The 56,246-nt window shown below is 45.8% G+C and carries 63 protein-coding genes and 1 tRNA gene (2 of these 64 cut by a window edge); 23 read left to right on the top strand and 41 right to left on the bottom strand.

Annotated elements, in window-relative coordinates; all coding sequences use genetic code 11:
* Positions 1–558, bottom strand: partial view of an RtcB family protein gene (locus FGU46_RS07775; RefSeq protein ID WP_286473709.1) — the 5' end (the start) only. The gene continues 891 nt to the left of window position 1, outside the view; the window shows 558 of its 1,449 coding nt (coding positions 1–558); its start codon is at positions 556–558; its stop codon lies beyond the left edge, outside the window.
* Between the two features lie 271 nt (positions 559–829).
* Positions 830–1,273, bottom strand: coding sequence for an archease (locus tag FGU46_RS07770; protein WP_286473707.1), 444 nt, complete (start codon positions 1,271–1,273; stop codon positions 830–832).
* Between the two features lie 196 nt (positions 1,274–1,469).
* On the opposite strand from FGU46_RS07770, the gene FGU46_RS07765 reads away from it, so the two are divergent.
* The gene (locus FGU46_RS07765) at positions 1,470–1,661 is read left to right on the top strand and encodes a hypothetical protein (RefSeq protein ID WP_286473704.1); all 192 of its coding nucleotides are present in this window, start codon (positions 1,470–1,472) and stop codon (positions 1,659–1,661) included.
* 28 nt (positions 1,662–1,689) lie between these two features.
* Here the strand turns inward: FGU46_RS07765 and FGU46_RS07760 are convergent, their stop codons facing one another.
* Positions 1,690–2,826 carry an ORC1-type DNA replication protein gene (locus FGU46_RS07760; RefSeq protein ID WP_286478380.1) on the bottom strand — a complete coding sequence of 379 codons (1,137 nt, stop codon included), beginning with the start codon at positions 2,824–2,826 and terminating at the stop codon, positions 1,690–1,692.
* Positions 2,827–3,079: 253 nt separating this feature from the next.
* Between FGU46_RS07760 and FGU46_RS07755 the strand changes: the two genes are divergently transcribed.
* From FGU46_RS07755 to FGU46_RS07740, 4 genes are all read left to right on the top strand, one after another.
* Entirely contained in the window at positions 3,080–3,424 is a 345-nt protein-coding gene (locus tag FGU46_RS07755) for a hypothetical protein (protein ID WP_286473702.1), read from the top strand.
* Positions 3,408–4,181 carry a hypothetical protein gene (locus tag FGU46_RS07750; RefSeq protein WP_286473700.1) on the top strand — a complete coding sequence of 258 codons (774 nt, stop codon included), beginning with the start codon at positions 3,408–3,410 and terminating at the stop codon, positions 4,179–4,181. The genes FGU46_RS07755 and FGU46_RS07750 overlap by 17 nt, the downstream gene beginning before the upstream one ends.
* Before the next feature lie 184 nt (positions 4,182–4,365).
* Entirely contained in the window at positions 4,366–4,644 is a 279-nt protein-coding gene (locus FGU46_RS07745; RefSeq protein WP_286473699.1) for an ArsR/SmtB family transcription factor, read from the top strand.
* A 13-nt stretch (positions 4,645–4,657) separates the two neighbouring features.
* Entirely contained in the window at positions 4,658–5,020 is a 363-nt protein-coding gene (locus FGU46_RS07740; protein ID WP_286473698.1) for a hypothetical protein, read from the top strand.
* A gap of 74 nt (positions 5,021–5,094) precedes the next feature.
* On the opposite strand, the gene hisG is transcribed toward FGU46_RS07740, so the two are convergent.
* Positions 5,095–6,087, bottom strand: a complete 993-nt coding sequence (hisG, locus tag FGU46_RS07735; RefSeq protein WP_415926575.1) for an ATP phosphoribosyltransferase — start codon at positions 6,085–6,087, stop codon at positions 5,095–5,097.
* A 72-nt stretch (positions 6,088–6,159) separates the two neighbouring features.
* The gene (locus FGU46_RS07730) at positions 6,160–6,924 is read right to left on the bottom strand and encodes a 6-hydroxymethylpterin diphosphokinase MptE-like protein (protein ID WP_286473692.1); all 765 of its coding nucleotides are present in this window, start codon (positions 6,922–6,924) and stop codon (positions 6,160–6,162) included.
* A 75-nt stretch (positions 6,925–6,999) separates the two neighbouring features.
* Between FGU46_RS07730 and FGU46_RS07725 the strand changes: the two genes are divergently transcribed.
* A complete protein-coding gene (locus tag FGU46_RS07725; RefSeq protein WP_286473689.1) occupies positions 7,000–8,154 on the top strand; it encodes a pyridoxal-phosphate-dependent aminotransferase family protein in 1,155 nt (384 codons plus the stop codon).
* Between the two features lie 61 nt (positions 8,155–8,215).
* Here the strand turns inward: FGU46_RS07725 and FGU46_RS07720 are convergent, their stop codons facing one another.
* Positions 8,216–9,568 carry a B12-binding domain-containing radical SAM protein gene (locus FGU46_RS07720; protein WP_286473687.1) on the bottom strand — a complete coding sequence of 451 codons (1,353 nt, stop codon included), beginning with the start codon at positions 9,566–9,568 and terminating at the stop codon, positions 8,216–8,218.
* A complete protein-coding gene (locus tag FGU46_RS07715) occupies positions 9,568–11,166 on the bottom strand; it encodes a thiamine pyrophosphate-binding protein (protein ID WP_286473685.1) in 1,599 nt (532 codons plus the stop codon). Before FGU46_RS07715 ends, FGU46_RS07720 begins: the two co-directional genes overlap by 1 nt.
* Before the next feature lie 176 nt (positions 11,167–11,342).
* Between FGU46_RS07715 and acs the strand changes: the two genes are divergently transcribed.
* Positions 11,343–13,304: an acetate--CoA ligase gene (gene acs, locus FGU46_RS07710; RefSeq protein ID WP_286473684.1), complete on the top strand. Its 1,962-nt coding sequence runs from the start codon at positions 11,343–11,345 to the stop codon at positions 13,302–13,304.
* Here acs and FGU46_RS07705 read toward each other — a convergent pair.
* The gene (locus tag FGU46_RS07705; protein ID WP_286473683.1) at positions 13,301–13,759 is read right to left on the bottom strand and encodes a dCTP deaminase; all 459 of its coding nucleotides are present in this window, start codon (positions 13,757–13,759) and stop codon (positions 13,301–13,303) included. The genes acs and FGU46_RS07705 overlap by 4 nt on opposite strands.
* A gap of 125 nt (positions 13,760–13,884) precedes the next feature.
* Positions 13,885–14,568, bottom strand: a complete 684-nt coding sequence (locus FGU46_RS07700; protein WP_286473682.1) for a glycerophosphodiester phosphodiesterase — start codon at positions 14,566–14,568, stop codon at positions 13,885–13,887.
* A gap of 68 nt (positions 14,569–14,636) precedes the next feature.
* Here FGU46_RS07700 and FGU46_RS07695 point away from each other — a divergent pair, with 68 nt between their 5' ends.
* On the top strand, positions 14,637–15,314 hold the full coding sequence (locus FGU46_RS07695) for a class I SAM-dependent methyltransferase (protein ID WP_286473680.1): 678 nt from the start codon (positions 14,637–14,639) through the stop codon (positions 15,312–15,314).
* A 55-nt stretch (positions 15,315–15,369) separates the two neighbouring features.
* On the opposite strand, the gene ftsY is transcribed toward FGU46_RS07695, so the two are convergent.
* The 18 genes from ftsY to FGU46_RS07605 form a co-directional block, all read right to left on the bottom strand.
* A complete protein-coding gene (gene ftsY / locus FGU46_RS07690) occupies positions 15,370–16,677 on the bottom strand; it encodes a signal recognition particle-docking protein FtsY (RefSeq protein ID WP_286473678.1) in 1,308 nt (435 codons plus the stop codon).
* 21 nt (positions 16,678–16,698) lie between these two features.
* On the bottom strand, positions 16,699–17,124 hold the full coding sequence (gene pfdA, locus FGU46_RS07685; protein ID WP_286473676.1) for a prefoldin subunit alpha: 426 nt from the start codon (positions 17,122–17,124) through the stop codon (positions 16,699–16,701).
* Positions 17,125–17,131: 7 nt separating this feature from the next.
* Positions 17,132–17,362, bottom strand: coding sequence for a 50S ribosomal protein L18Ae (gene rpl18a, locus FGU46_RS07680; protein WP_286473674.1), 231 nt, complete (start codon positions 17,360–17,362; stop codon positions 17,132–17,134).
* A complete protein-coding gene (locus tag FGU46_RS07675; RefSeq protein ID WP_286473672.1) occupies positions 17,359–18,033 on the bottom strand; it encodes a translation initiation factor IF-6 in 675 nt (224 codons plus the stop codon). The genes rpl18a and FGU46_RS07675 overlap by 4 nt, the downstream gene beginning before the upstream one ends.
* Before the next feature lie 17 nt (positions 18,034–18,050).
* The gene (locus FGU46_RS07670; protein WP_286473670.1) at positions 18,051–18,293 is read right to left on the bottom strand and encodes a 50S ribosomal protein L31e; all 243 of its coding nucleotides are present in this window, start codon (positions 18,291–18,293) and stop codon (positions 18,051–18,053) included.
* 11 nt (positions 18,294–18,304) lie between these two features.
* On the bottom strand, positions 18,305–18,460 hold the full coding sequence (locus FGU46_RS07665; RefSeq protein WP_286473668.1) for a 50S ribosomal protein L39e: 156 nt from the start codon (positions 18,458–18,460) through the stop codon (positions 18,305–18,307).
* Complete coding sequence (locus FGU46_RS07660) at positions 18,453–19,049, bottom strand: DUF7411 family protein (protein ID WP_286473667.1); 597 nt, start codon at positions 19,047–19,049, stop codon at positions 18,453–18,455. The genes FGU46_RS07665 and FGU46_RS07660 overlap by 8 nt, the downstream gene beginning before the upstream one ends.
* Complete coding sequence (locus FGU46_RS07655) at positions 19,046–19,390, bottom strand: DNA-binding protein (RefSeq protein WP_286473666.1); 345 nt, start codon at positions 19,388–19,390, stop codon at positions 19,046–19,048. Before FGU46_RS07655 ends, FGU46_RS07660 begins: the two co-directional genes overlap by 4 nt.
* A gap of 14 nt (positions 19,391–19,404) precedes the next feature.
* Positions 19,405–19,842 carry a 30S ribosomal protein S19e gene (locus FGU46_RS07650; protein ID WP_286473664.1) on the bottom strand — a complete coding sequence of 146 codons (438 nt, stop codon included), beginning with the start codon at positions 19,840–19,842 and terminating at the stop codon, positions 19,405–19,407.
* Between the two features lie 10 nt (positions 19,843–19,852).
* Complete coding sequence (locus FGU46_RS07645) at positions 19,853–20,089, bottom strand: YhbY family RNA-binding protein (RefSeq protein WP_286473662.1); 237 nt, start codon at positions 20,087–20,089, stop codon at positions 19,853–19,855.
* Entirely contained in the window at positions 20,082–20,426 is a 345-nt protein-coding gene (locus FGU46_RS07640) for a ribonuclease P protein component 4 (RefSeq protein ID WP_286473660.1), read from the bottom strand. The genes FGU46_RS07645 and FGU46_RS07640 overlap by 8 nt, the downstream gene beginning before the upstream one ends.
* A 240-nt stretch (positions 20,427–20,666) precedes the next feature.
* Positions 20,667–21,209 (bottom strand): adenylate kinase family protein, encoded by a 543-nt coding sequence (locus FGU46_RS07635; protein ID WP_286473658.1) that lies wholly within the window; start codon positions 21,207–21,209, stop codon positions 20,667–20,669.
* Between the two features lie 19 nt (positions 21,210–21,228).
* Complete coding sequence (locus FGU46_RS07630) at positions 21,229–22,005, bottom strand: sulfide-dependent adenosine diphosphate thiazole synthase (RefSeq protein ID WP_286473657.1); 777 nt, start codon at positions 22,003–22,005, stop codon at positions 21,229–21,231.
* A 22-nt stretch (positions 22,006–22,027) separates the two neighbouring features.
* Positions 22,028–23,122, bottom strand: a complete 1,095-nt coding sequence (locus FGU46_RS07625) for an OBG GTPase family GTP-binding protein (protein ID WP_286473655.1) — start codon at positions 23,120–23,122, stop codon at positions 22,028–22,030.
* 128 nt (positions 23,123–23,250) lie between these two features.
* Positions 23,251–25,620, bottom strand: a complete 2,370-nt coding sequence (locus FGU46_RS07620) for an STT3 domain-containing protein (protein WP_286473653.1) — start codon at positions 25,618–25,620, stop codon at positions 23,251–23,253.
* 263 nt (positions 25,621–25,883) lie between these two features.
* A complete protein-coding gene (locus FGU46_RS07615; protein ID WP_286473651.1) occupies positions 25,884–27,320 on the bottom strand; it encodes an MDR family MFS transporter in 1,437 nt (478 codons plus the stop codon).
* 73 nt (positions 27,321–27,393) lie between these two features.
* Entirely contained in the window at positions 27,394–28,074 is a 681-nt protein-coding gene (locus FGU46_RS07610; protein ID WP_286473648.1) for a DUF169 domain-containing protein, read from the bottom strand.
* Positions 28,075–28,167: 93 nt separating this feature from the next.
* Positions 28,168–28,815 carry a TetR/AcrR family transcriptional regulator gene (locus tag FGU46_RS07605; protein WP_286473647.1) on the bottom strand — a complete coding sequence of 216 codons (648 nt, stop codon included), beginning with the start codon at positions 28,813–28,815 and terminating at the stop codon, positions 28,168–28,170.
* Positions 28,816–29,037: 222 nt separating this feature from the next.
* On the opposite strand from FGU46_RS07605, the gene FGU46_RS07600 reads away from it, so the two are divergent.
* Together FGU46_RS07600 and FGU46_RS07595 are read left to right on the top strand one after the other, a co-directional pair.
* A complete protein-coding gene (locus tag FGU46_RS07600) occupies positions 29,038–29,604 on the top strand; it encodes a DUF3796 domain-containing protein (protein ID WP_286473645.1) in 567 nt (188 codons plus the stop codon).
* 59 nt (positions 29,605–29,663) lie between these two features.
* Complete coding sequence (locus FGU46_RS07595; RefSeq protein ID WP_286473644.1) at positions 29,664–29,882, top strand: helix-turn-helix transcriptional regulator; 219 nt, start codon at positions 29,664–29,666, stop codon at positions 29,880–29,882.
* Between the two features lie 23 nt (positions 29,883–29,905).
* Here FGU46_RS07595 and topA read toward each other — a convergent pair whose 3' ends face one another.
* Entirely contained in the window at positions 29,906–32,053 is a 2,148-nt protein-coding gene (gene topA, locus FGU46_RS07590) for a DNA topoisomerase I (protein ID WP_286473639.1), read from the bottom strand.
* A gap of 172 nt (positions 32,054–32,225) precedes the next feature.
* On the opposite strand from topA, the gene FGU46_RS07585 reads away from it, so the two are divergent.
* Positions 32,226–32,753 (top strand): metallophosphoesterase, encoded by a 528-nt coding sequence (locus FGU46_RS07585; protein ID WP_286473637.1) that lies wholly within the window; start codon positions 32,226–32,228, stop codon positions 32,751–32,753.
* Between the two features lie 58 nt (positions 32,754–32,811).
* On the top strand, positions 32,812–33,426 hold the full coding sequence (locus tag FGU46_RS07580) for an RlmE family RNA methyltransferase (RefSeq protein ID WP_286473635.1): 615 nt from the start codon (positions 32,812–32,814) through the stop codon (positions 33,424–33,426).
* A 14-nt stretch (positions 33,427–33,440) separates the two neighbouring features.
* On the opposite strand, the gene FGU46_RS07575 is transcribed toward FGU46_RS07580, so the two are convergent.
* Entirely contained in the window at positions 33,441–33,875 is a 435-nt protein-coding gene (locus FGU46_RS07575) for a hypothetical protein (protein WP_286473632.1), read from the bottom strand.
* A 318-nt stretch (positions 33,876–34,193) separates the two neighbouring features.
* Between FGU46_RS07575 and mcm the strand changes: the two genes are divergently transcribed.
* From mcm to FGU46_RS07550, 5 genes are all read left to right on the top strand, one after another.
* On the top strand, positions 34,194–36,215 hold the full coding sequence (gene mcm, locus FGU46_RS07570) for a minichromosome maintenance protein MCM (RefSeq protein ID WP_286473629.1): 2,022 nt from the start codon (positions 34,194–34,196) through the stop codon (positions 36,213–36,215).
* 74 nt (positions 36,216–36,289) lie between these two features.
* Positions 36,290–36,697, top strand: a complete 408-nt coding sequence (locus tag FGU46_RS07565; protein ID WP_286473626.1) for a translation initiation factor IF-2 subunit beta — start codon at positions 36,290–36,292, stop codon at positions 36,695–36,697.
* A gap of 23 nt (positions 36,698–36,720) precedes the next feature.
* Positions 36,721–37,776 carry a 60S ribosomal export protein NMD3 gene (locus FGU46_RS07560; protein ID WP_286473624.1) on the top strand — a complete coding sequence of 352 codons (1,056 nt, stop codon included), beginning with the start codon at positions 36,721–36,723 and terminating at the stop codon, positions 37,774–37,776.
* 45 nt (positions 37,777–37,821) lie between these two features.
* Positions 37,822–38,787, top strand: a complete 966-nt coding sequence (locus tag FGU46_RS07555; RefSeq protein WP_286473622.1) for a tyrosine--tRNA ligase — start codon at positions 37,822–37,824, stop codon at positions 38,785–38,787.
* Between the two features lie 56 nt (positions 38,788–38,843).
* Positions 38,844–39,059, top strand: a complete 216-nt coding sequence (locus FGU46_RS07550; protein ID WP_286473619.1) for a hypothetical protein — start codon at positions 38,844–38,846, stop codon at positions 39,057–39,059.
* 6 nt (positions 39,060–39,065) lie between these two features.
* On the opposite strand, the gene FGU46_RS07545 is transcribed toward FGU46_RS07550, so the two are convergent.
* Positions 39,066–39,479 carry a hypothetical protein gene (locus tag FGU46_RS07545; RefSeq protein WP_286473616.1) on the bottom strand — a complete coding sequence of 138 codons (414 nt, stop codon included), beginning with the start codon at positions 39,477–39,479 and terminating at the stop codon, positions 39,066–39,068.
* Between the two features lie 105 nt (positions 39,480–39,584).
* Here FGU46_RS07545 and FGU46_RS07540 point away from each other — a divergent pair, with 105 nt between their 5' ends.
* Together FGU46_RS07540 and FGU46_RS07535 are read left to right on the top strand one after the other, a co-directional pair.
* Positions 39,585–40,238, top strand: coding sequence for a diacylglycerol/polyprenol kinase family protein (locus tag FGU46_RS07540; RefSeq protein WP_286473613.1), 654 nt, complete (start codon positions 39,585–39,587; stop codon positions 40,236–40,238).
* Between the two features lie 82 nt (positions 40,239–40,320).
* Positions 40,321–40,890 (top strand): nucleoside/nucleotide kinase family protein, encoded by a 570-nt coding sequence (locus FGU46_RS07535; RefSeq protein WP_286473610.1) that lies wholly within the window; start codon positions 40,321–40,323, stop codon positions 40,888–40,890.
* 15 nt (positions 40,891–40,905) lie between these two features.
* Here FGU46_RS07535 and FGU46_RS07530 read toward each other — a convergent pair.
* The 5 genes from FGU46_RS07530 to FGU46_RS07510 form a co-directional block, all read right to left on the bottom strand.
* A tRNA-Ala gene (locus tag FGU46_RS07530) sits at positions 40,906–40,978 on the bottom strand.
* Between the two features lie 17 nt (positions 40,979–40,995).
* Positions 40,996–41,718, bottom strand: a complete 723-nt coding sequence (locus FGU46_RS07525; RefSeq protein ID WP_286473607.1) for a CDGSH iron-sulfur domain-containing protein — start codon at positions 41,716–41,718, stop codon at positions 40,996–40,998.
* Between the two features lie 34 nt (positions 41,719–41,752).
* The gene (tmk, locus tag FGU46_RS07520; RefSeq protein ID WP_286473603.1) at positions 41,753–42,328 is read right to left on the bottom strand and encodes a dTMP kinase; all 576 of its coding nucleotides are present in this window, start codon (positions 42,326–42,328) and stop codon (positions 41,753–41,755) included.
* Between the two features lie 5 nt (positions 42,329–42,333).
* Complete coding sequence (locus FGU46_RS07515; protein ID WP_286473601.1) at positions 42,334–43,173, bottom strand: UbiA family prenyltransferase; 840 nt, start codon at positions 43,171–43,173, stop codon at positions 42,334–42,336.
* Between the two features lie 77 nt (positions 43,174–43,250).
* Positions 43,251–43,736 (bottom strand): gamma carbonic anhydrase family protein, encoded by a 486-nt coding sequence (locus FGU46_RS07510; RefSeq protein ID WP_286473598.1) that lies wholly within the window; start codon positions 43,734–43,736, stop codon positions 43,251–43,253.
* 90 nt (positions 43,737–43,826) lie between these two features.
* Between FGU46_RS07510 and FGU46_RS07505 the strand changes: the two genes are divergently transcribed.
* Positions 43,827–46,403 carry a U32 family peptidase gene (locus FGU46_RS07505; RefSeq protein WP_286473596.1) on the top strand — a complete coding sequence of 859 codons (2,577 nt, stop codon included), beginning with the start codon at positions 43,827–43,829 and terminating at the stop codon, positions 46,401–46,403.
* On the opposite strand, the gene FGU46_RS07500 is transcribed toward FGU46_RS07505, so the two are convergent.
* Positions 46,400–47,227, bottom strand: a complete 828-nt coding sequence (locus tag FGU46_RS07500) for a sulfite exporter TauE/SafE family protein (RefSeq protein ID WP_286473593.1) — start codon at positions 47,225–47,227, stop codon at positions 46,400–46,402. The two genes, FGU46_RS07505 and FGU46_RS07500, sit on opposite strands and share 4 nt — an antisense overlap.
* 260 nt (positions 47,228–47,487) lie before the next feature.
* Between FGU46_RS07500 and FGU46_RS07495 the strand changes: the two genes are divergently transcribed.
* The gene (locus FGU46_RS07495) at positions 47,488–49,395 is read left to right on the top strand and encodes a MutS-related protein (protein WP_286473590.1); all 1,908 of its coding nucleotides are present in this window, start codon (positions 47,488–47,490) and stop codon (positions 49,393–49,395) included.
* A gap of 43 nt (positions 49,396–49,438) precedes the next feature.
* Here the strand turns inward: FGU46_RS07495 and FGU46_RS07490 are convergent, their stop codons facing one another.
* The 3 genes from FGU46_RS07490 to FGU46_RS07480 all read right to left on the bottom strand — a co-directional run bounded on the left by FGU46_RS07490 (position 49,439) and on the right by FGU46_RS07480 (position 51,457).
* Entirely contained in the window at positions 49,439–49,945 is a 507-nt protein-coding gene (locus FGU46_RS07490; RefSeq protein ID WP_286473587.1) for a PRC-barrel domain-containing protein, read from the bottom strand.
* A 70-nt stretch (positions 49,946–50,015) separates the two neighbouring features.
* Entirely contained in the window at positions 50,016–50,600 is a 585-nt protein-coding gene (locus FGU46_RS07485) for a zinc dependent phospholipase C family protein (RefSeq protein ID WP_286473584.1), read from the bottom strand.
* A gap of 134 nt (positions 50,601–50,734) precedes the next feature.
* A complete protein-coding gene (locus FGU46_RS07480) occupies positions 50,735–51,457 on the bottom strand; it encodes a hypothetical protein (RefSeq protein WP_286473581.1) in 723 nt (240 codons plus the stop codon).
* A gap of 112 nt (positions 51,458–51,569) precedes the next feature.
* Here FGU46_RS07480 and FGU46_RS07475 point away from each other — a divergent pair, with 112 nt between their 5' ends.
* Complete coding sequence (locus FGU46_RS07475; protein WP_286473579.1) at positions 51,570–52,148, top strand: DUF429 domain-containing protein; 579 nt, start codon at positions 51,570–51,572, stop codon at positions 52,146–52,148.
* Between the two features lie 285 nt (positions 52,149–52,433).
* On the top strand, positions 52,434–54,602 hold the full coding sequence (gene katG / locus FGU46_RS07470) for a catalase/peroxidase HPI (RefSeq protein ID WP_286473577.1): 2,169 nt from the start codon (positions 52,434–52,436) through the stop codon (positions 54,600–54,602).
* Between the two features lie 66 nt (positions 54,603–54,668).
* Here the strand turns inward: katG and FGU46_RS07465 are convergent, their stop codons facing one another.
* Both FGU46_RS07465 and FGU46_RS07460 read right to left on the bottom strand, forming a co-directional pair.
* The gene (locus FGU46_RS07465) at positions 54,669–55,313 is read right to left on the bottom strand and encodes a TetR/AcrR family transcriptional regulator (protein ID WP_286473575.1); all 645 of its coding nucleotides are present in this window, start codon (positions 55,311–55,313) and stop codon (positions 54,669–54,671) included.
* Positions 55,314–55,333: 20 nt separating this feature from the next.
* A protein-coding gene (locus FGU46_RS07460) for a glycosyltransferase (RefSeq protein ID WP_286473573.1) crosses the window boundary here: on the bottom strand, positions 55,334–56,246 show its 3' portion. 290 nt of this gene lie beyond the right edge of the window; 913 of the gene's 1,203 nt are visible here — the last part of the coding sequence; its start codon lies off the right edge, out of view — the gene reads right to left on this strand; its stop codon occupies positions 55,334–55,336.

The raw sequence follows: 56,246 nt of genomic DNA, 5'->3' as shown, positions 1-56,246 counted from the left end.
ACTCACCTTGGAGGAGTCTGCATCCTTCATGCACCCCTCTTCTTCCAGGAATTCCAGGTCAGATTCCCATCCATAACCATTTTCCACGGCCCAAGCAGCCCCATTATCGAGAACTTCATCAATTTCTCCCTCTTTAAGCCTTATCTGGCCCTTACTACCTACACCCGAGGGAACGTTCTTGAATAGAGTATCCACCACCTCTTTTATCCTGGGCTGAACATCACTGACGGATAGGTTGGTCCTTAACATCCTAACTCCACAGTTGATATCGAAGCCCACCCCACCAGGGCTTATAACACCAGTACGGGCACTGAAAGCACCCACTCCACCAATACTGAACCCGTAACCAAAATGTATGTCTGGTAAGCCTATGGAAAACTTCTGAATACCGGGTAGAGATGCCACGTTGGCCACCTGATCCATAGCCCCCTTTTCCAGATTTTTCATACCCTCCGGGTCCAGGTAGATCCGACCCGGAACTCGCATTCCCTTCTGGTAGCTGGTGGGAATTTCCCATACATTGTCCCTAATTTTCTCTAAATGCTCCTGGATGACCATAAAACAACTCATCTCCTTTTATTGGTTTTAATTTTTTCACTTAAATTTCGTTATTATCAGACTTTAAAAAAATAGAATAGGTCCTTAAATCCCATATTTTTTATTTAATTACTTATCTCTATGGCCTCTTAAACTAATAAACTTATACCTTACTCCGTTAAAGGTGGCCTTCCAGGGATATGAGGTATTTAAATGGACACCACACCTCATTAAATTATTTGAAGCCCTGGAAGACATTATGATTTGATTATAAAGAGATCCTGTCAATTATTCAAACGTCCAGTATGACCTGCAACCGGTACCCATCCTCTTCATCTATTTCCATTAGGTGGTAGGTTACCGCCTTCACCTCATCCCGGCTCTCATGCCTGGCCTGTTCAAACTCCTCCCCCCACACTTCAGCTTCCAGTTGGTAGCCCTTACTTTCATCTCCCGATATATTCACCTGGAAATGAGAAAAGACCAGGTACTCCGCATCATGCAGATAGATCAGTTCGTTGAGCCAGTCAAAAAGGAGTGCCTTTCTATCTTCGGACTTTAGACTTATGGTTTTTTTTATGGAGGTTTTCAGAACCGAAGTATCGGTTATGACCTCAAAAAGTGCCAGTCCCGCGTTTTGGAAGGCTTCATTAAGGGTTTCTCCATAAGCCCGGTAGCCAATGTCAGCAGTGACGTCAAAAAATTCAAAGGGCATTTTCTCCGGATTATTATGCACTTATAAAAACTCCTTAAAAAACATGGTCCGCAGGTGGTGGACTTCATTTTAGTCTATCTACCAGCAGTTATATATTTTGTTGCCCAGGGGCTGCCCCTTATTGTGCTGGGTACATCCTTTGATTACTTCTCACACGCTCTCTAGCTCTTTCTTTAAATGATCTGAGAGCCTCTTTGTTAATAGAGGAGGTATGAAAATGCAAAAAATAGAAAAGAAGAATTCAATACCAGATTTAAGGAAAAAAAACAGTTATGATGAAGAATTTGACCTGAGACTTCTGGATCCGCGTTATTTCGCTTTAGTAACCGGAGTGGTGGTGTTGATCCTCATGTTCAGTATTATGTTAGTGGCGGCGGCTCCCAATTCCAACTTCCCGGCCAGTATGTAGACCCATCTATATTATTATTTTTATATCTTTAAACTCCAATCAGGTGTCTTTCTATCTCTTCCGGGGTAAAGCGTAGAATCACCAATCTCGAGTTCCCTTTAACTCCCTTACCCGTGAAGCGGGTGTCAATTATCCGTAAAAGCTCTAGTTTTTTAAGGGCACGGTCGAAGGAAGCGTAACTGATCTTTTCTTCCTTTTTAAGGGACTGGTACATAGTACCGGCCGTGTTCTCATCTTCCTTAAGACTCACTATCAACTTTAAGAGCGCTAATTCCAGGGGTGAAAGAACCCCCAATGTACTTTCCAGACTGCCCTCACTGGTACTTTTAACTGCTCCCTCCACGTGCTTGATCTGGATGGTTTTAGAAGCGTCTGCTTCGGCCAGGTCCCCACTGGTAGACAGAATATCGATTCCCAGGCGCATATCCCCAGTAGAGTAGGCTAAATCAGAGATTTTTTCCAAAACTTCCTCGGATACCACATCCGGATAGAAACCCACTTTTACCCTCTCCCGGAGTATGTCCCGCATCTGTTCTGAAGTGTACGGATTGAATACCACCTCTTTAGGGATGAAAATAGAAGACACGTTCTTATCCAGCATGAACCGGAATTCTATATCGGATATGATGGCGAAGAGTCCAGTTCTGGCACCTTTAAATACTTCATGAGCCCTCAGGATGTCATAAAATACTTGGTTAGCATTCTTACTGTAGAAAAGATGGTTAACATCATCCAGGGCCACCATTAGGGCCTTCTCTTCCTGGACGAGCTTTTTCATTATCTCCCCATAGATGCGTGAGAAGGGAATCCCGGTCTCAGGTGGCCGGTGGCCCATGAGGTGTTCGTAGATGTCTGAGAAGATGTTGAACCGGGTGGTGCTGATCTGGCAGTTCACGTAGACACAGTACAGCTTATCCGATGTTTCCTCCACTATCTGGAATATCTTCCGGAGGGCGGTGGTTTTGCCTGTGGCTGGTGCCCCCAGAACCACAGCATTTTTAGGCTTACCCCCACGTAGAGCAGGTCTAAGACACATGGCCAGGGCTTCCATCTGTGAATCTCTATGTAAAAGACGATCTGGAATATAATCTGGATTAAATGCCTCCACATCTCTAAAAAGAGTCTCTTCTCCCATGAGTATGTCTTTAATAGTCATTTTGAGGATACCCGTCCTTCACTAATAATCAACCAATAACTTATTTGGTTTAACAGTTAATAAAAACCGTGCACCCCCAAAACTGATCATAAGCCCCATTCCACTGGCCATCTGCAGCTAAGTTCAGGTCTAATTGGTAGAGATTTGGGTATAAATCTGGAAAAACTACTTTTATAATGCTCCTCATGATAGGTAATATCGCCTAGCGAATTATTGTAAAATGAAATCTTAAATTTAAAAGATTTCAAAGGAGAATAATTTAATGGTTTATGATTCTTTAGTACCTTCCCTGTCGGTTTTGATAGGTTATTTATTCACTTACACCCTATACAAGGGGAGATTAATAAGAAAAACAATTCACGTCAATCTCTGGAACTTTATAATCGGGATAGCCTTCCTGGTTTCTGGAGGGGGAGGATTTCTGCTCCTGATCCTCATGGAATTGGGAATCGTCCTCCCCATCAGCCCCCAACTACTTTACTGGCATGTGGAGTTGGGAATCACCCTGGTGGTGGTAACCCTGTTCCACTTCCACTGCTACTGGACATCTGCACTGGAAATGGTGTTTTTAAGAAACCGGAGGTCCAGACATGAAAGAAAAGATTAAAGATGTTCTGGCCTCCCTACCTGTGAAAGAAAAGGTGTTAGCATCCCTGGCCACCATACCCCTCATCGCAGCGGCCACCATGTCTGGTTCCTGTGCCGGGGGATGTCCCTACGGACTGGTGAATGATCCCTTCCCGGGCCAGTGCCGCCACTACATAGACTCCAGTGGCGATGGGATATGTGACCTGTCCCAGGTGATGGCCTCCACCAGTACATCGGCAACTTCCGACCAATCATCCAACACTGACCCTGGCTCCTCATCCACTTCGAGTAGCTCGAGTTCTGATTCCAACCAGTTAGATCCTGGAAGCTCCAATGGTTCCGACAACGCTAGTGTAGTCTCAGATACCGGCTCTTCCGGATCAGATGGTGCTTCCCTGGGAGCGGATGGTTACAACTACCACGTGTTGCCCATAAGCTTCCTGCTGATAGTGAGTTACATGTTTACCTACTTCCTCTTCCAGAAGGGGATCCTGAAGCCCAAAACCCATAAAAGGTTGTGGAATCTGCTGGTAACCGTGGGGTATGCCGGAGTGGGGGTAACTGGAATTTTATTAACTCTCATGGTGAATCTGGGCATAAAGGCCTACAGTCAAGGAATAACATTTTGGCACGCCGAAACAGCAGTGCTGATGGTGATTGGAACTTTAATACACCTTCACATCTACAGGAAGCCCTTACGAAGAATGTTTAAGGTTCTTTTCCGGTGGGAATCATCTTCCCCTAGAAAACAGAAGGTTTCTCAAAAATCAAAATAGGAGCATTTATCCGGAATAATCCAATTTAGAACCCATAAAATGGATATAGTAATATAATACTGCCTTTGGTTATATTTTCATGAATGGTTGGAATTAGCCTATTCGATAGGTTTATTTATCCAAAACACATATTTTACAGAAGGTTAGGCAAAAATTAGCCCAAAATTTAGTTTTGTGATATTTCATGAAAAAGTTACTCTGGTGGATCATAGCCGGTACCAAGGGTGGTGTTAATCGGGCTAGGATTATAGAATCCCTCCATCAGAGACCATATAATGCTCACCAACTGGCAGAAAAATTGGATCTAGACTATAAGACGGTGCGTCATCATATTAAGGTCTTAGAACAGAACCGGGTGATTTCTTCTTCCGGCGAAAAATATGGGATGATGTATTTTCTTTCCCCCCAGATGGAGGAAAGTTATGACATTTTCGAAGACATATTGGGCCAAATGAATGGATAATAGGTGATGGGGAATGGAAATAACAGAAAATATGGGAAATGGGACCGGACCTGGTCCCAGAGGAGAACTGGATAACATATTATCATTTAATGACCCTGGCATGGCCACCGTAGCGGCCCTGGTGGGATTGATCAACATCGCCTTGTTACTGGTGATGTTGGGGATCTACCTGTCCAGCTACCGCCGACTCCGATCCAGATTCACCCTGGGCCTGATATTCTTTACCTTCCTCTTACTCCTCCAAAACGCGCTTTTTATGCTGTTTCTGATAATTGGAGAAGGTTTCCGTGGTCCGGGTATGGGTTACCCAGTTCTGAGTTTGAACATCATCCAGTTAGGAGCCCTTATTATTCTGCTTAGAATAACCTGGGACTAGGGGCCCAAAAAATTAATAAAGGAAATAAAAAAAGGCATTATAAAAAAATTAAGGCCCTTATGACCTTAAAAAGATTATTCCACGTACTGCTTCACATTTTCCCGCACAATGGCAGAGGCACCGTAGCCCTTCACGGCCTGCAACATTTCCGGAAATTTAGTTTTGGGTATCAGTACGTTTACCTGGGAAAAGCTGGTTCCCTGCACCACGGTGGGTTCATCTGAACAGAACTCATGGGACAGTAACAGTTCCTTCACTTCCTCTACTTTCTTATTGGATACGTTGAACTTCACATCGAAGTATTTCCGGGCCTTGGTGGCGCCGAATAGCTGTTCATATATCATCTGGGCCTTCTGCAACTTTGACCCCTGGCAACGGGGACCGGCGTACAAACCCGCACTGGATTCCATGATGGTGTCTAAGATCTTCAAACCCGCCTTGCGGAGGCTGCTGCCGGTCTGGGTGTTATCCACAATCAGATCAGCCCCTTTGGCTATGTAAACCTCGGTGGCCCCGTCGGAGTTTATGATCTGCACCTGTTCATTTTCACCATCCCACAGTCCCCTCACCTGGACCAGAGGCGTTTTATTTCCGAATTTTTCCTGATATCCTTCATTTTCCATGAAGTACTGCTTGGTGAGGTTAGGATACTCGGTGAAACATAATATGGGTGTTTCTCGTTCCTGGTTGGCCTGGAAGAATTCGGTAAGCGAATCATAGGGGTCTTCATTGGGTACGGCTACAATGAGTCTGGTCTGGCCGTAGTTGAGATCACCCAATTTGATGGTGAGATCTTCGGGGAGGTTAACGGATTCCTCCCGCACCCAGTCCTCACCCACAATGGCAATGTCCAGGATTCCCCGGTTAAGTTCCACCGGAGCACTCTGGGGTCGGGAGAGAAATCCCCTGATCTCGGGGTCGTTCAGGATCTGTATCTCATTTTCTTCCTTACCGGGTTCATAGCCCTTCACCTCATAACCGGCATCCACGAATAATTGGTAAGTGTTACCTCGGTTAACGTTATTCAGGCTCCCCTTAGGGAGTCCCAGCACTATTTTGTTGTCCATGATCATTTCCTCCAAGAATTTCTTATATCATAACCATTAATTGCATTTAACAAATCTTATTCATAAAAACCTTTAAGACTGGTATTCTTTTATCCTCCAGGAGGGGATATCTTTAACCCCCTCTATGGTTTCTCCACCGGAGATGTTCAGGATAAGGGCGTCTTCATTTTCAGCCACCCACTCCACGAGTTTTTTTGCATATTGGAGTTTGAGTTTCTTTATCTGGTCCGCTTCAGCCACCTCTGAAGCCAGATCCGGTCTGGAGTAGCGGGTGGTGTTTTTTCCAAAGTCCATACCAGCCAGGATAATCGTCTTCACTCCCAGTTCCACCGCCAGGAAGACGGCCCGGTCTCCATCAGTGAAGCCACCCCAGTTATAAACCATCCCCACCGGCCGGGACTGAGTGGTGCCCAGGACCTTATTCAGGCGGGGCACATGTTTTTTCAGCTTTTCCAGATTATCCCCATGGGCATGGACCACCAGCACCGCCCCCTGCCTTTGGGCCTGGTATATGTTCTCCATTTTCCCGTCCAGGTCGGTTACTACCACATCAGGAGTGAAGCCCTCCTCCAATAGGGCGGTGGTGGCCCCATCGGCGGCGATTATCAGGTAGGTATCGATGTCCAATTCTTTGAGTTGCTGCAGGTTCCTTTTAAGGGAGGGACCCGCACCAAAGACCAGCGCCTTTTCCTTCACCGGGATATCCCCTGGAGATAATCCTTCCCGAATAGTTAATAATTGGTTTAAAAGTTGTGCAGATGTTTCATCATCATCCTGGCTGAATCCGAAGTCTTCTAGAATTTTTTGATACCAGGGCATCCAGTGGGATAGGTTCATATGAAGAGATTATATGTCCTAGGAATATAAATGAAATTATCTTATGATAATAATCTAGAACTTGGAGGATTCAAGATGGATGAAACTTTGCTAATGATACCAGGACCCACCCGGGTAGCTCCCCGGGTGCTTAAAGCCATGTCCGAGAACATCGTAAACCACCGGAGTGCCATATTCGGCCAGATATTAAAGGACACTTCCCAGATGATGTCCGATGTTTTCCGAACCACTAATAAGTCCTACCTCTTAACCGGTTCAGGAACTGCGGCCATGGAAGCAGCCATGGTGAACATTCTGGAGAAGGGTGACCAGGTCCTGAACGTGGTGGGTGGTAAGTTTGGCCAGCGCTTCATGCAGATTGTGGAGGCCCATGGAGGATCTTCCCTACCCCTGGAAGTGGAGTGGGGTCAGGCCGTGAACCCGGATGAAGTAGGATTCCTCTTGGAAGAGCATGAGGATATTAAAGCCGTTACCCTGGTCCATAATGAGACCTCCACTGGAGTGGTGAACCCCATAAAAGAGGTGGGTAAGATCCTGAAAGATTACGAAACCCTCTACGTGGTGGACAGCGTATCATCCCTGGCCGGAGATGATGTGGAAGTGGATGATTATGGAATTGACATCTGTGTTACTGGCTCCCAGAAGTGTATGGCCGCACCACCAGGAATGGCCGCCATAACCCTCTCCAATGATGCCTGGGATCTGGTTAACCAGACTGATTCAGCCAGTTACTACCTTAACCTTAAAAAGTACAAGAAAAGCGGCGATGCTGACCCACCAGAAACTCCTTACACCCCCTCCGTGTCACTGATGTACGCCATGCACGAGGCCCTGAAGGTTATTATGGACGAAGGACTTAAAAGCCGGATCAACCGGCACAAGTTAGCGGCAAAAGCCACCCGTAATGGTGTGAAAGCCCTGGATCTTGAACTCTTCCCTGAAGAAGAGGTTTCATCCACCACCGTTACCGCGGTGCGGATGCCGGAGGGAGTAACCGATGGAGAGTTCCGGGGAACCATGCGTAACAAGTACCGGGTGGAATTAGCCGGAGGCCAGGACCATCTCAAGGGTAATATCTTCCGGATCGGCCATATGGGTAACATAACCCACCGGGAACTCATAACCACCTTCTCGGCCATGGAGATGACCCTGCGGGAGTTGGGCTTCGACATCCAAATGGGTGAAGGTGTGGCTGCCGTGGCCGACACCTACCTGCCAGAGGACTTATAAGTCCTCTTTTTTTAAATTTTTTAATTAAAAAAAGTATTTAACCCCACTAAATCTCTTTTTTTTACACTTCCTTCATCATGGTGGCGATGGTTTTAATTATGATGGGACCATCCATCCTTAACTGTCTCAGAATGTAGGAAGGGCGTAGATAGAACTGTCGGAAGGCCTTTTTTTGCATATTCTTAAGTTCATCCCGGGAACAGTCCACGGTTTCCAGTACCGGGGTGAGCAGGGTGTACTTGGACCAGTCCTTCACCTTGATCAGGTTATTCTCCACGGCCTCCCGGTAGAATCTGGTCCCGGGGTAGGGCGTGGCCAGGGAGAACAGGGCATAAGAAGGGTTAAGTTCCTTTACTAATCTGATGGTTCTGCTGATACTGTCCCTGGTGTCACCGGGCATGCCCAGAACCACAGAGGCAATGGTCCGGATATCATGTTTTCGGGAGAGGGTGAATGCCTGGCGTATCTTATCCACGGTGAGCTGCTTGTTGACCCGGTCCAGTTGCTGCTGGTCTGCAGATTCCACCCCTAGAAACATGGTTATACAACCAGTGTCACTCATTTTCTGGAGCATCTCACTGGATAGAGTGTCAGCCCGGGCCGTGCAACCCCAGTAAATGTCGAGGTCCCTCTTTTTTATTTCATCACAGACCTGTTCCACCCGGCTGGGTTTCAGGGTGAAGGTGTCATCCATGAAGGCGATCATCCCGGCATCATGGCACTCGATGAGGTGTTCCATCTCATCCACCACATTCTCCGCCGACCTCATGCGGAGTCGGCGTCCATGTAGAGCTGCCGAGGCACAGAAGGAACACTGCATGGGGCATCCTCTTCCGGAGATCATGGTGGCGGTGTGCAGTTTCATGTTCAGGATCTTGTAGTGGTCCATTGGCAAAAGGTGTCGGGCTGGAAAGGGCAGATCATCCAGATCATTTATCACCGGCCGAGGAGGAGTTACCACATCATCATAGGCTATTCCCCGGACCTGGTTTAAGTCCCCACCACGTTCCAGGGTCTCCACCAGTTCCAGCATGGTGTACTCCCCCTCCCCAATTACCACCACATCCACATAGTCCTTTTCAAGGATTTCAGCGTGATTGAAGGAGGGATGATAACCTCCCAGGACTATGGTAGCATCAGGACAAGCCCTTCTGGCGAGTTTAGCGGTTTCAAGTCCCTGATCTATGGTAGGGGTCAGGGCGGTGACCGCTATCACCTGGGGGGCGGCCTTCTTAATCCGGGCCTCCAGAGTTTCCCAGTCCAGCTCCAGGGCCGCGCCATCTAAGATCTCCACCTCAAAACCACCATTCTCCAGGACAGCCCCAATATAGGCTATTCCCAGGGGAGGAGCCACCAGGCCAATGAATTTATACTTTGAAGAAGTATAGGGAGGATTTATTAGTAGTACTTTCATTATACCACCTCTGGTAAAGGAATTCCTTCATCTGGGTCTACAACAACTTCTATAAGGTAAGGTTTTTTCAATATTAAAGCTTTCTGTACCCGGGCGGATAACTGATCTGGTTCCAGGACCCTCTGCCCGTCTATATGATAACTAGCTGCCAGGGCTACGAAGTTCGGATTTTCCAGGGCCACCTGGTAGGGGCCTCCGTAATAAAGTTCCTGCCACTGTTTTATGATCCCCAATTCCTGGTTGTTGATGATGAAAATGATTATGGGTAGTTGCAGTTCACTGATAACTGCCAGTTCCTGGAGGGTCATCTGAAATCCTCCATCCCCCACCACCAGCACCACACTTCTCTTCGGCCGGGCCAGGCTGACTCCCACTGCGGCTGGTAAGCCGTAGCCCATGGGCCCGAAGCCACCCGAGAATATTAGGCCGGATGGCTCCCGAACCACTGCCAGAAGGTTAACCCAGGTGGTATGGCTTCCGGCGTCGTTAACCACCAGGGCCTCCTTTGAAGCTTCCAGGATCTCATTTATGGCCCTCTGGGGTTTTAAGGGAGTATCATCATAACCGGTAGCTACCTGGTGGTGAGATCTGTATTTTTGAAGCTCATTAAGCCATTTTCCGGTATCCTGGAACCTTAACCGGGACATTTTCTCTAGAAATTCAGCTGCATCGGCTTTAACATTAATATCTCCCTGCAAAACCTCTTCATCCAGGTTTACATGGATTATGGTTGTTTTACCCAGTCCCTTAAGGGTGCGTTCGGATAAACGACAGCCTAATGCCACCACCAGGTCGGCTCCGGCTCCGGCATGGTTGGCAGCCTCGGTTCCCCGCAGCCCAATGAGCCCCAGGGAGAGGGGATGATCCTCCGGCAGGACACCCCGGGCAGGGTAGGTGGTGGCCACGGGGATTTCATTCTTAATGACAAATTCCTGAAGTTTTTCCACTGCCCCGGACCAGATCACCCCGGCCCCGGCGATGATAAGTGGCTTATGTGAGGATTCCATGAGCTTTAAAGCTTCATCCAATCCATAAATAGGGATGTGAACATATTCCAACTCCCCATCCAGGAGAGATTCGTCCACAGTTTGAGAAAAAACGTTTTTAGGAATGTTCAAATGTATGGGGCCAGTTTTACCTGTTTTGAGGAGCATGAATGCCTTTTTTAATTTTGAAATGGCCTCCTCCGGTTTCTTTACATCGTAACTGTGGAGGGTGATGGGCTGGAATACCTGGGCCTGGGGAACATCCTGGAAGGTGTTCTGGCCCTTAAATTCCGTGGAAACATCTCCAGTAATAACCAGCAGGGGCACCGAGTCCTTGTAGGCGGTGGCCACGCCCATAACCAGGTTCAGTGCTCCAGGCCCAGCCGAAGCCAGACAGACTCCCACCCCCCCGGTGGCACGTGCATAGCCATCGGCAGCATGGACTGCTCCCTGTTCATGGCGCATGAGAACGTGTCTGATGGGCGAACGATGCAGGGCCTGATATAAGGGCAGGATTTGTTCACCGGGATGGCCGAAGACCAGATTCACTCCTTCTTCCTTTAAGATACGGACCAACCCCTGGGCACATGCAATTCTGGCTCCATTAGTCATGTGCTTTAGTTATGTCCTTGGCTCTATTTTAAAATTCTCCAGGAAATGATGGGGTTTTCTGAATTATTTCTATTTCCACCAAATTTTTTGGAGGTTTCTTTAAAAAAAATTATGAGGAAGATCGACACATAGATACTAAGCAAGATAATGCAAGCCAGGGGAGAGGAGGGTGTAAGATGTCCCAGGAACAAGATATTTCAGGAGGTGTCGGGAGAATATTAGAGCCCGACCCCCAGATTGTTAAAGATAGTAACATCCAAGTATGGATGACCAAGCACCAGATCCAGAGTTATGACCAACTCTTGGAAAAGGCGATGGAGGATCCGGAATGGTTCTGGGATGAAATGGCCCGGGAACTGGACTGGCAGAAACCCTACCATGAGATTTTGAAATGGGAGTCCCCCCACTCAAAGTGGTTTTGGGATGGGAACTTCAACATCGTGGGCAACGCTGTGGACCGACATGCCCAGGGCCCGCATAAAGATAAACTGGCTTTCATCTGGCAGGGAGAGAATGGGGAAGTTAGGAAGATAAGTTACCATCAACTTTACCAGGAGGTTAACCGCTTTGCCAACGCGCTGAAGAGTCTGGGCGTGGGTAAAGGGGATACCGTCACCATCTACCTGCCCATGATACCAGAACTCCCGGTGGCCATGCTGGCCTGCGCCAAGATCGGAGCCGTGCACTCCGTGGTTTTCTCTGGATTCTGGGCGAAAAGATTCCGTGAAAGGGTTGATGAAGCCCAATCAAAGGTGGCTATTACCTCAGATGGTTTCAGTAGACGAGGGAAGCTCTTAACCCTTAAAAAAAATGTGGACCGTGTACTAGAGGACGCCCCCAGTGTTGAGAAGGTGATTGTGGTCCGGCACGCTCATATACCGGTGGAGATGACCTGTGGCCGGGATCTGTGGTGGCATGAACTGGTGGAAGGGATGAGCGAGGAAAGTCCCACCGCGGTCCTGGAAGCCGAGGATCCCCTTTTCATATTATACACCTCCGGGACCACCGGGGTACCCAAGGGAGTGTTGCACGTGCACGCCGGGTACGCGGTGGGAGTATACACCACCTTGAAGATGGTTTTCGATTTAAAAGAGGATGATGTGTGGTGGTGTGCGGCGGATATCGGGTGGATAACCGGCCACAGTTACATAGTATACGCTCCCCTTCTTTTAGGAGTTACATCGGTGCTCTTCGAGGGAACCCCGGACTATCCGGACCCGGGATGCTTCTGGAGTATGGTGGAAATATATGGGGTGAACGTGTTCTACACCGCCCCTACCACCATCCGCCTGTTCATGAAGCACGGCGAGAAATGGCCCCAAAAATATGATCTAAGCTCTTTAAGGCTCCTGGGAAGTGTGGGGGAGCCCATTAATCCCCAGGCCTGGTTATGGTACCATGAACATATTGGGGGTGGAAGGTGCCCCATTATGGACACCTGGTGGCAGACCGAAACTGGCATGCACCTCATTACTCCCCTGCCCATCAGTCCCCTGAAGCCAGGTTCGGCATTCAAACCCTTCCCCACCATCGTGGCTGACGTGGTGGATGATGAGGGGAATTCAGTGGTGGAAAAGGGCGGTCACCTCGTTATCAAGTCTCCCTGGCCTTCCATGTTCCGCACCCTGTACCGGAACCCGAAAAGGTACCAGGAGGCCTACTGGAGTACCTTCCCGGGTATTTATCTCAGTGGGGATGTGGCCCGTGTAGATGAAGACGGGTACTTCTGGGTGCAGGGTCGGGAGGATGACGTTTTGAATGTTTCAGGCCACCGCATAAGCACTGCAGAGGTGGAATCAGCCCTGGTAAGCCACCCCGCAGTGGCCGAGGCCGCGGTAGTTGGCAAACCCCACCCCCTGAAGGGCGAGGATATTTCGGCCTTTGTAATACTAAAAGAAGACGCTAAAGAGCCAGATAACCTGGAAAAGGTGCTTAAAGACCATGTTAGGGCCGAGATAGGACCCATAGCCACCCCGGCTGAGGTAAAATCTGTGAAGGACTTGCCCAAGACCCGTTCCGGTAAGATCATGCGCCGGGTGATTAAGGCCCTGGTTAAGGGGGAGGATCCCGGGGACACCAGCACCCTGGCCAACCCCGAGGCAGTGCGAAACTTAGAAGAGGTTATCCGGAAGAATTAATCCTCTTCTTCCTGGTAGCTGCCGTTGTACTCGCCTGAGCCTTCCACCTTAAAAACCACCCCCTGGGCTATTCTCTCACCCCTTTTCAGGGTGTAGTCATATTCTCCCTGGTTCACCAGAAGAAACTGCAGGGTGCCGTAGAAACCCGGATCCCCCAGGGCAGTGTGGATGGTGATAAATGACCTTAAAAGGGTGGATCGGGGCAGGTAGAGCATGGAATAACCCTTCGGAATTTTTATCTTACGGTCCACCCCTACGATGTAGGCGGTTTTAGCCTGGAGGGTGTACAGGGGGGGTTCCAGTTCCTCCAGTTCTGGCAGGGTTTTCTCATCATCAACCAGGGAGCCGGATCCAATCTGTTTATAAACTGTATCGACTCGTAGATCAATCCCAGCCGGCTGTACCAGCTCTTTAAAGTCCGGAAATAGTAAGGTAAGTTCTTTTTCACCGAGCATAAGTATCATCCTTTGGATTTATGAATGTTAAAAGGTTTAAAATAGAAGAGCATATAAGATGATCTCTCCTGTCACTACTCCATTTATGGATTGGTCGTATATTAATTAGCATCAATCAGGTAGGTTCAATCAAACGGAAATACGAATTTCATGATGGCTGGGTTGTTAGTGACGACTGCATCTACTTCCCATGATACCACATTTTCTACAGTAACGGGGTCATCGATAACCCCGGCAACAACTTTAATACCATGATCATGGGCCTCATCAACCATTAATTTGTTCAAATACTGATATTGAGGAAAGATGATGTCGGCCTGAGCATCAATGGCCATTGCCACGGAATTTATGGGCTGGCAGGCAAAAATTACGCCCGTGCTGATTTCAGAGTCCAACGATTTTATATTAAGGGAGACTCTGTGGTAAAACGAGGCTATAATAACTTCAGCAGCTATTTTCTCCTCTTTGATTAGGTTTAAAATTTTTTCCTCACTTCCCGGATCCTTAACCTCAATTACCAGACCAACCTGACCCTTAACTGTATCTATAGCTTCTCTGAGGGTTGGTATTCTCTCTCCATCTCCAGCGTTGAGTTGACGAAGTTCCGAGAGGCTTTTATTTTTCAGTAAGCCCGTTCCATTTGTGGTCCGATCCAGACATGGATCATGGTGGATTACTAGTTGTCCGTCTAATGTGGTTCTTACGTCACATTCAACCATGTCGACACCCAGTTTCATCGCTTTGATAAATGATTTCAAAGTATTTTCTGGTTCCAGGGCTGATGCTCCCCGGTGGGCTATGATCTGCATGGGGTTATATTTGTTGTTTATCATAGAATAGGTAAAGGGTGTATTAGCTAAGGTGTTAAGGTGTAAAGATGAAGGGAGTTAAACGTCACTTTCAGGAAGAGGCAGAGATATTTGATGGACTCATACAGACTCTAATCCCCCATTACCCTGAGATGATCGGAGCCCTGGCCGAGGTACTTCCCTTCCACCCTAAGGAACAGGTGTCAATTATTGATCTTGGCTCCGGAACTGGTAACGTTTCCCTGGCCATTAAAAAGAGGTTTCCAAGGGCAAAGATAACCTGTCTGGACCTGGCTGAGAAGATGATAGAGCAGACCCGGACCAAACTGGCGGACTACCCGGACGTGAGGTACTTGATAAGTGATCTGCGTGAGCTGGAAGCTGTAGAAGAGTATAACGCAGCAGTGAGTTCCCTGGCCATTCATCACCTGTCCCGTGAGGAGCAGAGGTCATTTTACTCCCAAATATACACCGCTCTGAAGGAAGGGGGTGTGTTCTACAATGCCGATATCCTTCTTTCATCTTCCCCCTATCTGAATGAGTTGCACCGGGAGAAATGGGGTGATTTCATGCGGAGGACCTTCAGTCAGAAGGAAGTTGAAGGGGTATGGTTTTCCAAACACCAGGAAGAAGACCATCCACAGCCCCTCTCAGACCATCTGCACTGGCTGGAAGAGTCAGGATTTAAAGAGGTGGATGTGGTGTGGCGGTACTACTACTTTGGAGTTTATGGTGGCAAAAAGTAGAAGTGTAAATTTTAGAAAAGAGTTCAGGAAGAAAAAGATTCTATTTGAGAAATATTTATGTATCAGCGCCGAAGATCTGTTCCACCATCCAGTCCGGCTTGAATTCTATAATATCCTTGTAGCCTTGGCCCACACCTAAAAAGAGTATGGGCTTTTGAACCACATAGCCAATAGACAGCGCCGCACCGCCCTTGGCATCGGCATCGGCCTTGGTGAGTATAATACCATCCAGGCCCACGGCATCGTTGAATTTAGTGGCCTGTTCCACCACATCGTTGCCAGTCAGGGCATCACCCACAAAGATTACTAGATCTGGTTTCACCACCCTCTGTATTTTCTTCATTTCATCCATGAGGTTGGTGTTGGTCTGCATCCTTCCGGCAGTGTCAATGAATACCAGTTCCTTTTTCTGGGCCCGGGCGTGTTCCACTGCATCGTAGGCCACCGCTGCTGGGTCGGCGCCCTTCTGGTGCTTGATGATCTTCACCTTCAATTTCTCGGCGTGGTGGGCTATTTGTTCAATGGCACCGGCCCGGAAGGTGTCAGATGCGGCGATGACTGGTGTGAAACCTTGTGAAACAAAATAATCGGATAACTTGGAGATAGTGGTGGTTTTACCAGTGCCGTTTATACCTACAAACATGACCTTCAAGGGTTCACCGCTTTTCTGGGCTTCCTGAGCCAGAACATTGACATCCGGTCCCTCCACCAGGAGAATATCGGATATGGCATTTTTAAGAGCTTTCTGAGTATATTTGGCCACATCACTTCTGCGCCTTATCCTACGCCCCACCAGATCCGTTTCCACCGATTTAATGATCTTTTCCGCCACTTCCAGGGCTACATCGCCCTCCAGGAGGGACAGTTCCAGTTCAAAGAGTACGTCTTCCACGTCACCCTGGGATATGGTTTTATGGGTGGCAAATCCGAAGATACCCGGTTCAGCTTCAGCGGATTTCTCCTTGGATTCGGCCTCATCAGAAATAGTGTCAGCAGTGGATTGATCTGACTCTTCTGGAGCAGTTTCCTTCTTAAGGTCCGCAGCAGATGTTTCTGACTTTTCAGTTGATTTTCGACGGAATATGGAAAAACGAGAGGTTTTTTCTTCTTCTGATGATTCAGGAGTTTCTTCTGCAGTTTTCAACACTGCCTCATCAACAGGAGATCCTGAATCCGATTCAGTTGGTAAACTAGATTCCTTCTGTTCCTTTTGGAGAGATTCTTCAACCTTTTCTCCCTTTACTGGCCCTTTTTCAGCCTCTTCCAGGTCAGTCTGGTCTTCAGGGAGACCTTCTTCATCGGAAAATTTATCGGAAACCTTACCTACCGTTCCGCTAAATTTCTTTTTTAGAAAATCAAACAAGGGAATCTAACTCTTAAGGGTCTATCCTGGCGTCCCTTCCAGTTGCTGGAGTAATTCCTCGGCTTCGGGACTTTTCTGGACAATTATTTCGGTGATATTCCGCAGATCTCCCATCATACGATTAAGGAGTCCTTCCAGTTCTTCTTTCTGGTTCTTGATACTTTCCTGGGCGTCACCGACCTTCTTTTTGATGGCAGCTCCAGCTCCCACTCCCACGATAATTTCTTCGGTGTTTTTTATCTCGGTGATCAGAAATGATCCTGCACCGATGGGTACAAAGGTTTCAACACCCTCTTTTCCCTTTAACTCATCCAGAGTTTCCATGGCAATGGCCAACTCAGATATGCTAACTTTGAGGGTTTCTATTTGTTGATTTAAAAGGTCTGCCTGGGCCTTGTACATGTTAAGCTCGTTTATAAGCTCTTCCAGTCGCTGACGGTCTTCCATGGAAGGATCACTCCGGGATTAGTGCTTTGATCAGGGGATCCTGGGCATCTTCTGCAGATATTTCCTGGATGTCCTGAATTTTTATCTGATTCCTGGTTATATGGTGTTTGCTTCCGAATTCAGAGTAAATCTTTTCTCTGATTTCCTTTTCGCTGGTGGCTCTCAATTCCCGGGTGAAGGGCTTGAGACTGTCCCCCATCATAAACTTGCCTTGAATTCTAAATATTTTTGTTTTCATAAGTATACCTCGAGAAAACCCAATGATTCTTCGATTCTTGCCATTTCCGGGCCAGTAGTATCCAGGCCCACCATCACGCCGTGGCTGTTGGCCACTGCACCGGCGCCCACCAGGCGAGTACCTCGGTTAACAGTACCCACATCGGTAGGGACCTTCAAAGTTGATTCCAGAAGTTTTAATTCCTCTGGAGTTGCAGAAGGATGTACTAATACTCCTTTATTGGTTGCCAGAGCTACTGAACCGGTGATCATGAAATTGGCTATTTTTCCCCTTTCTACATCCACATCCAGTGTGCCGGATATTAACTCTGCGGATTTATCAGATAGAAGGGGATTAATTATCGCCCCGTGGTCATTTACCAGGACGATGTTGCCTACTGCAGTGAGCCGGTCAGGTATTCTCTCCACTGCCAGGCCGGTTTCACGGATAGCGTCAATTTCCCGGTCGAATGCGTACTTGGAAACCACAAACCCATTGGAGTTTCCAACGGCCAGGGCTCCGGCCAGATTGCTACCGCTAATATGAGTCTTGATGAGTGGTACCTGGAGTGCCTCCTCAATTAACTGGAGGTCCTTATTTTCCAGGTTGGGGGGAACCAGCGCCGCCTGATCAGTGGCAGAAATGGCCACTCCCAGGTTGGGGTTGCCCCTCAGGTTAAATCTCCTGATCATGGGTTCACCTAATTTATTCAGGCCAGGGTGACCAAGACCGAGCCGTCATCTTCCTTGGTGGCCTTTACCTTAATCCTGGGGGGTATTTTCTGGATTCCCCTTTCCCATATCTTCTCGTTGACTGAGGCGTCAATTTTAACGTCCTCGGACTTCATGTGTCTCTGGATGAAATCCCTTACGTATCGGGTGGCCCGGGGAGACCTCTTAGTCCTTGGAACTTTTTTAACATCCCTCAAAGGAATGGTGTAAACTCTTTCCATGTTTAATCTCCTTATACTTTGATCTTACTTCTTCTCCAGTGTCTCATTTTGGGGTGAGACCTCACCTTACGGGAGGTTTTTAACATGGCCCACAGAGGCACCCTTCGGTTTTGCTTGTATGCCTTTGCCAGTCTAAGCTTTTTTGCTAAAGGTTTATTTCTACTCATCTTCTCTCCATCCTATTACTCTTGATTGTGTGTGTGGGGGAAAAAGGTTTTCTGCAACTTCTCTTCCTTTTTTCTCCCCAATAAGGTGTCTTATCTCTATCTCGTAGTCCGAGTTGTTGTGGGGATTGGTTGGTTCTTTTTTAAGCCTGAAAAGTTTTTCTGCCAGGTTATTTATGGTTCGATGCCCAAAGCCACTGAGGTTGATGTATTGCACATCATGACGGTCCTGGAAGCTGGTTACTTCCGGGAGACTCAGTCTGGGAACCCGGTCATCACGGCGTACACCATCGGCCACCACTTCATATCGGGATGCGGCCAGTTCCAGAACCTGTTTATGCAGGTAATCGATCCCCTGGTTGGGATAACCATCTTCCAGTATCCTGGTAACGGCATTCTCCAGTAAAGTTTCATCCGCCCTTAATACCCGATGACTGAACCCCAGATTTTCCGCAGTTTTCTCGGCTGGTTTAAAGGAAGGATAAATATTAAAATTCGCAGTTAAAAGCTCTACATGATATCCTAATCGGTGAAGGATGACCGCTACGAGAGAACTGTCCTTACCTCCACTGTAGAGTACCGCTGCTTTCATTTTCTTGTGATATTTATTTCTTTCTTCTGACCGGCCAGTTTACGCAGGAGCTCCTTGAGCTGTTCATCGGTTATTTTAGAAGCTATCCGTCCTGCCTGGGCCAGTTGAATGAGCTGAAGTTCGATCTGATTCACATAATCCGGTCGGGTCAGTCGGAGATTGGCCAGTCTACTGCGGGCCTCAGGGGTGAGGATCTGTATCATGAGCTGCCTTTTCTGTGCCTCCATCTCCTGGCGCATGCGCTCCTGGGCCTCAATTTCTTGTTGAGACACCTGTTGAGCTGCCTGCTGCTGTTGTAGCTGTTCCATTCTCCGGCGGCGTATCTCTTCGATATCGCTCATTTAAAAAATCCCCATTAATATTTACTTGCTTCAGGAATGTCTTTTTTTATCTTGTGGGATGCTTTGTCTAGGAAGGATCGTCCCTCCGGGGTTACTCTTCTTCCTTCATCTATCTTCTCCACCAGTCCGGCATCTTCCAGCTGGTGCAGGACTCCTCTAACTATGGAACCGCTGCCCCTTTTGAATTTCTCAGGGCTGGTTCCACGGTCCTTCTTACCACCGTAATAACTTCGCAAACTGTTGATACCCACGGGACCATCGATGTAAACCCTTCTTAAAAGGGAAGCACAACGTACATACCACCATTCAGCATCATCAGGCCTTCTTTCTTTGTGAACGCCTGTTTTTACGAAAACGGACCATTCTGGCGGGGTGATCTTCGTATTTTCGCTTAATTCCTTGGCGACTTCGCTGATGAGCGAGTCGGCAGGCACATCATAAACTGTAGTCATATTTATCCTCCTAATTACCTCTTTTTTTGAATATTACAGCAACATTACCTCTAAAATCAACCAGTTTAGCATTTGATTTTTCGATGATCTGAGTAATATAGTTTTGTTTCTCGGGAGATATACCTTTCGAAAAGCGGAGTTTAACCACCTCTCGTTCCTTCAGGTGTCTCTTGATCTCATCCAGCACACCCGGATTCACTCCGGATTTGCCGATATTGATGGTAATGGTTGAAAGTGATCTATTCATAATTTCCTTCTTGGAAGGTGCGGGATTCAATTCTTTTCCTCCTCTTGGTCTTCTGCTCCTTTAAATAGGGCATGGTGCTTACTTCTCCACATTCCAGGCACTCTATGGTCACCGCCGAATGGTTCAGCCTAACTTTTGAGTTTAATCCGTGCTTTAAGAACCTTTTACACCCCTTGCAGTACCTGCCTCTCCAGTAGGAAGGCATCTTCAGGTTATACTTCTGGGCAATGCTCCGGGCCATCTCCACGTAGCGGTGGGACCGTTGGGGGTGGAGGGAAAATTCATCTTCCGCCATTTTGAAGAGGATTTCAAGCCTTTCATCGGCTATTTTTATCATCCACTTCGGTCTTCTTCCCCTTCGCAAATTTTAACCTCTCAAGAAACATCAAAGATGCTAAGAATACAGAGATCCTAAGTTTCTCAAAAGACGCAGATGTATGGGTAACTATTCTGAAGCCTGAGAATGTACTTAAGAATAATGATTTGATATATTCACTTCTCCCTTTAAAAAGCTTTTCCCAGGATCGATTCTATGGTCACCAAAATCAGTGCTAAACATCAAGCAGGGGAGGTTCTTCTATAAATCCATCTGGTCCAGAAAGTTAACCCCACCCAGGGGGGAGGTTCTTTCACCCCTGATGATTTCTATGATGGTTTTAACCACGTCCTGGGGCATTTTGTGAGTGGTGTCTACTTCTTGAGCCAGTGCCCCGTGAATATCCCCGGCCTCCCAGGCACAGATATCCAGGGCCTCTGCTTCCAGGTTTTCTTTCACCTTTTCTGGTTTCCATTTCCGATTTTTCAGCCTTTCTTCCAGGATAGGCGGGCTGGCCCTTAAAACCACCACCAGATCCGCGGGTTGGTAATAATGGGAGAGATGTCCCTCCAATATTAGCCAATCCTCACTGTCCCGGTAATTCTGAGCAGCCTCATCCATTTCCTGGATGAGTGCCTGAATATCCACTATTTTATAGTGTTTATCCGGGTCCAGACCAGTGTAAAGATGTTTTTGGTCCACTAACTGGTTGACCGCCACTAACCTAGCATTCAGCTTATCTGATAGTAACCGGGATATGGTGGTTTTTCCGGTGCCAGGGGTGCCGGTTAGAAGCAGAATCATGATTTCTTACCTTAACTACTCATTTCAGCTTTTCGATGAGTATCTGGGCCACCTTTTCCCCGGAAAGAAGCATGCCCCCGAATATGGGGCCCATTCGTGGCGAGCCATGCGCGGCGTTGGCAGCCATGCCAGTGACGTACAGGCCAGGGTATACTTCTCCCACATTCTCCAGGATGACACTTTCAGCCCTATCGGCCCACATGGACTTCTCCCCCATGATGCGACCAGTTTTGGTGTGTAGTTCCGGCCCTACCTTATTTTCAACCACCTTAACCACCTCACAGGGATGTCCAGTGGCATCTACCACTGCTTTACTTCTCACGGTTACTGGATCCACGTGCAGACCAGACATACCCACGGTACTCCAGTTTATAACCAGACCTTCCACTCCTTTCTGTTTGATCATCACGTCCTCAATTTCAATGAGGTTAAAAACCTTCAATCCGGCCTTGGTCGCCTGGGAGAGCAAGGTGGATACGGTCTCAATGGAGTCTGCCACGTGGTATCCAGACTGGTACTCCTGTGAGCTGATGCCCATCTCCTCCAGGATTCGTTTTCCTTCCTCCTGGACCACGATCTTGTTTAACATCATACCGCCCCCCCACATTCCACCACCAATAGTGAGTTTTTTTTCGAATAAAGCTACCTTAAGTCCTGCTTTGGCCATGTAGTATCCGGCGGTGATACCAGATGGCCCCCCACCCCCAATGGCCACGTCCATCTCCATATAGTCCAGCAGATCTTGCATGTAACCTTCCACGATGGCCTTTGAAACGATTATATCGTCTAATTTCATGTTCACACCTGTTTTATTTAAATTATTTTTTAACTATGATCCTTACGATGTCTTTATCTTCCAGTGCGTGTTCCAGACCTATCTTCTGGCCCGGGAACTTCACCGACTTTCCCCACACATTGGCATGGCGGAAGTTCCTTACAAAGTCACGATGTAGCCTCTGTGCCACGTTTTCCACGGTAGAACCCTTCCTGACTATTAGTGGATCATCCATATCTGCCTTTTTACCCTGAGGCTTCAAGTATATCCTTATAAGTTCCAGGCGCTGGAATATCTCCTCTTTAAGTTCATCAATGTTTAACTGCTTATCAGCGGCGATATATAAAGCATCGGGAACTTTTCTTTTAACTTCCCCCAAGTAATCATCATCTACCAGGTCGATCTTGTTAACCACCATCAGGAGGGGTATGTAGACTATGCTGGAATCCAGGGAGTCAATGAATCTATCCATGGTGACATCTTCCCGGATCAGAACATCAGCACTGTGCACCCCGTACTCGTTAAGAATGGAACGAATGCTTTTTTCATCCATATGGGTCAGGGGGACAGTGGAAGCCAGTTTTACTCCACCAATTCTTCTTCGTTTTACCCTTACATCTGGAGGTGACTGATTTGGGCGGATGCCGATAAGGTTAAGCTCTTCCAGTATCAGTTCCTGGTGTTGTGGCTGGAAAACATCCAGAACTATCACTATCAGATCGGCGTTGCGAGCCACTGATAAGATTTCTCTTCCCCTTCCCCGGCCATGAGCGGCACCACTGATGATCCCCGGAATATCGAAGATCTGAATATGGGCTCCCCGGTACTCCATGACCCCGGGGATCACCTCCAGGGTGGTGAATTCATAGGAACCAATTTTAGACTCGGCATTGGTTATTTGATTGAGAATAGTGGACTTACCAACAGAAGGGAATCCTACCAGAGCCACAGTGGAGTCTCCACTCTTTTTTAGATGGAATCCCTTGCCCTTGGTACCTGCGGAAGCCCTTTTAAATGATTCTTCCCGTAACTGGGATAATTTTGCCTTCAATTTCCCGATGTGGTGGGAAGTGGCCTTGTTGTAGGGAGTTTTCTTGATCTCCTCTTCAATGCTGCGGATTCTGTCTTCTAAAGTCAATTTAAATCACTCAAAAAGTAGATTGTAATTATTTAAAGTTGGATGAAAACCTAGATTATGGTGCTAGATAATACTTACCTTTTTTTACTTAAAAAGATTTTTTAAATAAAAAAGTGGAGTAACGTGACCTATACTGTCACGTTCCAAACGATAACTCCTGATTGGGCGTAAGCCGGGGTGAAACGGGTTAAACCCGCTCCCTGAAGGAAGAACAGTCGGGTGAACATGGAGTCCTCCAGTTCCTTGTTCATGGCCATGGTATAATACGAATCACCTTCCTTGATGATCATGACCGAGAACATGCTCTGGTTGGACACCAACTGGTCATATGCGGTGGTTCCATTGGCCACCACTATCACCCGGTGGGCCAGGGCAACCTGGTTGTTACTGGTGGCTATCCCGGCGGTGATGTTGGTACTGGTTATCTGGGCCACCACCCCATTTTCGCCCTGCAACACCAGAGTATCATTCTGGGTGGTCACATTGGCCTGGGTCAAAGAGTACACCATGTTCTGGCCAGAAGCATTCTGGAAGTTCCATCCACCAAAGTATGACCACCAACCGGCCTTTCCAATCATGTCATAGCTGGTGATGAATACCACCGGAACCGGATCATCGGGATGAGTAAATTGCAGCACATTTTGCGCCTGTTCCGTGGTAAGACCATACTGGCTGGTCATGATGGTCTGGGCAGATGCTTTGTCAACACCCAGGGTTTTTTCCAGTATTTCCACACTTTTACCCGTGTTCTGGGTATAATTTTCCAGGGTGTAGTATCCATCATCTCCACTGGAGGATAGCATCCGCATTATACCTGCAGAAAGACTTTCATTGTTAGTTAGAAGTGCCTTTCCAACCCAGTAAGCCCGGGGCGTGTTCTGGGATCCTCCGTCGAAGGTTACCGGCCGGTCGGCTACCGCAGCGAACAGGTGTCCAAAGTCCCACCAGGAAATGATTACGGTGTTATTGGCAGTGTTGGCCTTGATCCAGGCTAGAGAATTGACCATGGAATCATCAGTACCGGGAACCACTGAACTGGAAGCAGCGTAGTCATTGGTTAGGGGTACGAACACCACCATGGCCACCAGGATGGCCATCACAATCACCCGGTAGCTGGGAGTTTCGATCTGTCCTTCCAGGTACTCCCTTACCAGACCCACAAATATACCTGCCCCTATAGCGATGGGTATGGAAAAGGCCTCGATAAACCTGACTCCCTTGGTCATGGCATAGGCTGTGGTGAGCAGCCACACGGTCAGTAACACTGCCATGAAAAGGTAAGTTCGTGGTCGGTGGGGGATGATGGGAGGAACAACCTTCGAATCCTCCTCTACAACCTTCTCTGCTTCCCGTCTTTTTTTTCGACTGCCTTTTCTCTTTCGCGGTTTCTTCTTGATATTCAGTTTATTCTCAGGAGCCGGAGTTTTTATTTTTCGGAAAAGCCAGAAGACACTGACTATACCAAATGCGAAGGCTAAAATCCCACCCACACCATCTAATACATCAGAAATAGAAGGTATTTGGAGCTCAGCCACGGAGACATACACGTTGGGATAGGATGTCACCCGGGTGGATTCTTGTAGCTGGGTAAAGCCCACTGGCTGGAGAAGGGCGTTGAAAAAGTCCAGGGCTCCCATGGATATCATCATGAGAACCGAGCCTAAAATGGCAAATATGGCCAGGGGAAGGAGCACTGGCTGGTTTAATAACCATTCTTTCCGGCTCGAAAACTCGTCTCTTGGCTTTCGATCCTGTTTTAAGAGGTAACGGGAAACAAGCAGATAGACCAGACTGGCCAGTACCACGATGTAGAATATGTACCACCATCCCTCCCAGGCGGTGGAGAATATTAGCATGAAGATGGCCGATAGAACTGCGAATATGGCCTTATTTTTTAAATCATCGGCCCTGATACTTTCTATAAACATCCACACTACCAAGAGTGGTAGGAGTATGTTGAACATGTCAGTATCGAAGAAGCCGGCGAAGGAGTGGTTGAAGTAGGCCGGGGCCAGGGCAACCAGTAATCCGGCGGTTATACCACCATAATCATTGGTTAATCTTCTTACCATGAAGTAGGCTGGTATTACACATAAAGATGCGATAACGGCCGGCATCCAGAAGCTGACCGCAGTTAAGGGCACCGTAGCCACTGAGTTTACCAGGAGATAAACCCAGGCTGTTACGTAGATGATGAGTGGGGGATATTCAGCGGATCTCCCCGGGGGGTAGTTGGAGTGCAGATCCCAGTTGGTTCCGTTTATTTTAGTATCCCCTGGATAGCCATGATCCAGGTAATCAGCGGTTAAACGGTAGTTATAATAGGAGTCCATCTCACTGAAGTAAGGAAGACCATTATCATCCTGGTAAAAGGCTTTAAAATCGCCAGATAATGATGATAGATTCGCTGCCTCGGCCCTTATGAAAAATACGATGGAAAACAGCAATATAACAATAATCAATGGCTTTAATTTGTTGAAAATTTCCTTGGCCTCCATAAATATCCCCATTTAGAATTTGACAAGTGTAACAGCCATCAACTTTTGAATGTAGTGGTTGTAACACTTCCAATACATGTTTAAAATCTTAATAACTTTCTTAATTTTAACAACTTTGCATTACCCTTTTTTGGCATAATTTCAAAGCAATATTGTAAGATTATTAGATTTATAATTATTCCCAAAAAAGGCCCCATAAAGATTTACTTATCAATTGACTTACAACGACCAGGAAAAAATTTAGCCACTTGTGGCATTTAATATCATGATGTGGTAGGCACATCTTCACCTAAAGGTATTTCTTTCAGGAAAAAGGCAACAATCAATCCAGCAAATGCCAGTACTGTAGCTGCAAGGAAAATATTCTGGATAGAAAGTACCAAAGCTTGAGTTTCACTCAAATTAACTGTAGAGGAACTTATCAGTGTGAAATTCATTATGTATCCAAATATTGGCACGAATAAGATAGTACCTAAATTTCTGAAAAACCGCATAGAAGCAGTTACAACACCTATTTCTCGCAGTGTGAATGCATTCTGCACTGCTATATTGAATATGTTATAGGCCATTCCTGAACCAATACCCAGAATAGTTGAATAGAGTAACAGCAGATAATAGGGCGTATTCTCATTCATGGTGGCGAGAAGCACAACTCCGATTGCAGTTATAATAAATTCGGCGATGGCCAGCTTTTTATATTTACCGGTCCTGGATATGATTAGTCCAGTGAGTATTGAGGTTATGGTAAGGCTTAAAAGCATAGGGATCATGATGAACCCTGAATTTGTGGCACTCATACCTAAAACATCCTGTGCGAATAATGGGACGTAAATCATCCCACAAAACAGCAAGGCACCTGCTAAAAAGCTTCCAACTGATGATACACTGAAAATTGAATTCTTAAAAAGATTTAACGGCAAAATAGGCTCTACAGCTGTTTTTTCAGCCCAGATGAACATTGTAAACATGATTCCTGCAAATACAAGTAGTCCCGTTATCTCAGCAAATGAATGGGTGTTAAGATCTCCGGCCAGTGTGACTCCCAGGAACAGGGCACTTAAAGATAAGATAAAGGTGATGATCCCGAAATAATCAATGACCTTTTTAATATCTGGCGATTTAAAATTTGGAAGAGAATAAAGAATAATAATCAGAGCAGCGACCCCAACAGGAACATTTATAAAAAATATCCATCTCCAACCCAAATTATCAGTAATGACGCCACCGAGAATTGGTCCTAAAACGTCGGCAAGTGCAAATACGGATGCCAGAATCCCCATATATTTGGCTCTTTCCCTGGGACTGAAAATTTCTCCAACCACAATAAATGGGAGTGATATTAAAATTCCGCCCCCAATTCCCTGAAGTCCTCTAAATAGGATCAGTTCATACATATTGGTGGAAAAACCGCACAGGACTGAAGTAATAACAAAGGTGATGATTCCGGCCATTAAAACATGTTTTCTACCGTAAATATCCGATAATTTACCAAAAAGGATTATGGCAATGGTTGATGTTAACATGTAAGATGTAAATGGCCATACATAGTATTCCATGCCCTGCAGACTGTTAATAACCTTAGGCATAGCTGTCCCTATGATTGAATAATCAAAGGCAGCTAAAAGGAGTACAACCATTAATCCGGCCATTATCATGATTATTTTATTTTTAGCAAGGTTATAATGGCTTCCATGATTCATGGTTATCACTTAGGTCTATTTTTATGATTTTCCTAAAAATAATAAAAATAAAATTTATTGGTGAAAATCATCCTTACTTAAAGAACATTTTAGTTCGCATTTCACCCAAATTAGAAACTATACGAGACAAGTCGCTTCCAGGAATACTGACCATAATATCATGTTGATTAATATCCATGTTTTTCCTTGCTGCAACGTCACCGAATCCATAAGTGACTTTTCCAGTCATATAAGGTGTTGCAGCCATTGAACTGCACACTGGAACTGCATCAGCGCCCCGCCCATGTTCTCCAGAGTCATAGGCATTTGCATGAAGTATTTCCATCCCCTGTTTCGCATTGCAGACCATAAATATCACATTTGGTTCAAATTTTGCCTTATTTAAAGGAGCGAAACTAATTGCAGTGAATATTCCAGGGTTTATGTATGTTTCATTTTCCCTGGAACGCTGCACGGCAGGAATGTTCTTATACAAACCCTTCGGAACCATAAATGCCCCACTTTGTACATTAGCAGGGTATTCACTCATGTCTTTAAGTCCAGAATATCTGGCACCACCCATGCATTCTTCCTCTTCTAGGGTTGCATAAAATATTTCGCCGTTCATGGCTTTTTCAAGTTTACTGCAGAATCTTGATTTACCTTCTTCCTTTTTAACGTTTTTTGGCTCTTTTACAGACCATTTTATGGCCACTGGTTCATTTTCCAATTTTAAAAGTTCATTTAATTTTTCTCCTAATTCAGTATAATCCATATTTAACACCTCTAATATCCAAATAAATACTCTACTTCTAAATACAACATTTTAAATTTCATATAAAGCTACGATTTATTTTAAATCTCATTTTCAGTGTTTCATTAACATGTGAAGAAACAAATCTCCTATATCCTTGGCAAATCTATGTTCATCAATTCCTCTGTTTTCCAGTAGCTCTTTAGCCCAGTCGCCCATATTCACCTTGCCATTGTATATTACTGATAGGAGAATAGCTGCTTCGGTAGGATCCACATCTGGTCGGATTTGGCCCTCATCTATACCTTTTTGTATTAAATCTATCCCTATGGACATTATTTCTTTGAATAATTCCCTTACTTCTCGGAATTCTTCACTGCTGTTCATTTTATCCCTATCAAATTGTTTTTTAATGGATGTGGGAGAATACAGTAGCCTGAAATAATCCGGATATTTATTAGAAAACTCCCTATTTACATTTCCATATAATGTTAACTTCTCTAACCCAGTATTTCCTTTTTTAACCCCTTCTTTAACCATTTCAACCCAGATTCGAATACCGCGTAAGACTACAGCAAAGTACAAAGATTCTTTATTTTTAAAATATAGATAGAGTGTACTTTTGCCAAGACCAACTTCTCTGGCTATTTCATCCATTGAAACTTCATTAAAGCCTTTTAGAGCCAATAATTTCCTAGCAGCTTCGATAATATAATTTTGCCGCTGCTCCCTTTCTTTTTCCTTCCATTCCGCCAGTGACATAATGTTTCACCACCATCGTGACTATCTGTCCAAATTTATGACTGATATTATTTTTTTATGACTAATAGTCAGTTTTATAACTGGTAGTCATGAAGGTATATAAAGGTTTTGGTAGCATCAGAATACTTAAATACTAAGTGTGTTATATTTATCTAACATGATGTTGAAATTAAATAACATTATGTTGGAAATAAACAACACTATCAAAATGAGGTGAATAAGATGGAGGTAAAATTCAACGTTTTCTGGGGTTTACTCGGTTTTTTGGGGATACTAGGCTACATTTTAGGAGATCCAGTCTATTATGCATTTTTTGCATTCTTCCTATTCTTTATTTCTCCGGTGTATAATAGAGCCGCTAAAAATGGGGATGAAAAGAAGGAAAAAAAGGCCAACATCGAGAGAGATTATAAACTCTATAAATTAAGTATCTGGGTAGGATCAGTGATACTGGTGATCACTTCACTATATTTAATGGCTGCTAAGACCATGAACGATTATACAGCCATAGGATTACTATTAGGAATGACTATTTACATAGTCAGTTTCTTCGCCTATATGGGAATGGAAAAAACAGCCCGTGACGAACGTTTAAGGAAAATTGGAACACTCGCTGTAACCTGGTCTTGGTATATAACCCTGATCTTCACAGGTTTCCTGGTGGTGTCCATGTTCTGGGCAGATAGAATCCATGATCCCATAGAATTGATGGGATTAATTATTTTCGTCATGATAACCACCATGCTGGTAGCTAACACGATCTTAAGCCGTATCGGAGACATAGACTGATTTAACGACCTGAATCAGAAAACGGGTAAAAATAATATGTGATCAAAGGGCGATCTTGAATGAAAACTCGAATCAAAGAACTCCGAGCCAGGAAGGACCTTACCCAGGCCCAGCTGGCTGACCAGGTGGGGGTGAGACGAGAGACCATAGTCTTTCTGGAGAAAGGAAAATACAACCCCTCCCTGAAGCTGGCCTATCTTATTGCCAGGGTGCTAGATGAAAAAATAGAGGAGATATTCATCTTCGAAGAGGAAGACTTAAATTGGAAAATTAAATAAAAAAAAGGATAATAGGGCTATATTCAAGATTTTTCCTGAACTTTCTCTTCATCCTCCTCCAGAGAACGGGTGTATCGACAGCGGGGGAATCCGCTGCAACCTACAAATTCACCGTAACGACCCAGACGTTTCAGGAGATCTTTTCCACAATCCGGGCAGACACCCACCACCTCATTTTTAGGGGGCTCTTCACCCTCCCGGCCACATTTGGGATCCAGACACGCCCTCTGTCGGGGTTTGCCGAAGGATATCATTGGTAGACCACATTTCTCACAGGTGGCCTTAAGCACGTTAGCTCCCTGGGGGAGTGAATAGGTTGATTTACATTCTGGGTAGGCTGAGCATCCCACAAAGGTTCCGCCCCGGGGCGAATTTATGGTGATCAGGTTTCCGCCGCACTTGCAGGATCCCACCACCATGCTCTCCCGGTAGGCCTGATAAAGTTGTTCCCCGATTTTAAGCTTGTTCTTCTCGATATCATCCAGTATAGAACTGACTTCCACCCGGGCCTGTTGGATGATATCATCCTTATCTGTTTCCCCACTCATTATACCTTCCATTCTGGTTTCAAACTCTCTGGTTAGCTCTTCACTGGTTATTTTTTCTGAATATTCCTTAAGAGTGTCGATGAGATGTTCACCTAACTGGTTGACGGTGATCTTCTTACCCTCCACATATTTACGGTCATAGAGGATGGAAATAATATTAGCACGGGTTGACTTGGTCCCCAGTCCACGTTTCTCCAATTCTCTTATTAAAGAAGCCTGGTTATACCGGGCTGGAGGTTTAGTTTCCTTTTCTTCGGAATCCACCTTTGCTTCCAGTTTTTCACCTTCTTTTAAGGAGGGGAACTCGTCATTCTCAACCTTGCGGAAGGGGTAGTGCTCTTTCCATCCCATCTTGGCCATTCTCTTACGGCTGAAGGTGAAATCCTCATCACCTATCTTCAGATCTGTTTTCATGGCTTCCAGGATGGCGTTTTGACCAAAAACGCTTATGAAACGATGAACAATCAGTTCGTAGAGTTTCTGATAATCTCGTCCGAGTTTGTTTGGTAAAACACCGGTGGGGTGGATGGAAGGGTGAGCAGCGTCAGTTTTCTTACCCTCACGTGGCTTTAGAGGTTTTTTAAGTTTCTTTATATGTTTAGCGAAACTGCTATTTTTACTGAGTTTACCGAGTATCTTCTGATATCCTATGCTGGCCGGTAACTTCTGGGAAGAAGTACGTGGATAGGATGTGTATCCTTCGGTGTATAGATTCTGGGCGATGGACTGGGTCTTCTTGGGGCTGAAACCAAAGACGGAGTAGGCCTCGGACTGAAGAGTTCCCAGATCAAAGGGTACTGGTGGTGATTGGGCGGTTTCCTTCAGGCTGATCTTGTCCACCACTGCATCCTCACCCTGACAATGGGCCAGAATATCCTCTGTCTTTTTTTTATCGAAAATTTTGCCCTGTTTATGATCAGCAATTATTCCCAGACCCAGATCAGCCTTGATAAGCCAGTAGGGTTCGGGTTTGAACTCTTTAATCTGCTTCTCACGATCCACGAGTATGGACAGAGTAGGAGTCTGCACCCGGCCAGCTGAAAGCTGGATGTAACGGGAAGTGGCAGCCATTACCGAATCAGTGAGGTACTTGGAAATGTTAACTCCGAAAAGGAAATCCAGGACATGACGAGCAATCCCACTATCCACCTGGTGGAAATCCAAGTCAATGGGGTTATGGTAGGCCTCCAGAAGGTCCTCATCAGTGAGGGTGGAGAACTTCATCCGCACCGCTTGTTCCACACTTTTATCGCCACAGGCATATTTAAGTGCGTTGAAACCGATGAGTGTTCCCTCAATATCATAATCGCAGGCATGAATGAATTTATCTGCATCTTTAGAGAACTTCACAATGGCATCGATGTAGTTTTTAACATATCGCTTGGACTTGTCCTTGGTGTGCAGGGGGACCCATTCCACCTCAAATATTCGCCCGTTTTCCTTTTTAAGGGGAGATAATGAGTAAAGGTGACCTACTGCTGCTAATATGGTGGTTTTCTTCCCATTCTCTTCAATTTCATAGTATGGAACCCTTTTGTAGTTCTTCTTTTCCGCATAGCCCGGAAGGGCCTGGGATATCTTCTCGGCGGCCTTGGGCTTCTCGCAGATGATCACTTCATGCATAACATCACTTGAAAAAATATTGTGTAATAATAATATGGCAGGTTTAATAATATAGCAGGTTTTTCACCTACCAGATATAGTAAGTTGACATATATATAAATACTAAGAATAGCACAAGCAATAAAACCTAGCTCGACCTTGATCAAGCACTGCAGAGATTAAAGGAGATAGAATGTTAATAGGCGTTATATCCGACACCCACATCCCAGAGAGGGCCTCTGAAATTCCTGAAAATGTTTTTAAAATATTTAAGGACGTGGATATGATATTACACGCCGGAGATCTTATTTCTCTAGAAATCAAGGATATTTTAAACAACATAGCCCCCACCACCTGTGTCCAGGGAAATATGGACCGCTACTATGGTACTAAACTTCCGGAAAGAGAATTAATAGAAGTAGGGGGGGTTAAGATTGGTCTTAATCACGGCGAAGTTTATCCCCGGGGAGATACCCAGCAGCTCCGTTATATTGGCCTGGAGATGAAAGTAGACGTACTGATAACCGGTCACACCCACTATGCCTTCGTTAATCAGTTGAAGGACCTGTTGCTGTTGAACCCGGGAAGTCCCACCGTACCCCGGCTATCGGATCCATCGGTGATGCTGGTGGAAGTGGATGAGGGAGAAGTGGAGGCTCAACTAATTAAAATCGGCGAATCACCCTGCAAAGCACTGAACTACCAGGCTAGAGGAGTTTAATCATATATTTTACTAGATTGAAAGAGAACTAAAAAAATAAGGCTAATAGAGGATTTTTATGGGTAAAAGATGGAATCAGGAGCGAAAGGAAGACCCTTATTATCAGAAAGCAAAAAAGGAAGAGTACCGTTCCCGGGCATCCTATAAGCTACTCCAGTTAAATAAAAAGTTCAAGATCATACGTAAAGGGGACCGAATACTGGACCTGGGAGCTGCTCCCGGTGGTTGGTCTCAGGTAGCTCTGGAAGCGGTGGGGGAGGAAGGTCGGGTGGTGGCGGTGGACCTGCAAAGAATCCGGCCCTTTACAGAAGAAAATTTTAAGAGTATTAAGGGAGATTTTACCACCCGTGAAGTTAAAGAAGAGATTATATCTGCTTTAGAAGGGCAGGCTGCAGTCATCCTGTCTGATGCCTCCCCTAAACTCTCGGGTATTAAGGATGTGGACCAAATGCGCTCCATGGACCTGTTCCAGGCGGTGATGGAGATGTGTGATTCCACCTTAAGGTACAATGGTAGTCTGATTATGAAGTTATTTCAGGGACCACAATTTCCAGAAATGTTGAAAACAGTTAAAAAGAAATTCAGGATGGTTAAAACCACTAAACCGCCTTCATCCCGTAAGAAGAGTGTGGAAATGTATCTGGTAGCCAGGGGTTTTCGCGGAACCAGATGAATGTTCCCTTCTCTCTACAACATGTCCCGGGCAGTACTTAAACTGGTTTTTGCGTTCTGCAACTGGGTTCTAGCGATATTAAGTCGGTTCTGTATTTCCTGGGGCGACTCCCCAGCCGACATGGCACTTTCCACGTCGGTGATGGCCGATTGAGCCTTCACTAGTTCTAATTCAGCATTTACATAGGCTTCCTTCAGGTCCTCGTTGCCACTGGCATCCACTGATGTCTTGGTACTATCATACTGGGCCTTCAGATTCGAATAATCAGATTTCAAGGCGGTTAACTGTTCATAATTTTCTCCACTGCTGGCATCAGTGGATATTAAGGATGATAATGACTGGAAGCCAAGGTAGGCTATGATAGCAATGGTGATTATTATCATAACCACCCCTAACACCGATATGGTCATAGAGGTAGCTTTAAAGAGATTTAATCTGGATCTTTTCATGTTTGATTCGCCTCTTCAGTAAGACTAGATGATCATCTAGTGGTTATTTAAATTTGCTTAATATCAATAGCTTATTTTTATCATTTATATTTAGAGATTCAACTTCATAGATTTAGAGATTCAACTTCATAGAAATTCAACTCGTAGAGGGAGTATACAAACTCCCCTAGTGTAGATATACCGAGTCCATCTCTTGAGGGTGTATACTGACTCCTGAGTGGTTAAGGTGGCCTCATCCAAAATTTCAACTTTTTTTACACTTGAAATGCACGTCTCCGTCTCTAAATATTTATAGCAAGAGGGAGTAATGATTGTTCAATGGAAATCTCAGCCCAAGAAACAACCAACAAAACAAAAACATCCATAGCCAAATTCGAGGAGTTTTTCGGCACTAAATATAAAGACACCGTCTTTGAAGCTCTGGAAAAGTATCCGGAAGAGCGTTCGGTAGTGGTGGACTACAATGAACTGGAAATGTTCGACCCCGACCTGGCGGATCTTCTGATTGAAAAACCAGAGGAAGTGCTTAAAGCTGCTCAGCTGGCCATACAGAACATAGATCCTCTCCGTAAAAACGCTGAACTTCATACTCGTTTTCAGAATTTGCGAAATAATATTCCTCTGCGTGATTTAAGGAGCAAGTACATTGGGAAGTTCGTGGCCATTGATGGTATCGTGCGTAAAAGCGATGAAATAAGGCCCCGAATTGTTAACGCCACCTTTGAATGCCGCAGCTGCATGCGCCTGCACGAAGTTAACCAGACCAGTAATCTAATCAGTGAACCAGCACTCTGTCAGGAGTGTGGAGGGCGTTCCTTCCGTTTACTCCAGGAAGAATCTGAATTTTTGGACACACAGACCACCAAACTCCAGGAACCCCTGGAAAACTTATCGGGTGGTGAACAGCCCCGACAGATAGTGGTGGTTTTAGAAGATGACTTGGTGGACACCATCACTCCAGGAGACATAGTCAGAATCACCGGCACCCTCAAGACGGTCCGGGATGAAAAGACAAAACGCTTCAAGAACTACATTTATGGTAACTACATCGAATCCAAGGAACAGGAGTTTGAGGAGCTGGAGATTAGTCCTGAGGACGAGCAACAAATTATTGAGATGTCCAAGGACCCCAAGATTTATGATAAAATTATCAAATCCACCGCACCATCCATTCAGGGTTATAGGGATGTTAAGGAAGCCATCGCTCTCCAACTGTTCGGTGGCTCAGCCAAGGATCTGGAAGATAAAACCCGGATCAGGGGAGATATACACATCCTTATTGTGGGGGATCCCGGTATCGGAAAGTCTCAGATGCTGAAATACGTTTCTAAACTGGCGCCCCGTGGTATTTACACCAGTGGGAAAGGTACCAGCGGGGTGGGTTTAACTGCCGCTGCAGTTAGAGACGAACTGGGAGGATGGAGCCTGGAAGCTGGTGCCCTGGTACTGGGGGACCGTGGTAATGTTTGTGTGGACGAGCTGGACAAGATGCGCCCTGAAGATCGGTCGGCCATTCACGAGGCCCTGGAGCAGCAGACGATCTCCATTGCCAAGGCAGGGATCATGGCCACCTTAAACAGCCGTTGCTCGGTTTTAGCCGCCGCAAACCCTAAATTCGGACGTTTTGATCGTTTCAAGTCTGTGGCCATTCAAATAAACCTGCCACCCACCATTCTTTCCCGTTTTGACCTGTTGTTTGTGGTGGAGGATAAACCAGACATGGAGAGGGATAGAAAACTGGCTAGCCACATCCTGCGCATACACCAGGAAAATACGATACCATTCGAGATTGAGCCGGAGCTGCTGCGCAAGTACATTGCCTACGCCCGTAAGGAAGTCCATCCTAAACTAACCGACGAAGCAGTGGAGGTCATCCAGGAGTTCTACGTAGGTATGAGGGGAGGTTCCAGTGATGATGAAGACGAAGCTTCTCCTGTACCAATTACGGCCCGACAATTGGAGGCTCTGGTACGTTTATCCGAGGCCAGTGCCCGTATAAGACTCAGTCCCGATGTAACCGCCTACGACGCTAAGCGGGCCATTAAATTACAGCAAGACTCCCTTAAACAAGTAGGATATGATCCAGAAACAGGTAAAGTCGATATTGACAAGGTTGAAGGACGTACCCCCCAATCCGAGCGGGATAAATTCCGCATAGTCATGGAAATCATCAAGGAGCTTACTGACGACTATGGTGGACACGCTCCCAACAACATGCTTATTAAGGAAATGGAAGATAGATACAACATGAATAAGGAGAAAACTGAAGAGATTGTCCGGGTCCTGAAACGCCAAGGACTGATCTTCGAACCAAGCACCGGCTACTACAAGGTAGCCTGAATTTTATTCTCCCTTCACTAAATACAGTTAACTTATGCGATTTTTAGATGATTTTAAATCAGAGGAGGTATTTAATGACTGATTATGAAGAATTATTAGACCGTGCCGTGGAACAGTTGCCCCAGAAGGTGCTGGAGACCAAACGTTTCCAGGTGCCCAAGGCCTATTCCATGATACAGGGAAACCGGACCATGATCCAGAACTTCTCAGAGATTGCCGATGCCATGAACCGGGACCCTCAGCACCTCTTGAAGTTTTTACTGCGGGAACTGGGTACTGCTGGAAACCTGGAAGGTACTCGTGCCATACTCCAGGGAAAATTCACCCATTACCTCATAAATGAACGTATAGATGACTACGTGAAACGTTTCATTATGTGTCATGAATGTAACCGGCCAGATACCCGTATCGTCAGGGAAGACCGGGTTTTCCTCTTAAAATGTGAGGCCTGTGGGGCTAAAGCGCCTTTGAAAACACTTTAAACTATTTTTTTAAAGATTCTAACATGTTTTGTCCCCAATGCGGCAGAGAGGATGAAGAACTCTACCAGGGGCTTTGCCGCCATTGTTTCATTAAGGAAACCCCGCTAATAAGCTGCCCCGACGAGGTGGAAGCCACTATCTGCGCTCACTGTAATTCCACCTTCCAGGCTGGTAGGTGGACCGATTCGGATTTGGATCCTGAAGAGCTGATGGTGGAAATCCTAACTGAATCCGTTGAGCCAGCTGAGGGAGCCGAATACGTGGACCTTTCTTTTAAGATAATTAACCAGCGAGGATCTAAGTGGGATGTGCTGGTTCGTGCTCAGGGACGCCTTCTGGGGGAAGAGACGGACCAGGAGTGCCAGGTATTGGTTAAAATAAAAAGATCGGTGTGTCCGGATTGCAGTAAATATGCTTCCGGCTATTATGAAGCAGTGATACAATTACGGGCAGATAAACGTCATTTAGACCCTGCTGAAAAGAAAATAGCTGATTCAATCCTGAAAAGTCAGCTACAAAAACTGGTGGAAAAGAACCGGATGGCCTACCTGGTGGACCGGGTGGAGATTAAAGAAGGTGTGGACTACTACATCGGATCCTACAAAGCCGCACGGAGCCTAGTTAACGGGCTGAAAGATAGCCTGGGAGGTGTAGTAGGGGAGTCACCCCGCCTCATGGGTAGAGACAAATCCGCAGGGAAAGATCTGTACCGGATCTGGATATCGCTACGGCTTCCCAGCTTCCAGAAGGGAGATTTCCTGGACCATAGCGACTCAGTGGGTCGGGTGATAAATCTCGATGGTAGAGGCATACTTTTAGAGGATCTTGAATCTTTAAAACTGCATGCCATTCCATGGAAGGATTATCCTCAGTTGGTGAAGGTTGCTGACTCGGATATGGTTAAAAAAACTACAGTAACCAGTTTAACCCCCCATAAAATACAAATACTACATCCAGATACATATGAACCACTGGACCTAGATTTAAAGCCGTATATGGATGATTTCAAGATAGGTGGAGAGGTGGAGGTGGTAGAGATTGACCACCGAATTTACGTCCTTAAAAAAGGATGTACGTAACTGAATTTTTACTAACTAGTTAAGCTTATATTGGAAGGTGAAAAAATGGACCTGGAGTCTAAAGTTAATGTAATAAAGGAAGGGGCCCTGGAGGTCGTGACTCCTGATGAACTCAGGGAGAAGCTTAACCAGGAAACGGTTACAGCCTACATTGGATACGAACCTTCAGGAAAGGTTCATCTCGGCCATGCCATAACTGTTAAGAAGATGATGGCCCTGCAGAAGGCAGGTGTTAAGGTTAAAATTCTTCTAGCTGATCTTCATGCCTATTTGAATGGTAAAGGAAGCCTTGAGGATATTAAAAAGGTTTCAGAATACAATAAAAACTGTTTTTTAGCTTTAGGACTCTCGGAAGAAACTGAATTTGTTATGGGTAGTTCTTTTCAGACCAATCCAGATTACACCATTCTGGTTTATCAGTTAGCCCTTTCCACCACTTTAACCCGGGCCAAGCGTAGTATGGCCCAGATCACCCGGGATGCAGAGGACCATCAGGTGGCGGAGGTCATCTATCCCCTGATGCAGGTGGTGGACATGCTGTTTCTGGAGGTGGACCTGGCCGTAGGGGGTATGGAACAACGTAAAATTCATATGCTAGCCCGGGACAACCTTCCCCGCCTGGGCTACCCTGCACCGGTGTGCATTCACACTCCGCTTCTGCATGGTACTGATGGCTCCGAAAAGATGTCCTCCAGTAAGGAGAACTTCATCGCCATTGATGACGAGCCGGAAGTCATACGGAAGAAGGTTAAAAAATGTTACTGTCCAGCTGGTGAATTAGAAGGGAATCCCGTTCTGGAAATGGCCGAACATTTCATATTCAGCGATAGAGAAACCATACTCATCCAGAGGCCTGAAAAGTTTGGGGGAGATCTCAATCTTAATCAGCCAGAACTACTCCAGATGTACGGTTCAGGAGATTTACACCCCCTTGATCTGAAGAACGCCGTGGCGGATCATCTGGTTAAGATTTTAGAGCCAGTGCGCAGGCATCTGAGTTCAGTGGACTAATCAGAATATAAATTAATGGAATATGGATATTTTAGAATTAATAACTGGTGAATTTTATGGAAGAAGAAATGATGTACGAAATGCGCCTCCCCCCGGGGGTTACACAGAAAATGGTTGCCCAGGTAATTACAGATTTTGAACTTGAAATAAAACACACCGAAACAGGCCCTCTACTCTACGGGAAAAAAGAGAACCTTGAAAAAGCTCAGGATTACATCATAAAGGCCCTTAACGAGCGACTCCGCGAACTGGAAGAAGGCCATAAAAGATAGTTTATTTCATTCCAGCCATTCCATGACTTCCGAGGCAATGTCCTCGGCAATGTCTTCGATATGGCTCTGGTCACTCCAGGTGCACATCTGGGTCAAAGATAAGCTGCCTTCACCACTGTAATCGCTATCATCGGTCCAAACATCCTTTTCAGAATCGATACAGAAAGTATAGTCTTTTTCCTTATTCTCTCCAATTATTTCCCAGTTCTCAGAGTCACGGAGCTCCCAGTACCAGAAATAGGTTATTCCACATTCTTCCTGAGGGTCTTCCTCACAAAAACTTTCTTCCCGATCGTAACCAACAATAAGGACCTTGTTATCATCCAGGAAGATGTGTTTCTCATAAACCTCTTCTTTTTCAGGTATTTTTTCCAGTTCGGTCTCGGTTATCCTTTCAGCCAGTTCATTCTTGGTTATCATACTAACACCATCTTGAAACTATGATATGAGCCCTTAACTTGTGCAGTATTTTTTTTAAATTCAAATCCACTTATAATATATACCAAAACAACTTGATAAAATTTTATGACACCAAATGATATTCTCGGACTCGTATTCGTCTATGGGTACGTTATCATTTTACTACTGATATCAGGAAAGTTTCTGGGAAAATATGTAAATTTCAGTCGTAAATTTCTGCATATCATGGTGGGAAATATTCTCTTCATTCTACCCCTCTTCGACACCTGGTGGGTGATGACTTTCCTGGCTGCCGCCCCTTTTATTGTTTTAACCTTTTTAATGAGCCCCTACTCCCCCGTTAAGAGCATCAGAAATAGGATGTCCGAATCGGGGCATGGTCTGGGCTTAGTTTATTATGCCATCTCCTGGACCGTCCTGGCCCTCATCTTCTTTAACCAGCCCTGGATCATAGCGGTAGGCATAGCTGCCATGTCCTACGGGGATGGTATGGCATCTTTAATTGGAATGAAATATGGTAAAAAGAAATACAATATAACCGGGGATGTTAAGAGCGTAGAGGGGTCTTTAACCATGTTTCTGGTACTGTTGGGAACTCTGTGGATGGTGTTAATCTACTACGGAGTAACAGCCACCCCCCTGGTTATTGTGGCCGTGGCCATGGTGGCTACCATCTTAGAAGGAATAACTCCTAAAGGGCTGGACAACCTTTCAGCCAGCATAGGTGCCGTGGCCACTTATCTGCTGATGACAGGATGATGAGGCTAAAAAACATTAGTTTAGCGGAAAATGATAAATCTGTTCCTATAAATTGAATCTTAAAAAACTGAAATGTGATAAATTGCGTTTTATAGTCGTGGACGGACTGGATGGGTCGGGTAAGAGTACCCACGCCCAGATGATTCATCAAAAGTATCTGGAGAGGGGTGAGAATGTAATCCTCCGGGAACATCCCTCTAATGACAATCACTACGGAATGCAGGCCAAGGAGGCCCTTTTAGGTCGGGGAAAGATTAACAAGATAAAAGCAGCATTTTATTATGCCCTGGATGTTATTCGTTCCGTGAGATTGTACCATCAGGAGGGGGAAACCCTCATCATGGTGCGCTACCTGATGGGAGTGACCTATCTACCCCTGCCCCTGGCGAAATTGCTGTACCGCATCTTCACAGCAGTGCTTCCCACCTCTGATTACATGTTTTTTCTGGATCTAAAACCTGAAGAGGCTCTTAAAAGGTTGTCGGAACGGGACGAAGAGGAGATGTTTGAGAACCTGGAAGATCTTACCGAGGTAAGGGATAAAGCCCTGCAACTGGTTAAAGGATGGCACATCATCAACACCGAGGGAAGTATTGAGGATGTGCAGCAGAGGATTGATTTAATATTGGAAGAACTGAATTCAAGAAATTAAAAAATATATTAGGAGTGGACTGGGCGGGATTTGAACCCGCGGCCTCTGCCTTGCGAAGGCAACGCTCTACCGACTGAGCTACCAGCCCTAAAAGATTAGAAACAACTACTTTTCATCCAGCCCCCACTTCTTGCGGAACTTAAGCTTCTGTTCGGCGTTCATCCAGTGACTGCCATCACAGTAGGGCTTGTTCTCTGATTTACCACAACGACACAGGGTCATACGATTACGAACCTCGTATACCTTTCCGTCGGAGGATTCCACCGGGATGCTTCCCCGGACCCAGATGGGGCCTTCACAATTTTTCTGGGGATCATGAATGAGAACTAGGGATGGTTCGAACTCCTTTTCAAATGCTTCGCCAGTTTCCTTATCCCACAGCACCAGTCTACCCGAGGGGCAGATGGTGGCCTCTTCAATGGCCATTTCTCTGGCCTCAGGATCATCGGATTTCTTTATAAGTTCCCGTATACCTCCTGATCTCAGGCAAAACCGGGAATGATCGCAGAATTCATGGGCATCGGTTAGTTTTAACTGGGGTCCTTCAAATACTTCCGCCTTCTCCAGGTAGGACTTACGATCCGCAGTTTCGGTGCCATCAAAACCAACTTCACTATGGGTGCCATCACAGAAGGGCTTATCCATTGATGCTCCACAACGACACAGACTGTAGACCTCCCGGCGGGGGTGTTCTTTCACTTCAGTAAGCTCCTTGGTGTGGCCTCCTTCATCGGTGACCAGTTTCTGTTCATGAAGCGGTACCCCTCCCTTAACCAAGTAGGGGCCGTCTTTTACTATTTTAATCTTATATCCCTTTTTATCAGCCATACTACCCACTCCTACAAAATTAATTTAGATATTCTCATACACACCTTCCTATTCGGGGAGATAAGATGATTTTAATATCCTCATGAACCTTCCTAACCCCATTGTTGGCGTTGACCACCAAAAAGTTGTTTTTCTGGGCCAATTCCAGATAATTTTCTCTTACCTTCTTTAAGAATTTGGGGTTCTCAAAGTGGTCCTTTCCCTCAAAACGAGAAAGAGCCTTTTTTGCATCCACATCCAGTAGTATGACCAGGTCCGGTTTTTTAATATATCTGTTGATCTCCAGTATCCACTCCGGATCATCCTGATAAGCCAAGCTGGAATAAAAGGAACGATCACTGATTACTATTTGACCCTGCTTCTCCGCATTTCTAATTTTATCCATTAGAATCATCCGGTCTGCAGCGAACAACAGACCCAGTATCCTCTGAATGTGGGGAGTGGTGGCCTTGGAGTCGGTTAACATTTCACGGATGAGCAGTCCGGGAGGAGATTCTGTGGGCTCAAAAACCCTAAAAACCTCTAATCCACATGTCTCCAGCCATTCTCCCAGCATAGCTAGCTGGGTGGACTTTCCAGACCCATCAATTCCTTCCAGACATACGTACATATCATTCACCATAATAATGACCATAAGTAGGGGGATCCGGCTGCGAATGCCAGGAATGTTACGCCCATCCCCATCTTAATCTTTTTTGAGACATTTCTAGTGTTTTTAACCGACTGATCCTTCAATACCCTCACCGCTCCATAGAGAAAGATCAGAATGGCAGGAATGAGAATTATCAGGTAGAACCAGGTGAAGACCCCCCTAATATATAGTAAGGGGCTGGCTAAGCTGGCGATGATCATGAAAAACGCCGCTAACTTCGAAGAAACAACATTTCCATACACTATGGGTAAGGTGGAGGCTCCCTCTGCCTGATCCCCCTTCACATCCTCCATATCCTTCACAATCTCCCGGGCCATGGTCATCAGGAAGGCAAAAAAGCCCAGATAAATTGATACCATGATCTGATCAACTACAATGCCCCCAAATACGAAACATAGACCAGTTAGGAATGATATGGCCAGATTACCAACGATTAGCATTCTTTTAAGGCAATATGCGTACCACATCATCATAAGTGAACTTAAAAGAGCAATAGCTCCTAGGATGGTGTTGATGAGGAAGGCCAGTATTATTCCCACCATAAACAGGGCAGAAGAGTATATTCCCGCAGTTCGGAGTGGAATCCGTCCGGAGGGTATAGGCCTTTCAGGTTTGTTAATGGCATCAATTTTATGATCAAAATAGTCATTGATGGAGTTCCCCGCCCCGGTTACGATGAACACCACTGCACCCGCTAGGAATACGTCCATGGTGAACTGGCCACTTATAATGGCCATTAATAAGATGGCCACCACTGCCATAAGAGCATTAAATGGCCTTAAAATCTCTAGGTAAGCATTCATGGGATCACAATCTTTAATGACTAATCTAAAGTAGATCAGGAGCTTTATAAAAATTAGGAGTTCGGTTAATTATAAAACTATCTGCTATCCCCCTGCTTAGAAGTTAAATTTTTTTCTCTGGAAAGTTCCACGTACCTTAGAGCGTTATCCTTGATCCTGCTGATCTCCTCTTGCCCCAATTGCCTCACTGCCCGAGCAGGAACTCCCAGTATCAAACTGCCCTCTGGAAATTCTTTACCTGCAGTTACCAGGGCGCTGGCCCCCACGATGCTGTTTTTTCTAATGACTGCTCCGTCCAGGATGGTGGAGTTAATGCCGATGATACAGTTTTCCTCGACGGTGCAAGCATGCACCACTGCCGAGTGGCCTACTGTAACAAAATCACCTATTTTGGCAGGAGAATGAACTACACTGTTATCCTGGATATTTGAAGACTCACCAATGGTAATACTCCCCATATCCCCCCTTATAACAGCGTTGTACCATACCGAAGAGTTTTGACCAATTTTAACTTCACCCACAATTTTCGCGCCAGAGAATAGTTTAACTGTCCTGTGAATCATAAAATCCAGCCTCTATCTATAGTATATGAACCCGAAGGCAGATAACAATGACTAGCAATCCAGGAAGTTATGTCTTCCAGGGGGAGGATCATGTCCAAAAGGTTTATACACGAACTTTTAGCACCAGCCGGTTCCATGCCCGCCCTTAAAGCAGCAGCTTCGGTCGGTGCAGATGCAGTGTACCTATCCAGTCAAAAATTTGGGGCTAGACATTATGCTGATAATTTTAGCACCACAGAACTGGAAGATGCATTCAAATACGCCCACCTTAGGGGTTTGAAGGTTTATGTAACGGTAAACACCCTCCAGAAGGATGATGAACTAGTTGAAGTAGCGGATTATCTGTGCTGGCTCTATGAAAAGGGGGCCGATGGAGTGATTGTCCAGGACTTAGGGGTGGCTGGTTTAGCCCGGGATCTGGTTCCCAAACTCCCCCTCCACGCCTCTACACAGATGACCATCCACAACCAGGAAGGGGTAAAATGGGCGGCTGATTTTGGGTTTAAAAGAGTTATCCTGGCCAGAGAAATGGATCTGGGTGAAATAAAAAGGATGCCCCGTGAACTTCAGAAACGGGTGGAGATGGAAGTGTTCATACACGGAGCACTGTGCTATTCCTACTCGGGCCAGTGTCTTTTCTCGTCCCTGATTGGGGGTAGAAGCGGCAACCGTGGTATGTGCGCCCAGCCCTGCCGTAAAATTTACCAATTAGTCACTGGCCAGAGAGACCAGTACGGAAAGCCAATAGAACTTACTGAAGTACCCCTGGAGGGGGATTATCTGCTCTCTACCCGGGATCTTTCCGTGTACCCCTACCTGGAGGAAGTGGTCAATTCCCCTATTTCTTCCCTGAAGATTGAAGGCCGAATGCGTTCACCGGAATACGTGGCCCTGGTAGTAAGTACCTACCGTAAAGCCCTGGAATCAATTAACAAAGGGGTTTGGAAGCCCCAAAAGAGTGATATTGAAAATTTAAAGCTGGCCTTCAATCGAGGATTCACCAGGGGCCATATCCTGGAAGCAAATGTGGGAAGTACCATGGAAAGGAGAAGTCCTGGAAATAGGGGGCTGTATCTGGGTCAGGTGACCCACTGGGATCCGGTTTCTCAGATGGCCACCCTGAAGCTGGAAAGTTCCAACCTTCCTGAACAGGGGGATGGCCTGGTTTTCACCACCAGTACCGGGGAGAAGATGGTGGGAATGAGGCTTGACAATACACCACCCCTGAAGCAGGGCAGGGCGCTTATAAAGCCTCCTCGGAGGGTTCAGCCCGGGTATAAAGTGTTCATGACCCGTAAAGATGCTCTTCAGAGGTGGGCTGCCGGTTTAATAAAAAAATCGGTACAGCCCATCATTAGTCTGGATCTACAACTGACATGGGATGATGAGATTATACCAGTTATAAAAGGACAGATAATCACTGTTGAAGGTGATAAAATTCATATAACGTACAGGGCTAAGTTTGCCATGGAATCAGCCAAAAAACGTCCCCTGAGTGAGACACAGATCCGTGAACAGTTGCTAAAAACAGGAGGCACCATCTTCAACATCCGATCTTTGCAAATTGATTATCCTGGCGGTTTATTCTCTCCGTTATCCAGTTTAAACCGTTTAAGAAGAGATTTCCTGGAAGAGGTGGAGGAGATGTTGATTGACCGCCACCAGCCGGATAGTGTGGAACTGAAACCTATCCAGTATAATCTTAAGAGAATGAAAAAAGAGTTAACACAGGATTTACAGGTGCCGGCCCTCCCCTCAACTCCAAACATGGTGGCCTGGATCTCGGATCTGGAATCGCTATCTAAAGCTGTGGAGGGGAATTGTAAACTAGCCTACCTTCAGGTTCCCATAAATCTAAAGTCCAATAAGGAGGCTCGAAAGCTCCTAAAGTCAATAAAAAAAGCCATTAATATAGTTGATGATTCCGAGACCGAACTGATCTGGAAGTGGCCTTTAATCACCCCCCACAGTCTTTTAAAAAAGTTAGACCCCATTCTAAATGAATTAGTTGATCTGGGCCTGACAGGAGTTATGGTGGATGGATTGGGGGCAGCTGAAGTGGTTAATACTCGTGAAAGATCCTTGAAGTTATATGGTTCTACTGGACTTAATATCTGGAACCATCGGACCATAAAGGAGTTGGTAGAAACTTTCCAGGGCCTAACTATTTCTCCTGAACTCTCCATTGACGATCTGAAGAGTCTTACCCGTTTAAAACATTCCAGAAGGTTGGCTACAAAAATGGAGATCCTAGTCCAGGGCAACCAGGAGGTACTGATCAGCCAGGACACCCTGGGCCCAGCTGAAGAAAAGACTAAGTATGATGATAACATTTTCTGGGGGATCAAGGATAATAAGGACCACATATTTCCAGTAAGATGGGGCCCAGAAGGTCGTACCCACATATTTAACTCAGTGGAACTCTGTTTAATTGATCATCTGCCCCGCCTCCTGAAGATGGGCTTTGATGGACTGGTTATTGATGCCCGGGGAAAGCCAGCTCTTTACACCGAAGAGATGACCGGTTTATACCAGGAAGCTCTGAAGATATGCCTGAGGAAACCTTCAAATCTATATAATAGTCTTAGAAACCTGAAAAAGGAGGTAAAAATGAGATCAACTGGAGGAATTACCAGTGGTAACATCTTAAGGGGAGTGGTGGATTAGAGGGGAAGGTTAAGCCATTCAAAGATCCCCATCATTTTTAGGGAAATGTAAACCAGGACCACGATGAATATGTACCTTAGATGTTTTCCAGGGAGCCTATGCGAAGTAATAACCCCTAACTGAGCCATGGGGATGCTGGTCAAAGCCAGGGCCATAAATTGTACCAGGTTCACGTATCCCACAGAATATGGGGGTAATCCCTGGACAGAAAGACCCTGTAAAATGTATATGATAATTCCACCCATGGAGGATATTATGATGACAACCGTGGAGGTCCCAATGGCCTTGTGAATATCGAATCTTAATAGAAGGGTCAATATGGGCACCATTATCACCCCACCACCAATACCCAGCAACCCGGCGATGAGGCCAACTAGAAATCCCCAGAATAAATATGAAGAGTCTTTATGGGTTTTTTCATCTTTTTTTTGAGGTAAATGGGTCCGGAGCATCCACAGGGCACTGACGAAGATCACCATTCCGGATATTATTCTTAAAACTTCAACCGGCATATTGGTCGCCAAAAGAGCCCCTAATAATCCCCCTATAAACCCGGTTATCCCCATAATTAAAGCGGGTCGGATAAGTACCGCACCTTTACGTTTATGACCCCAAGCACCGCTGATGGTCGTGGGAAGGATGACCGCCAGGCTTGTGCCAAAGGCCACCCGGATGGCTATGTTTGGATCCACACCTAAAGCCATCAAGAGGAAGAACTGTACTGGCCCCATTATGAAACCACCCCCCACACCCAGCAAGCCCGAGGTGAATCCCACCAAGACTCCGGTCAATGCTAAAATCAGAAGGTAAACTGTTAAATCCATCTTTTAAAGATCTCCCCTTTTATCAGCCAGGATTAGAATTTAGTTGATTACTTAGCTTACTTTATCTTTAACTTTCTATTAATAATCTATTAATTGTCTACCGTGGGTGAAAATTGATTAAACGCTTGCGATAGACTAATTTAGAGGATTAATTAATTTGGTAATCTTTAAAAATGTTCCTGAGATTTCGATGGAAGCAAACTCTAACACGATAAAATCATTAATAGGTGGAAGATCAAGGATATCTAAAGGTGTAAGATTTGGAATTGCGTAATATCAAGGGTATTGGGGAGCGGATGGCCCAACGTATAGAGAGGGAATTCGGGGGTGAAGATGCATTCCTGGAGGCAGCTCTTAACTACGAGGTGGATCGGCTGGCTCGCATTGAGGGGATCAGTCAACGTCGGGCTGTAGAGATAATCAACGAAGTTCTCGGTAATCCTACCCAGAAATTTCTAAAAACGGAACGAGCCATTCAGCTCTATGAAGACATCATTAAAAAGATTCTTGAACAGGCCAGTTCCGACTATGCCCAGAATCGGGTTCTACTTCTAAGTCCAACCAAGGATCTCAAAAAAATCCGGGAAAGACTGGATAGGGTAATGGAAGCCAAAGAGATTGTGGGAAAACTGCCGCAGAAGGATATCCAAAAGCTTTTGAAAAGGATAAACCACCTGAAAAATCCAAGCCCCCGGGTTGAACCAGGACAGGCCCTTTTAGTTGAGAGTAAAAAGGATTACGAAACTCTTTTAGAACGAGAACTCCACCGTTACATCTCCATTATGACCCTGGATGAATTAGAAAGCATTCATGAGTACGAACTGGTGGTTTACGCTTATAACGACGGTTTTTTAGAAATGGATGATGCCCCTAATATGGCTATGGTGCCCCTAGATGCTGCAGATGGGGAACTGGTGCCGGGTAAGGTGCTCTCCTACTACCAGCTCAACCAGGACATCATTGAAAACGCAGCTAAGCTAAGGGATATGCTAGGCTGGAGTTCTATCCTGCCGGATGTGATGGGCATCCTGAATTCTACAAAGTGCAGTCAAGTGGATGAGGCCAGCTTCAACCAGGCCGTGGATGAGGCTAAGGCCACCGCCGACCAGAAGATGAAGGACGCCATTAAAAGGGTGGAGTTATCCGGCCAGGAGGTCTTAGATCTTCTAAACAGTGGGATGCCAGAGAAGATCAAGGATATCCTAGATGAGGTTCTGGAAGAGGCCCAACAGGAAATCTACACCAAAACTGGCCGTAGTTTTAACCCCTTTCTGGCCAAGTATCCCCTGGAAGTTGATGATGAAGAGATGGATCGGGTCCGGAAACAGGAGATTGGACGACAACAATTAAAAGCCTTCGAACACAGGGTGACGGCGGCTAAAGAACTTTCTTTGTTACAGGAAAAGGTTGAAAGGGAGGTTAAAGAAGTCCTGGAGTTTGACTACCAGTTCACCCTGGGGAGCTTTGCCCATAAATACAATCTGCAGGAACCGGTCATCACCGATGGTTTCGGCTTTGAAGAAGCTATAAATCTGGATCTGGCCCTTTACGAGAAATCACAACGAATAAGTTACCAACTCCAACATCCAGATAACGTGGTGCTGTTAACCGGGGCCAACAGCGGAGGAAAAACCACCTTACTGGAGACCCTGGCCCAGATATCCATACTAACCCAGATGGGACTGCCGGTTCCGGCGACGATGGCCCGGGTGAGGTTGATTGATGAATTATATTTCTTTTCCAAGAAGCGTGCCCTAGATGCCGGTGCCTTTGAATCCTTTCTTCGGAACTTTATACCAATAGCCACCCATGATACAGATAAATTGGTCCTACTGGATGAGCTGGAAGCCATAACCGAGTTGGAGGCAGCGGTGAAGATCATATCCAGTTTCATGGACCTCATCCGGGATTCGGGAAGTCATGCTGTGATCGTCACCCACCTGGCCCGGGAGATACTTAAATATACCCAGGTGCGTGTGGACGGCATCGAGGCCAGTGGACTGGACGAAGAATATAACCTGGTGGTGGACCGAACCCCAAGGATGAATTATCTGGCCCGCAGCACGCCTGAACTCATCCTCCGGAGGGTTTATGAGAAGTCAGACGGAAAAGTAAAAGATATCTATGGGAAGATGCTGGAACTTTTTGAATCCCAGGAAGATAAGTAAAAAAAATTCAATTCTAAAAAAATAGGAGAAGATAATAATCTAGTTAATCTCCTAAAAGCTCTTCTACCCTATCCTTTTTCATTTCCAGTATAACATAATCGCCTATGTGCTTAATATCCTCATCAGAGATCATTAAATTCTTTTTACGGAACGCAGAACCAGTGGAGATTACGACATTATGAATCAGGCAGCCCTTGGGGTCGATGAGCATATCCTCCACCTTACCAATGATCATGGCATCCTCGGACAGTACCTCCTTCCCTAGGAAGGTTTTCAACAGGTCACCCTCCAGGGGCAGTTGTTCTATTTTATCCACTTTGCCCTTGGCTTCGATACCCACCTCATCCAGGGTAAGCTGCATGTAATCCCCTATTTCAGCGATCTCATCACTAACCACGGCAAAGTAGTTCTTTTTAAGGGCGGAGCCTGTTCCCACAATGACCTTATCCACCAGACATTTTTTTATGGTCACCGAAATATCCACCACCTTTCCAACTTCCCGGGCTTGCTTGTCAATTACCACAGTTCCTATAAACTCTGTTGCTTTCATCCTAATCTACCTCCATACAGATCCAATTCACCATATAACCTATGACTCTAGATCAAAAAAATAATATTTATTAAATTCGATTATTGATGGCCACATAACATGCACTGGCCGCCCGATTAAGATCAGCTTGTACGTAAGAAGGATCTCTGTTGGTCATCCAGCTGTTCCAACTGTATTGTCCCTTTAGATGACCATTGGCCATGAGAGTTTTTAGATTCCCGGATTTATAAGTTAGTTGGGGAGTTAGTAAAGTAGCTTGGACTTCATATAAAGTGTGATATCCCGTTGTGGCACTTACACAGTGAGGGGCGCAGAAGCTGTCGGATACATAATGGGAAGCCACCCCAAAGGAGTAACTGGCCTGTTCATAGTCTCCATTTTTATAGGCTAACTCTCCACGGTCTAGCCAGTAATCTACCTTAGTATAGCTGGCCGGATAGTGGTGATAACTGAAGTCGAAGAATTTGAAGTCAGGATCATCCGAGCCGCTTCTCATTATCTCCAAACTCAGATTTTGTTGAGCATCCGTCGGTAGGGAATAATATACTACATCCACTATGTCATCATGGGTAACAGTGGTCCAGGCCACAGCGGTGGGTGCCTGTATAAGGGCGAACATCAAAACTAGAAGCAGACTTGCTAAGATTTTTATCATGATAAATACCGGTAAACGTGTTGATAATCTATTTGAAGAATATGCATTTTAATATGATTTTTAATTAAAGATTTGTTAATTTCGATTAGGATATAAAGTTATCGCTTCCTAAAGTTTCTATTGTCAATCGATACTCAAGTTTCTTCATCTGAATTGGCGGCTGCAAATTCTATTTCGGCTTCCAGTTCTTCAACTATGGTGGGTTCCTTTCCCTCCCTCTCCGCCCTCTTAATGAGCCACACTCCTAACAGGGCCCCCAGAAGGGCGCCGAAAAGATCATACCATAGGTCCTGCATAGTATCATTTAGGGGAGGGGCAAGATTAGAACCCTGGGTAAAGCCAGTTGGGAGCCATTCTCCTACCACAGGATACAAAATCTGGTCATAAAAATATTCTGACATCTCCAGGGCCGCACCCGTGCCCATGACCACCATGACAATGATGGCAAACATGACTCCCAGACTGGCCTGCAGACGGCCCAGGGCGTAAAAGGTGTAGATGATCATCATCCCAATAAGACCCAGAACAGCCGGTACCAGGATGTGCATGAACTTATCATAATAATCGAAACGGGTATAGAAACTATTGGCATCAGCCAGGATCAGCTCTAAAAATACTACCAATAAAAAAAGAATCTCTATCTCCACTGGAATATGGCATACGCGGTTGGCGGTGACATATTGTGGCCAGGTGATAATGGCCAGGGCTATAAAAGCCAGCACACCAAAAAATACCTCGCCAACGAGTATCGCGGCCACTGCACCAATAATTAGTATAATGCGCAGGAACCATTTTAGGTATTGCTTCCAGGGCCTTATTTCGCCAAAATCAGGGGGCATGGCGCAAGATTTACTCATTCTCTTTTCACCTTAACTAGATCATAATTGTATAGTTACATACCTTTATAAATCTGATATTAAATTTATGTTTACCGACCAGTTCTAAAAAGGGTAAGTAAAAATGTGTATAATGGGAATAGACCTTGCCGGCATGGAAAAGAACCCCAGTGGTATCTGTATCATTGAAGGGGATAATATCCTCCTTAAAACTAGTTATACAGATAAAGAAATCATTGAAACAGTGCAGACGTCTCTTCCTGAATTGATTGTAATTGACGCCCCATTATCCCTTCCTCGGGGCCGATGCTGCCTGGAAAAGGAATGTGTATGTGCATCGGGGGGACATTTTCGGCAGTGTGAAGTAGAAATACGGCGTTATGGCCCGGTTCTACCCCTTAACTTTCGGGGTATGAAGATGTTGACCATGCGGGGCATCTCCCTCAAGGAGAAACTGGAGGGTTACACCTTACTGGAGACCCATCCCCGTACCGTTCAGAAGATGCTGGGAATTACCGATTTAATCCAGTATGTTAAAGATCGTTTTGAGCTTGATGTTAAGCCCAGTGCACATGAGTTAGACGGTTTTCTGGCAGCCTTAACCGGTCTTTCATACCTAGAGGATTGTTACATGGAATTAGGTGACCCGCAGGAAGGCACCATTATTCTTCCTGAGAAGGATTGCGCAATTCTTCTAGAAATCATTAAATGAGGATGGGTATTCTTTCTAAAATCTTTTAACTTTTAATTCATTCCCTCCTTGGAGGAGTGATCTTTATTCCATATTCCGAAACTCTCTTCCAGTTTTATATTTATCTTATAAGCATGTCGAAGAAAAAATTTTATAGAACTAAGTTCTATATAGAAATAGATTTTTAAAACCATAAAAATAATTCTAAAGGAGATTTATATAGTAATTAAGATCTAAAAAACCAAGAATTCCCAGTTTGTAATTTAAATCGATGATTTAGAATGAGAAAGAAGTGGGTGAATAATTATGGATGAAAATAGCAAACAAACTGCTAGCCATGGTGCAACGAACCTTGACTGGTGGCCTAACCAGTTGAATCTCGACATACTGCGCCAGCATTCCTCGAAGTCAAATCCGATGGGCGAAGATTTCAACTACGCTGAAGAATTCAAGAGTCTCGACTTCGGAGCCTTGAAGAAGGACCTGCATGAACTTATGACGGATTCACAGGACTGGTGGCCGGCGGACTTTGGCCACTATGGACCTTTATTCATCCGCATGGCGTGGCACAGCGCCGGTACCTACCGTGTCAGCGATGGTCGTGGAGGAGGGGGCAATGGTAATCAGCGCTTTCCACCTCTAAGCAGCTGGCCTGACAACACCAACCTCGACAAGGCACGCCGACTGCTCTGGCCCATCAAACAGAAGTACGGCCGTAAAATTTCCTGGGCCGACCTCTTGATTCTCGTCGGTAATGTCGCCCTGGAATCCATGGGTTTTCAGACCTTCGGTTTCGGTGGCGGGCGTGAGGACATCTGGGAACCGGAGAAGGATATATACTGGGGTTCCGAGAAAGAGTGGCTTACAGACGAGCGCCATACCGGTGACCGGGAACTCGAGAATCCCCTCGCAGCACTGGAGATGGGCCTGATTTATGTAAACCCGGAAGGCCCCAACGGCGAACCAGACCCCATTGCGGCGGCGCATGACATCCGAGAGAGCTTTAGTCGCATGGCCATGAACGACGAGGAGACAGTGGCCCTCATTGCGGGTGGCCACGCCTTTGGGAAGACTCACGGTGCAGGCGATCCAGAGTGTGTGGGCCCGGAGCCAGAAGCCGCTCCCATCCAGGAGCAGGGCTTGGGCTGGAAGAGCAGCTTCGGCACCGGTAAAGGCAACGACACCATTACCGGCGGCCCGGAAGTTATCTGGACCAACACGCCCACCACGTGGGATAACAACTTCTTCCGGATCTTATTTGAATTCGAATGGGAGCTGACGAAGAGCCCAGCCGGTGCCTACCAGTGGAAGCCGAAGGGTGATGCAGGCGTCGATACCGTTCCTGATCCCCATGACCCGTCAAAGCGTCGCACCCCAGGCATGCTGACCACCGACCTCTCCTTGCGGTTCGACCCCATCTATGAAAAGATCTCACGGCGATTCTACGAGAACCCGGACCAGCTTGCAGACGCCTTCGCCCGTGCCTGGTTTAAGCTGATCCACCGTGACATGGGGCCACGGACCCGCTATCTCGGCCCGGAGGTACCGGATGAGGAGCTCATCTGGCAGGACCCCATCCCTACCGTTAATCACGAACTGATCGATGAAGAAGATATCACCACCCTTAAGGGCAGGATACTGGCTTCTGAACTGTCAGTTTCAGAGCTGGTCTCCACCGCCTGGGCCTCAGCATCCACCTTCCGTGGCTCCGATAAGCGTGGCGGTGCCAATGGTGCCCGCATTCGCCTGGCACCACAGAAGGACTGGGAAGTAAACCAATCAGACCAGCTAGCCAAAGTACTCGAGGTACTGGAGGGCATCCAGAGCGAATTTAACGAAGCCCAGTCAGGCGATAAGAAGGTGTCGCTGGCCGATCTCATCGTTTTAGCTGGTTGTGCGGGTGTGGAAGAGGCTGCTCGAAATGCTGGCCTCGATGTAACGGTGCCCTTCACACCGGGACGTATGGACGCCCTGGAGGAACAGACCGATGTGGATTCTTTTGCCGTTCTTGAACCGGTCGCAGACGGCTTCCGCAATTATCAGAAGACTCAGTACGCTGTTAGGCCCGAAGAGTTGCTGGTGGACAAAGCGCAACTTTTGACTTTGACCCCTCCTGAGATGACGGTTCTCATTGGAGGCATGCGTGTCCTGAATGCCAACTTTGAAGGGTCCCAGCATGGTGTCTTCACTAATCAGCCCGAGACGCTCACCAATGATTTCTTCGTGAATTTGTTGGATATGAGAACAGAATGGACTGCATCCCCGGATGACGATAATGTGTTCGAAGGGCGGGATCGATCTACAGGTGAACTCAAGTGGACCGCTACTCGGGTGGACCTCATCTTCGGTTCAAACTCCGAACTTCGGGCCTTGGCGGAAGTCTATGCCTGTGAGGACTCCCAGGAGAAGTTCGTCCACGACTTTATAATGGCTTGGGATAAGGTTATGATGCTGGACCGGTTCGATTTGGCCTGATGGTAAAAACGAAGATCAATAAGTTAAATCTTTTTAATTTTTTTTCTTTTTACCAAAAAAAGCTTATTAAACGACCATTTCCCTGAATGCATTACTAATAGTACCACTTTCTGTCCCTAAAATTCTTTCAACAAAATCGAAAATTACCATGAATTTCCTTTTAATTTCATCAGGGTTATGATCAGCACTATCTATTCCCTGTAAAACCATGCCTGAGATCCCATTAAATGCTTTGGCAGCGTCTTCCGGATATGAAGTGTTGAAAATCCCTTCCTCAACACCTTCTTTAAATATGTGGGCTAATGGTGCTACTGTTTGAAGAGGTATTCTTTGTTGGAATTTACGTTGCAGGTGAAGGTTCTTTTCATCATGGACGTACTGCATGATACCTATTGTATCACCACTAAATGACAATGAAAAATGGAAAATTTTTACCAGTTTTTCTATAGGATTTAGATTTTCGTCTTTAGAGATTTTTTCCATGCTTTCGACGATAATACTGATATATTTGTCAGTTATTTCGTCTAAAACTGCTTCTTTGGATTTAAAATAATAGTAAAAAGTGCCCTGAGCAACTCCTGCTATTTTTACGATGTCACTGACCATGGTCTGTTCATAGCCCTTCTCGAGAAATAGTTGTTCAGCAATATCGCTGAGCTCTTTGTGTCTTTCTTCTGGACTCTTGGTTACACGAATAAAATCATCCCCCATTGAATATACCTAATTGATAGCTATTTTCCATTTGTATTTGTTGCAGATTCGATTGCCCTTACTGCACTCTTCAAACCATCTTCTTCGCGTGTTTTATGACCTAATTTCACAGCATTTTCCCTAATTAGATGATTATCCAGAGCTTCTACAATTGCCTTAGACAATTTATCCGCGGTAAGCTCCTTTCTAGGTATGGGGCGCGTTGCAACTCCAAGAGAATGAATACGCTCGGCCCAGGCAAACTGGTCAATCATATATGGCACGGGAATAGAAGGCAACCCTGCTTTTAGTACTTCAGCAGTCGTGCCCAGACCACAGTGATGAACAACACAAGAACAATAACCAAACAACCAATCGAAGGGAATCTCATGAACCAAATAAATGTGATCTGGAATTTTACCCGCATACTTTTTTGTATTTAGGATAATCGCCCTGGAACCTGTTATCCGGACTGCTTCAAAAAGAATCTTCAAGAGCGAAATATTATCTTCTTCACTCCAACCTGCAGACCCAAAACTAATGAATATTGGTTTTTCGCCGTTTTCTATAAACTTTTGAAGATCTTCGGGAGGAAAATAACTTGAAGGAACCTCCAAATACCAATAACCTGAAATTACATTCTTAGATGTCCAGTTATCACTTGGCTTAACTACATGCTGACTCATTGGTAAAAGTATCAATTGAGGATTGTTTGATTTACTGGAAGGGGGAGCACCTATTTCTTTCCTGAATTGCTCATATTTTTTCCCTATTAAGAAATATAGGGCTATTTTTTCCACCATTAATCCCATATTTAGTCTCATATTTTTGGAAAATTTCTTCTCTGCCATGGTGGGATCGATTACCACACTGATAAAGGTTTTATTTGCCTTATCGGCTTCAGCTAGACCAAAACTCCCATATCCTATTATCACATCATAAAGAGGGCAGAGT

Origin of the sequence: Methanobacterium sp. CWC-01 (assembly GCF_030323845.1) — an archaeon.
Lineage (GTDB): Archaea > Methanobacteriota > Methanobacteria > Methanobacteriales > Methanobacteriaceae > Methanobacterium > Methanobacterium aridiramus.
Note: the sequence above shows the minus strand (reverse complement) of the source record. Positions and strands in the feature narration are given on the sequence as shown.

Excerpts from the sequence above, each read along its gene's own strand:
- FGU46_RS07765 (WP_286473704.1), top strand. The coding sequence starts at position 1,470 with ATGCAAAAAATAGAAAAGAAGAATTCAATACCAGATTTAAGGAAAAAA.
- FGU46_RS07755 (WP_286473702.1), top strand. The coding sequence starts at position 3,080 with ATGGTTTATGATTCTTTAGTACCTTCCCTGTCGGTTTTGATAGGTTAT.
- FGU46_RS07750 (WP_286473700.1), top strand. The coding sequence starts at position 3,408 with ATGAAAGAAAAGATTAAAGATGTTCTGGCCTCCCTACCTGTGAAAGAA.
- FGU46_RS07745 (WP_286473699.1), top strand. The coding sequence starts at position 4,366 with ATGAAAAAGTTACTCTGGTGGATCATAGCCGGTACCAAGGGTGGTGTT.
- FGU46_RS07740 (WP_286473698.1), top strand. The coding sequence starts at position 4,658 with ATGGAAATAACAGAAAATATGGGAAATGGGACCGGACCTGGTCCCAGA.
- hisG (WP_415926575.1), bottom strand. The coding sequence starts at position 6,087 with ATGGACAACAAAATAGTGCTGGGACTCCCTAAGGGGAGCCTGAATAAC.
- FGU46_RS07730 (WP_286473692.1), bottom strand. The coding sequence starts at position 6,924 with ATGAACCTATCCCACTGGATGCCCTGGTATCAAAAAATTCTAGAAGAC.
- FGU46_RS07725 (WP_286473689.1), top strand. The coding sequence starts at position 7,000 with ATGGATGAAACTTTGCTAATGATACCAGGACCCACCCGGGTAGCTCCC.
- FGU46_RS07720 (WP_286473687.1), bottom strand. The coding sequence starts at position 9,568 with ATGAAAGTACTACTAATAAATCCTCCCTATACTTCTTCAAAGTATAAA.
- FGU46_RS07715 (WP_286473685.1), bottom strand. The coding sequence starts at position 11,166 with ATGACTAATGGAGCCAGAATTGCATGTGCCCAGGGGTTGGTCCGTATC.
- acs (WP_286473684.1), top strand. The coding sequence starts at position 11,343 with ATGTCCCAGGAACAAGATATTTCAGGAGGTGTCGGGAGAATATTAGAG.
- FGU46_RS07705 (WP_286473683.1), bottom strand. The coding sequence starts at position 13,759 with ATGCTCGGTGAAAAAGAACTTACCTTACTATTTCCGGACTTTAAAGAG.
- FGU46_RS07700 (WP_286473682.1), bottom strand. The coding sequence starts at position 14,568 with ATGCAGATCATAGCCCACCGGGGAGCATCAGCCCTGGAACCAGAAAAT.
- FGU46_RS07695 (WP_286473680.1), top strand. The coding sequence starts at position 14,637 with ATGAAGGGAGTTAAACGTCACTTTCAGGAAGAGGCAGAGATATTTGAT.
- pfdA (WP_286473676.1), bottom strand. The coding sequence starts at position 17,124 with ATGGAAGACCGTCAGCGACTGGAAGAGCTTATAAACGAGCTTAACATG.
- rpl18a (WP_286473674.1), bottom strand. The coding sequence starts at position 17,362 with ATGAAAACAAAAATATTTAGAATTCAAGGCAAGTTTATGATGGGGGAC.
- FGU46_RS07675 (WP_286473672.1), bottom strand. The coding sequence starts at position 18,033 with ATGATCAGGAGATTTAACCTGAGGGGCAACCCCAACCTGGGAGTGGCC.
- FGU46_RS07670 (WP_286473670.1), bottom strand. The coding sequence starts at position 18,293 with ATGGAAAGAGTTTACACCATTCCTTTGAGGGATGTTAAAAAAGTTCCA.
- FGU46_RS07665 (WP_286473668.1), bottom strand. The coding sequence starts at position 18,460 with ATGAGTAGAAATAAACCTTTAGCAAAAAAGCTTAGACTGGCAAAGGCA.
- FGU46_RS07660 (WP_286473667.1), bottom strand. The coding sequence starts at position 19,049 with ATGAAAGCAGCGGTACTCTACAGTGGAGGTAAGGACAGTTCTCTCGTA.
- FGU46_RS07655 (WP_286473666.1), bottom strand. The coding sequence starts at position 19,390 with ATGAGCGATATCGAAGAGATACGCCGCCGGAGAATGGAACAGCTACAA.
- FGU46_RS07650 (WP_286473664.1), bottom strand. The coding sequence starts at position 19,842 with ATGACTACAGTTTATGATGTGCCTGCCGACTCGCTCATCAGCGAAGTC.
- FGU46_RS07645 (WP_286473662.1), bottom strand. The coding sequence starts at position 20,089 with ATGAATAGATCACTTTCAACCATTACCATCAATATCGGCAAATCCGGA.
- FGU46_RS07640 (WP_286473660.1), bottom strand. The coding sequence starts at position 20,426 with ATGATAAAAATAGCCGATGAAAGGCTTGAAATCCTCTTCAAAATGGCG.
- FGU46_RS07635 (WP_286473658.1), bottom strand. The coding sequence starts at position 21,209 with ATGATTCTGCTTCTAACCGGCACCCCTGGCACCGGAAAAACCACCATA.
- FGU46_RS07630 (WP_286473657.1), bottom strand. The coding sequence starts at position 22,005 with ATGAAATTAGACGATATAATCGTTTCAAAGGCCATCGTGGAAGGTTAC.
- FGU46_RS07620 (WP_286473653.1), bottom strand. The coding sequence starts at position 25,620 with ATGGAGGCCAAGGAAATTTTCAACAAATTAAAGCCATTGATTATTGTT.
- FGU46_RS07615 (WP_286473651.1), bottom strand. The coding sequence starts at position 27,320 with ATGAATCATGGAAGCCATTATAACCTTGCTAAAAATAAAATAATCATG.
- FGU46_RS07610 (WP_286473648.1), bottom strand. The coding sequence starts at position 28,074 with ATGGATTATACTGAATTAGGAGAAAAATTAAATGAACTTTTAAAATTG.
- FGU46_RS07605 (WP_286473647.1), bottom strand. The coding sequence starts at position 28,815 with ATGTCACTGGCGGAATGGAAGGAAAAAGAAAGGGAGCAGCGGCAAAAT.
- FGU46_RS07600 (WP_286473645.1), top strand. The coding sequence starts at position 29,038 with ATGGAGGTAAAATTCAACGTTTTCTGGGGTTTACTCGGTTTTTTGGGG.
- FGU46_RS07595 (WP_286473644.1), top strand. The coding sequence starts at position 29,664 with ATGAAAACTCGAATCAAAGAACTCCGAGCCAGGAAGGACCTTACCCAG.
- topA (WP_286473639.1), bottom strand. The coding sequence starts at position 32,053 with ATGCATGAAGTGATCATCTGCGAGAAGCCCAAGGCCGCCGAGAAGATA.
- FGU46_RS07585 (WP_286473637.1), top strand. The coding sequence starts at position 32,226 with ATGTTAATAGGCGTTATATCCGACACCCACATCCCAGAGAGGGCCTCT.
- FGU46_RS07580 (WP_286473635.1), top strand. The coding sequence starts at position 32,812 with ATGGGTAAAAGATGGAATCAGGAGCGAAAGGAAGACCCTTATTATCAG.
- FGU46_RS07575 (WP_286473632.1), bottom strand. The coding sequence starts at position 33,875 with ATGAAAAGATCCAGATTAAATCTCTTTAAAGCTACCTCTATGACCATA.
- mcm (WP_286473629.1), top strand. The coding sequence starts at position 34,194 with ATGGAAATCTCAGCCCAAGAAACAACCAACAAAACAAAAACATCCATA.
- FGU46_RS07565 (WP_286473626.1), top strand. The coding sequence starts at position 36,290 with ATGACTGATTATGAAGAATTATTAGACCGTGCCGTGGAACAGTTGCCC.
- FGU46_RS07560 (WP_286473624.1), top strand. The coding sequence starts at position 36,721 with ATGTTTTGTCCCCAATGCGGCAGAGAGGATGAAGAACTCTACCAGGGG.
- FGU46_RS07555 (WP_286473622.1), top strand. The coding sequence starts at position 37,822 with ATGGACCTGGAGTCTAAAGTTAATGTAATAAAGGAAGGGGCCCTGGAG.
- FGU46_RS07550 (WP_286473619.1), top strand. The coding sequence starts at position 38,844 with ATGGAAGAAGAAATGATGTACGAAATGCGCCTCCCCCCGGGGGTTACA.
- FGU46_RS07545 (WP_286473616.1), bottom strand. The coding sequence starts at position 39,479 with ATGATAACCAAGAATGAACTGGCTGAAAGGATAACCGAGACCGAACTG.
- FGU46_RS07540 (WP_286473613.1), top strand. The coding sequence starts at position 39,585 with ATGACACCAAATGATATTCTCGGACTCGTATTCGTCTATGGGTACGTT.
- FGU46_RS07525 (WP_286473607.1), bottom strand. The coding sequence starts at position 41,718 with ATGGCTGATAAAAAGGGATATAAGATTAAAATAGTAAAAGACGGCCCC.
- tmk (WP_286473603.1), bottom strand. The coding sequence starts at position 42,328 with ATGTACGTATGTCTGGAAGGAATTGATGGGTCTGGAAAGTCCACCCAG.
- FGU46_RS07515 (WP_286473601.1), bottom strand. The coding sequence starts at position 43,173 with ATGAATGCTTACCTAGAGATTTTAAGGCCATTTAATGCTCTTATGGCA.
- FGU46_RS07510 (WP_286473598.1), bottom strand. The coding sequence starts at position 43,736 with ATGATTCACAGGACAGTTAAACTATTCTCTGGCGCGAAAATTGTGGGT.
- FGU46_RS07505 (WP_286473596.1), top strand. The coding sequence starts at position 43,827 with ATGTCCAAAAGGTTTATACACGAACTTTTAGCACCAGCCGGTTCCATG.
- FGU46_RS07500 (WP_286473593.1), bottom strand. The coding sequence starts at position 47,227 with ATGGATTTAACAGTTTACCTTCTGATTTTAGCATTGACCGGAGTCTTG.
- FGU46_RS07490 (WP_286473587.1), bottom strand. The coding sequence starts at position 49,945 with ATGAAAGCAACAGAGTTTATAGGAACTGTGGTAATTGACAAGCAAGCC.
- FGU46_RS07485 (WP_286473584.1), bottom strand. The coding sequence starts at position 50,600 with ATGATAAAAATCTTAGCAAGTCTGCTTCTAGTTTTGATGTTCGCCCTT.
- FGU46_RS07480 (WP_286473581.1), bottom strand. The coding sequence starts at position 51,457 with ATGAGTAAATCTTGCGCCATGCCCCCTGATTTTGGCGAAATAAGGCCC.
- FGU46_RS07475 (WP_286473579.1), top strand. The coding sequence starts at position 51,570 with ATGGGAATAGACCTTGCCGGCATGGAAAAGAACCCCAGTGGTATCTGT.
- katG (WP_286473577.1), top strand. The coding sequence starts at position 52,434 with ATGGATGAAAATAGCAAACAAACTGCTAGCCATGGTGCAACGAACCTT.
- FGU46_RS07465 (WP_286473575.1), bottom strand. The coding sequence starts at position 55,313 with ATGGGGGATGATTTTATTCGTGTAACCAAGAGTCCAGAAGAAAGACAC.